The sequence below is a fragment of the Leptospira harrisiae genome (assembly GCF_002811945.1).
Lineage (GTDB): Bacteria > Spirochaetota > Leptospiria > Leptospirales > Leptospiraceae > Leptospira_A > Leptospira_A harrisiae.
In genome coordinates this window covers 57672-115342 of record NZ_NPDX01000005.1, presented here as the reverse complement: position 1 = coordinate 115342, position 57671 = coordinate 57672, and the positions used below count along the sequence as shown (strand labels likewise).

Here is a 57671-nt window from a genome sequence, read left to right as displayed (position 1 = left end):
ATTGCGTTGTAAAATATGTGAACAAACTATCTCCAAAAAATAAAAATCCAGATCTATCGAAGTCAGGTGGGATTTCGATTACTTTTGAAAGACTGATTCCTACTAACCAAACAATCATAGAGAGTACCAAACTTGCAGTAGGCCCTCCAATTCCAATGTCGAATAAAACTTTTTTATCTGGAATCTGTTGTTTGATTTGGATGACAGCTCCCATAGTACCAATTGGTCCAACTGGTAATGGAATAAAATATGGCCATGTGGCTTTGACTCCATAATATCTTGCCGGAAGGTAATGTCCCATTTCATGTGCAAATAAGATGAACAAAAGTGCAGAGGAATAAGGCCAGTTCTCAAAAAACATAAGTTTATAATTCTCTAATGTTTGAGGGATCTGCGGATTAAGAAATATATCGGAAAACGTTAATGTAAAAAAAGTTAATATAAATAGGAGAATGTGTATTGTTTTTTTTGATTCCAAAGTCGGAACAACCTAGAAATTTATTTCTATTCGAAAGGATATAGAACCTAACTAGAGAATCAATTAGAATCACAAACAGTATCAGAAAATCGAAAGGTTCATGTGAATCTGAACTACATTCAGAGAAACTTGGTCGCAGTGCATTTGGAAAAACTGTGTCATTTCCTATCAAATTGGCAAAGTTGTCTGGGTTTTCTGGATTCTATAAAAAAGAAAAATTTCTTCCTCAATTCAGGACTTGAGAATCCATTGAACAAGTGAATTTTTTGTTCTTACCCACAACTCCAATCTCTATTAAATCTTTCCTAACTCCCGGATAAGTTGACTAGTCTAATCAGTAATTCTAAAACCAACTAATCAATGTTTGAAAATATAAAAATAATCAAAAAATTTGACCCTGCGGCGAAATCCTATTTGGAAATTGTTCTTTGTTACCCGGGTCTCCATGCGCTTTGGTTGCATAAATTTGCACATTTACTTTATAAACTCCGATTGCCTATCATTCCTAGACTTGTAAATTATATTAGTCGTTTCTTAACTGGGATCGATATCCATCCAGGTGCCCAAATTGCTGCTGGTGTTTTTATCGACCATGGCTCTGGAGTTGTGATCGGAGAAACAGCCATTGTCGGAAGTGGATCTTTAATTTTCCAAGGTGTGACACTCGGAGGGACGGGAAAGGAATCTGGTAAACGTCACCCAACCATTGGAAAAAATGTCGTCATTGGAGCAGGAGCAAAAGTCCTAGGTAACATTACTGTGGAAGATCATGTACGTGTTGGTGCAGGCTCTGTTGTTATGAGAAATGTACCAGCAGGTTGTACTGTTGTTGGTATTCCAGGAAAGGTTGTCAAAGCTGGTGACATAGCTTCGGACAGTGTAGAACAAATGTTGGAACACAATCAAATGCCAGATCCAATTGCAAAAGTATTTTCTGTTTTACTTGAAAAGGTGGAAACACAACAACAACTCATAAACAAATTATATGAGAAACAACAACTTCTAGAAAAATCTTCGACAGATGCACCGGAAGACGATCGATTCATCCAAGAGTTTATACACGGAGATGGAATTTAAAACTCTTTTAAAAGCTCTGTTTTTTTCCGTTTATATTCTTCATCGGTAATGAGATGATTTTTTCTCATTTCTTCTAAGGTTTTTAATTTTTCTGGAACAGATTTCCACTGCTCGGTGGGAACAGTGGTTTCCTCTTCTTTTGGATATCTAAAAAGTGGCGGATTAGGCATTAATTCTGGAACGTGATACAACACTACATTTCCATAAATACCATTTTTTGATAACGAACTGTTTTTATATATACTTGTATTTTGTTTGTCTCTTAACCAAAGTTCAGGTCTATAAATCGGTTTAATTATTGTCGGATGAAAAATCACCCAATCTTCAAATGAATACTGTGTTTGAAAACTTATGTTTGTATTGATTTCATGAAACAATAATACTAATCCTTCTTCTGTTCCTAAAATATAGAAACTAGTTTTCAAAATTTTTACATTAGGAGAGAGAATATCATCTAACTTATAAATACATAGATAAACTTTGGATTCTTGATTTGTTCCTATCTTTTCTGCAAACTTTTGAATTTCAGGAAGATAAGATTCAGGCACTAAAACATCCCAATCTTCATAAGCAAGTACACCTCTTTTGTATTGGATGGATTTTAATAGGTTTGGTAAAACCCCAAAATTTTTTGTATTTACCTTTAGATTAGATATTTCTTCTGGAAAAATATTTCTCCATTCTGCTTCATCCACCTCAAAAAAAGCTAAGGATGCTGAGGAATCTATCAACTTGATTTTACTTGCGAAACTAGAACACCCAAGGATAAAAAAAAATGGAATCACAACGAACAAATATTTTGAACTTGCCGTTAATGAATTTATGAATACATTGAAAACGGTGTATCGGTTGGTTCTTTTTGTTTTGGCGTTGCTGTTTGTATCGAATGAAAAATGGAGTGCAGAGCCCATGCCACAGTTTCAGATGAAGGACCAATATGGGCAATCGTATTCTGACACCTCAGTGAAAGGAAAACCTATAGTATTAATGGGCTGCTTCCTTCGTGACCTTGAACTTTGTAGAAAACTTGGCCGAAAGCTATATTGGAAAATGCAAAATTTGCTTTGGAAAGATAGTTCAAAAGTTCAATTTCTTCTCTATTTAGATTTTCGCGAAACTAACAAACTAGTTGAAGATTATTTAGAAGAATCAAAAACAAAACAATACGAAAACATACTTTTAGACCGGAAGGGACATTTAACAGATGGTCTAAAGAAAGGTGAATCGTATTTACGAATATTTAATAAATCAGGCAAATTGATTTCATCATCCTATCAGGAACAAATGAATGATGATCTTATTGAAGAAATATATGGCATTCTCAAAAAAGAACTTTAACATAGAAAAATATTTAATTGGCATTTTGGTAATAATTTCTTTCACTAATTGTTTTCAAAAAAATGAAAACTTTTACCAGTTCTGGAAAGGTTACAACCACTTACAGCGTTCCATTAAATCTACTTCCAAAAACGAAATATTTTTTGCTGCTCTTGCGGGTAGCCTAAGCGAAGAAAACGAATCTCAATTACTAAAAACACCAGAAGGATATCCTTTCCTCTCCCTCTATGGAACTTTGGATAACCAACAAAACTGGGACCTTCATTGGAATGAACCAGAGCCAGCTAAATATGATTATCTGGCTAAAGTTACGTTTACACCAAAACTATGGGACGAAAGGGAAATTTATGCTGTCGATAGAAAAATCATCCATAAACTTAAAGGATACCAACCTAGAGATTTTTTCAATTGGTTCCATGATTTTGTTTTAGCAATCAATGATCACAACGCCTATCAATCTCTAAAATCTACTTCCGAAAACTTACAATTTTTATGTTCTGCGATGCAGTGCCATGTGACAGAAAATGCAGAATGGCATACACTAGAGTTCACCATCAATGAAGATACAAAAGCAAAATTCCCTGGTTTCTATAAACGAACTGGTTCAAGATTAGAAAAAACTAAACTGAATATTGAGATTTGGGATAAGGCTAATCCAACTCACAAATTAAAAGTGACTAACCAGGGGAAGACCATTCAGTTTCATTTTCCTGTGAACCCACCAAAAGATTATTTTTTATCTCCAAAAGAAATTCGTTTTTTGGGAGACATTGAAATCAAATCTTTCGGAATCACTGCTAAAATTCAAAACTTGGAATACAAATTAAAAACTACTTTCGATAAACAAACGGATACACTTGACGGACAATTTGTACGAATTGGAAAAAAGGAAATTAATGGGAATTTTTTCTATGTCATCCCTCAAGGGTTTGTAAACTTTTTTATCCCAGGTAATATGGATGAATACTTTAACGAGTTTTTTACCTTACTCATACAGGGAACACAAGGCCGAGGTGGATCTCAAATTCATGTTACATTTAAAAAAATAGGGCAAAGTCAAATCAACACAATTACCACTTACAACGAAACCAAACGGAAACGTTTTTCTTTGTTTGGTGGAGATGATTCTCAAAAAGCAAGCAATGATTTTGATTTTTTTGCCGCCTGGGAGGATGCCATGTTAAAGGATTTAAAGTAAAAGCAAATTAAGGGCCAAGAGCAGTTCTAAAATTTATAGTTGAAATCAGAAGAAATCACCAATGGACTTTATTTCGAATGAATGAAGTTCCTAAGTAAATCCTTTCCCTCTTCTGACCCAAAAGATTCAGGGTGGAATTGAACCCCTTCAATTTTTAATGTTTTGTGCCGAAGACCCATAATTTCTCCCTTCCCTTCTCCCGCGGAAACTCGTGCAGTGACCTCTAAATCTTTAGGAAGAGACGTTTCTTTTGCGACTAATGAATGGTAACGCATAATCTCAATCCCTTGCGTTAAACCAGAAAAAACGCCTTTTCCATCATGTTCAATTGGAGAAAGTTTTCCATGCATGGCTACACTGGCGCGTACCACTTCTCCACCAAACACCGTAGCCATACCTTGCATTCCTAAACAAATACCAAGAACAGGTGTAGTTTTTCCCAACTCTTTTAGAATATCGGCACTTACTCCAAAATAGGCTGGATCTGCTGGATGGCCGGGACCTGGAGATATAATAATCTTATCGTAGTTAGCTGATTTAATCACTTCAAAAGGTTTTTCATCATTTCGAATCACATCCAATTGAAATGGTTTTTCACTTTCTTCTAAAATTTCTCCAACAATTTGGTAAAGATTGAATGTAAAAGAATCATAATTATCTAAGATGAGGACTTTCATTTTGGTTTCTCCATTTGTTGTTTTTCGGTTACTTTGTATTGTATTTTTGTTCGTTAGTAACTAAGGAGCTTTATGCAAATCTAAAGCTTTTCTAACTGATGCCATTTTATTAATAATTTCTTGGTATTCATCTTCCGGTTTAGAATCAAAAACGATCCCACCAGAGGCACGAACAAAACCTTTGTTTCCATTCACAAAAAAACTACGGATGGGAATGGCAAAGGTACAATCACCATTTAATCCAAAACTTCCCACGGCACCGCCATAAGGACCTCGCGGGGATTTTTCAATTCGTTCAATGATTTTCATCGATTCAATTTTTGGCGCACCAGAAAGAGTTCCTGCAGGAAACGAAGAGGCAAGTCCTGAAAACATATCTTCTTTAGAAGACAAAATTCCAACCACTTCGCTTGAGATATGTTGCACATGAGAAAACCGTTTTACATCAAAACGCCTACGAACCTTTACAGTTCCAAATTTTGCCACTCGTCCCACATCATTGCGGTGGAGATCAATCAGCATATTGTGTTCTGCAATTTCTTTTGGATCGGTTAAAAGTTTGCGAGCCAGGAGAGTGTCTTCTTTGGCATCTGCGCCTCGTTTGGTGGTTCCAGCCAATGGAAAAGATTCCATTTCCCCTTGCCGCAATCGAAAGAGTAATTCAGGACTGGCACCTAAAATAGCTCGGCTTCCAAATTTTACATAATACATATGAGGAGAAGGATTGATTTCCCTTAACGTTTCATAAATCGCTAATGGGTTCCCATCCACAGTGTAAATTTCTTCAAACCCAATTTGGCATTGAAATGTATTACCTGCTTTTACTTCCTCTAAAGCTTCTTCCACCATTTGTCGGTGGACCTCTTTAGATAAGCCAGCCTGTAATAAAGAAACCTCTGCTTTTGGCTTTTGTGATTTTTCCTTACTTACATCCTTTAAGATTTGGTTCACTTCTTGGGTACGGTTGGTTCCATTATCAAAATAAATAAGTTCGCCAGTGAATTTGTCATAAATGAGTCCATCCAGATACAAACCAAAAATCATCGCAGGAAAATCAGGATGTGGTTCGAGTTTCAATTTTGGTTCAAAAAATTGCATACTTTGATAACCAAGGTATCCTACAAATCCTCCCGCATAACTAATGCTTAGTGAATTGTAATCGGTGAGTTCCCGAAGTGCAAAATAGGGATTCTCAACAGAATATTTTTTTCCGTCAATTTCTAAAACCCCAGGCTCTCCTACGATCAAATGAGATGGCTCGAATCCTATCACAGAGTAACGTGAATCGTATTGGTTATCTCCTGCCGATTCGAGAAGGAAACAATTCTCATATTTCGCTTCAATGACCCGAAATAATTCCCAAAACTCGATTCCTTCCGGCAAGGTAAGAGAAGTATAATTTGGTTTTTTAGGGATCTTGATTTTCGGAAGTGTTTGGCTCATAAAAACTCTGTATTAGGTACCAAGATTCATTTTGAATCTTTTTATGAAATAAAAAAGGCAGGTGCCGGATTCCGGAACCTGCCTTTCTACGTGGGATTCTTAGATCCGTTCTTATTTTAAGTTTTGGTTTGCAAAGTCCCAGTTTACTAAATTCCAGAATGCTTCTACGTATTTCGGACGAGCATTGCGGAAATCAATATAATATGCGTGTTCCCAAACATCAATGGTTAACAATGATTGGAGTCCATCTTTCAAAGGGCTTCCTGCATTGCTAGTGTTTACGATTTCGACACCGTCACCTTTTTTCACAAGCCAAGTCCAACCAGATCCAAAGTTTGTGATCGCAGATTGAGAGAACTTTTCTTTAAAAGCATCGAAAGAACCAAAAGATTTTGTGATTAAATCGGCAACTGCACCGGTAGGAGCTCCGCCACCTTTTGGAGAAAGAGAATGCCAGTAGAAAGTGTGATTCCAAATTTGAGCTGCGTTATTAAAAATTCCGCCGGAAGACTTTTTTACAATTTCTTCAAGTGTAGCATTTTCAAACTCAGTTCCTTTGATAAGGTTGTTGAGGTTTGTAACGTAAGTTTGGTGGTGTTTTCCATAATGAAACTCTAAAGTTTCAGGTGAAATGTGCGGAAGAAGTGCATCCTTTGCATAAGGAAGTTCTGGGAGTTTATGTTCCATGATCGGTCTCCTGATGGATTCAAGTGTAATTGTATTTTGTATCTAGTATGGATCGCAAAAGCAAATCGTAAACTAAAAAAGTAGAACGATTCTAATCGTTCCTCTCTATTAATTTCGACTGACTGTCGAACGAACTGTCTTCAATAAATTTAAAATTTCCGAATGTAAAACTCCGTTAGAAGCCACTAACTCCGGAAGTCCGGTATAGTAATGGACACCATTTAAGTCAGTCAATTTCCCACCTGCTTCTGTTAAAATGACAGAAATGGCAGAAACATCCCAATGTTTTACAGTTTTTTCCCAAATGGCATCCATCACACCTTCCGCAATGAAACATGCATCTAAAACAAAGGAACCAGTGCGACGAAATGACCTAGCATAAGTTAAAAACCCTGATAAATCAGCCATGATTTCTTGGATCATATGAGCGCGTTTTGTGGGAAGATTGGGAGAAAAAATGGCTCGGTTTAGTTCCGAAATTCTGGAGGTAACAATGGGTTCTCCATTTTTATAAGCACCTTCACCAAGCACTGCAGAATAAACTGACTCCTGTGGAGGGACAATCACAACACCACCAACGGGAGTTTCTCTATGTTCGAGTCCAAAGGAAATCGCATACAAAGGAAGGCCTCGAACAAAATTCATGGAACCATCCACAGGATCTAGAACCCATTTAAAATCACCACCGTCTATGGTAGGTTTATCTTCGCAGATAATTCCATCTTTAGGAAATGACTTTTGTAAAAAACGAATCAAAATATCACCTAACTTTCCATCGGCGGCGTCAATTCGTTCCTTTTCATCAGCATCTGTTTCCGATCGAATTGCGGAAACCTCACGTTGGATTTTTTTAGCTTCATGGATGATTCCCATCGCATTTGCTTTTACATATTCGATCCGCTTGATGGTTTCATCTACGGGGAAATTAATGGTTGGTGAAGAGATTCCCATACTACCTGCTTTTTAATTATCGGATGATTTTTGAATGACTTTCCATAAAATATTTCCGGACTTCGACTGCGTCCGTTCCACTTCAAAAGAAGATAGATATTCATGATATTTTTTTAACGTTTCGTCTGGAATTCCTAACTCTGTTTCAGTAAGAATGGGATAAAAATTTCGAAATTGTTGGATGGTTTTTGGCAAACTAGGAATTAAAAACCGAAGTGATAACGACAAATAATCAATTCCAATCGGACTATAAATTCTTCCTAATTTCCAAACTTCAGAGCTAATTCCTAATTCTTCTCGGATTTTCGATTCCGTTTCCGAAAAATCAATTTCATCAAAAATTTCTGAAAACCTTCGGATTGGTTTGTTATCATCCTTTTCCGATTCAACACGAAATATTCCACCCTGAAATCGTTTTGCTTCAAAGTCAGTAATGTCTTCCCCGTCTTCTTTCGTAGAATGAAGGTGAATGATTTTGGTTTGAAAGTACAACCGATCCGTGATAATGGATGGAGTCATATTTTGTGAGCCAGGTTTTTTGATTTCTTCCGACTTTGCCCCACCCAAGTACAACATATCCACAGAAAACACATATAAAAAACGGGAAGATCCAAATAACATAGGCCGAACAAAAAACAATTTTCCTGTTTCTCGTTTGGGTCTTGGTTCGGGTAATAAACAAGTTCCTTCTATGGCTTCTGGAATATACTTTAAAACAGTTTGAACAAAATCTTTGATATCACCAAACTCGGGTTGTGTGACAGAAGTACCTGGGATAACAAATCGGTCAGGAAACTGAATGTAAGGTGTATGTAGATTATCCACATAAATTTCACCTGGTTTATTTTTTCCGGATGTTTCGTTTAAAATCCGATTGATTGATTTAAAATCTTGTATTCTCATCTTCTATTTTAAAATACCAAAGTTTTATTTGGGAATTCTTTTGAGTTTGTAACCAAACGGCTTTAAAATCGAAAGTCCCGCCAACTTATATCGGTTAGAGTGGTTCATTGTAATTTCATAATTGAATTGTTTTCCTTCTCGGTAATGACGTTCAATTGTCGCACCAAGAAAACCAAAGGGAACCCCTGCTCCCTTCAATATCTTTCTATATAATAAAATAAAACTTTCTGGTGTGAGAGAGGTTCCCACATAATAAACCTTACCTTTACCAAAAGAATTCACAGTGATCGCAGCTTTACCGGAATAAAACTTTTTTGAATCATTGTATCTCGCTACGACTTTGGCAGTTGTTGGCTCCAAAATTTCACAGAACTTGGATCCTTTGAGAGGTAAAATTCCCATTCGAATTCCCACTTTGTCAGTTGCTGGTGCTTCAAACTGAAACACCTCTACTCCAGTCATTTCTCCAAAAACTCCCGGAACTGGCTCTTCTACCATCCAATGGTCTTTGTCTTTAATTCCCGCCCGATAACCAAGAACCAAAGTTCCTCCATTTGCTACGTAAGTTTTTAATTTTTCTACAATCGATGGATCGAACATTGTATACAGTGGCAATGTTAATACTTTATACTTTGACCAATCGTTTTCTGCACTAATGGGAAGAGAATGAGCGTTTACATTTAAAACATTGGTCCCTGCAAACCAAGTAGCAAGTTCAATATCGTATCCGACTTGGGCAAAGGGAACCGGTGAAAATTTTAAAGCATCACTCAAAGGTTGGTGTTTGTAATTACGTGAATTTTCAATATCGTGTAAAATTGCCACTTCAGCTTTGTAAGGTGAATCAGCAATATCTGATGCAAACTCATTGATATCTTCAATAGTCTTTTTTAACTCAAAGTATTTGTGTGTTTTTCGTTTTCCGTGATCCAAAATTCCATAACAAAGTTGTTCCTGACCAAAACGGGCAGTACGATAACGAAAGAAATAGATTTGATTCGCACCATTCACAATGGCTTGTGTAAGCCATAAACCAATTTGCCCCGGTGGTGGAAGATAACCTAAAGTATCATGGCCCTGCACACCTGAGAATTGTTCCATGACAGTGTACGGTTTGTTTTTTAATCCTCGTGAATACTGCTGAGTGGCCGTGACCAAAGGATGAGGGTATGGTTCTTGTTGGTTCCCCCAGACAGGATAGTTGTCCCAAGACACATAGTCCAATTTGGAAAATAATTCTGCCATGTCTGTCACAGGTAAAAAAGGAGATGGATATAGATTGGTTGTAAGAGGTTTTCCTTTACTATATTTACGTAATATCTCTGCTTGGAAATGAATGTAAGAAACCAGTTCATCTGATTGGAACCTGTAATAGTCTTGGATCATGGCAGGATTGAAATTACTAGCGACGTGAGCCGCCGGTAACGGAATTTCATTCCAGTCTGAGTAGATCACTCCCCAAAAAATATTCCCCCAACGTTTGTTAAGCGAGTCTAGATTCTTGTATTTTGTTTTTAACCAAGTACGAAAATTTTTAAGCGCTAATGGAGAATAATCGACGTCTGAACCTTCGTGCCCTGGTTCATTGTCAATTTGCCATCCAACAACCGCTGGGTGATTTCCAAAATGTTTGGCCATTGCAGTAACGATTCGTTCCGTTGCTTTTTGATAAGCTGGGGAAGAAAAACAAGCCTGGCGTCTAGTTCCAATCCCTCTAATGATCCCTTCTTTAGATACCTGAACAATTTCTGGAAATTTTTTGTACAACCAAGGGGGAAAGGTAGCTGTTGGTGTGCCAAGAATGGCTGTCATTCCGTGGTCTTGGACTTTTTTTAAAACCGCATCAAACAAAGAAAAGTCGAACTTTCCTTCCTTTGGTTCCATAAGTCCCCAAGCGAATTCTGCGAGCCTTACTGACGAAAGACCCATCTCTTTCATAATTTTTAGGTCTTCATCCCAATCCTTAGGGTTCCATTGTTCGGGGTAATAACAGGCGCCAAAGATCATATTTTTCCTTTTTGCGATTGCAGAATCTATCTTGTGACACAGACTGAATCAGAAAACACCCCTTTCAATCAAATAATGTCTGACCAAGTTATTTTAGGTATATCCAACACCCACCACTATCGATTTACTTTAGTCGATTTGACAGAAACTGCCAAAGAAGCTATGTTTCTTCATTCTCTAAACAAAGAAATGTCCGTATTTCTTTCTAAAACCATGATGGGTGCGTTGTTTCTCGCAGAGATGACAAAAAACCAGCAAAAGGTGAGCATTCAATGGAAAGATGATTCCAACAAACAAGCCTTAGCCTATAGTGATCGCTACGGTAAAATGAAGTCCGTCGCTTATTCAGCAAGCCATGAAGAAGGTGATATCCGAAATGAATTCATTTTAGGCCAAGGGATTATGAAAGTAATTCGTTGGGACTTTGATTCAGACACTTACCAATCTTATACAAACCTTGTAGAAGATACCTTTGAAGTAAATTTTATCAAGTATCTTACTGAATCTGAACAAATCAAGGCCATCGTAGGAATGGAAGTTTTTCCATTTGATTTTCCAGGAAATGATTTTTCCGCAAAAGGTTTGTTCTTTGAAGCACTGCCTGATGCTCCCGAAGAAAGTTTTAAGTATCTGATTTCCAAAATCCAACCTCTTGTGAAAAGAGAAGCTTTTTGGGCACTCAGTATCAATGAAATGTTGGCTTCTCTACAAACTGAAATAGGTTCGGAATTGGAAGTACTCAGCAACGAATCTCCAGAATTTTTATGTGATTGTTCCAGACATAAGGTAGCAGATATCATTGCTTCCCTTGGTAAACAGGAAGCTGACTCCATCATCGATGAATTTGGAAAAATAGAAATTACATGTGAGTTTTGTAGAACAGCCTATCAATTTGATTCTTTTGATGTGGAGAAATTCTTTAATCAATGAAGGCCAGTTTTCTCTCTCTTAGAGAATCGGAACTGAATCCAGTTTTTTTAAGTTTGGACCAATTGGTAGAACGATACCTTGCGAAAAAGATATTTCCTATCTTACTGATTTCGGGTGAAATGGGCGCCGGCAAAACTACTTTTATCCGAGAATGGTTTAGTCGATTTGGGACAGAAAGTTCTATCAATTCACCTACTTTTTCTTTATATAATATTTATGATTCCCCTAACTTTCGTTTGTATCATTTTGATTTATACAGGATTAAAGTTTTGGAAGAATTAGATGAGCTTGGATTTGAAGAAATTTGGGGAAAAGAAGGTGTCTCTGCCATTGAGTGGTGGCAACTTGCAGAACCTTATTTACCAAAAAATAATCGCATCTATTTGTCGATTGATTCGGATTCCATAGAAGTTCGTTCCTATACTTTGAAATGGTCGGAAGAGGAAGTTCGATGAATATTTTATATTTCGACACAACCCAAGATTGGATTCAAGTCCTTGTTTCTAAATATTCCGAAAACACAGACTTGGAAATACTTTCCGAACAAACAGAAACTACACCTAAAGAATCTTCTTATATGCTAGTTGAATACATCCGATTGGGTATAGAGAAAGCCAAAATCAATAAACCGGATCTCATCATTGTTGCAAATGGTCCAGGTTCTTTTACGGGTATTCGCATAACAGTGACTACCGCTAGAGATCTTTCCCAATTGTGGGAAATTCCCGTATTCGGAGTAGATAGTTTAGAAGTATATTTAGTAGGAATCAAAGGAAAGGAAGTAGACGCAAAAACTTCCCTACTCTGTTTAGATGGGAAACAAGGAAAATACTATACAAAGTATAAATCCGAAAAAGGTTTATCAGAATCTTTTGATCTGACTCCTGAATCCATCGAAGTCAAAATCAAAACCTCAGAATGGACACCTAACAATTGGTACTATACTGGAAATTTGCCTAAGTTTTACCCTAATGCCGCGATAAAAATTGAGGCGACAAACTTAAATCTTTCGTCTATACTACAGTATAGTTTGAAACAATACTTCAAAACAGAACCAAATAAAAACGACTATTTATCTCTCCTGCCCAACTACATCCGCGGGACCTATGTAGATCACAAATGAATTTATGGATACCTATAAAATACAAAGAAAAATCATAGAATTTCTGGATCAAAAATCCGGAAAGGACATCACAAGACAAGAGATCAAAAAAAAATTTACCGAATCAAGTGAATTCAAACGACCCGACCCAAAAACGAAGAAAGTAAAAGCCTTCAAACGAAAAGAAAAAGTTCCTAGAAAAGAAATCGAATTTCTAATTGATCAACTTCTCAACTTGTTAGAAGCCGAAGGATTACTAATTCCTAACAAAAAATACTTAACTGTAGCAAATCCCTTTCGCCTAACAGGCAGAATCTCCATATCCCGTAGAGGTGATGGTTTTATCTCACTCCCTTCCAAAAACGAAATTTTTGTTCCAGGGCCAATGACCAATTCAGCCATCACCGGTGATAAAGTAGAAGTCATCCCTTTGGGTGTTGGCAAAAGAGACAGGCTCGAAGCAGAAGTCACGAATATTGTCAAACGTGGTCGTGTTCTTTACCGAATGCGAGTCAGAGAGAAAACCAATAAATTTGTTTTTGGAAATTTCCTCGATATGCTTGGTGAAGGCAAAGAAGGTGTACTTCATGTAAAATCCATTCTCAAAGACACCTTTGATTCGATAAATGTGAATGATATTTTAATCGTTAAATTTAAAGAAGGCGCACTCCCACAAGACAATCTTTATGATGTCAGTTTTATTCGATTTGAATCGGACACAAAAGAAGATAGCGACCTACAACGGATTTTAATGAAGTACAATTATGATCCGGTGCATCCTGATTTTATTCCTTTGGACTTTCCAGAAGAAGTATCAGAAAAAACTGTTACGGATTGGAATACAAGAACTGATCTGCGAGATTTATATGCAGTCACAATCGATGGAATTACAGCGAAAGATTTTGATGACGCCATTAGTTTTGTCGACGAAGGGAATAAGCTTCGTGTATGGATTCATATTGCCGATGTTTCTTATTACGTAGAAAAAGATTCACCTCTGGACAAAGAGGCTTATGAAAGAGCCACATCAGTTTATTTAGCAAACCGTGTGGTTCCAATGTTACCACCGATTTTATCTGAAGACCTTTGTAGTTTGGTTGCGAATACAAATCGCCTTGCTTTTACCGTTGAGATGGAAGCAAGTAAAACAGGTGAAATTTACAATGCCAAGTTTTATAAGTCAGTCATCAAAGTGAATACAAGATACACTTATGAAATGGCCGAAGAAGAAATCAAAGCTAAAGATCCAAAAAATTGGATGTTCCAAGTTTCACAATTCACAGAAGCCTTACGCAAACGTAGAATGGAAGCTGGTCGAATTGATTTAAACTTACGAGAAACCACAATCACCTGGAACGAAAGAAAAGAACCAATTGGAATAGAAAATCGAGAACGCCTAACAAGTCATATGCTCATTGAAGAATTGATGTTGTCTGCTAACTTGAAAGTAGATGAATTTTTGAGAAAAAGAAAAGCTCCGTCATTACATCGTATCCACGAAGCGATGGATGAAGAAAAGTTAGAAACTCTAAATCATTTCCTCCAATTGAACGGGTATAACATCCAAATCAAAGATACAAGTTACGCAGAGATCATGAAAGCGGTGAAAGAAATTGAAGATGGTTCCGTTGGAAAAATTTTCAATTATTTGTTGTTACGAAGTTTTATGCAGGCCTACTACGGATCGGATCCACTTGGGCACTGGGGACTTGGGTTTAAGGACTATTGCCATTTCACCTCTCCTATCAGGCGTTATCCAGATTTGATTGTTCATCGTGTGTTACAGGCCACACTTCTTGAAACGGAAAGAACCTATTCAGAAAATGAAATAGCTGTGATGGGTTTACATTGTTCAGAAGAAGAAAGAAGGGCTGCAGATGCCGAACGAGACATTGTCAAAATTAAATCTTTTCGTTATTTGGAATCTACAGGGATAAAGGAATTCAAAGGTTTTATTGTTGGAATCCGACCTTCACAAATCTTTGTGGAACTAGATATTTCTAATTTGGAAGGTGTTCTCGATAAATCAGAGTTTACCGATGAATTTGAAGTTACGATTAAAAACGACTTCTCCTTCTATTCAAAGAAGTATTCCAAAATATTTTTTATAGGAGATCCAGTTTCCGTAAGCCTTGATCGAATCGATTTTGAAGAGATCAAAGTTTTTTTGAAATTAAAAGATTTCAAAAAAGATGAGTCCACAACTAAAAAGAAATAACGGTAGTTCCGAATCTATTTTATAAAGATAGATTCGGGATTTCTTCTCGTTTCCACACCTTTCTAAAAAACTGTCTATCTTTCACTTGAATCGACATGATCTTTTGAATGATGGCTTCTTCACTGATTTGATAAGTTTTCATCAAATCTCGATCCAAAGACAATTGTGAATGCGCTACCCATTTCACTAGAGAACGTTTGGTTCTTTCTGATTCTGGCAATAGTTCATTCACAGAATCAAAAAAAGTTTCATGACTTAGAAAAAGTCCATTGGAAATTTCTGGCATTGGGGCTGCACCATGATCAGCCGTTACCACCATAATAAAGTTATCACCATAATTAGTTTTTAGAAATTCAAAGATAGTTCGGATTTCTTTATCCGTAGCTTTTAAAACCTGTTCTGCTTCTTTCGATTCCCAACCATACAAATGACCCACAGCATCTGTAGCCTTTAAAGTTACATACGCAAGATCTGTGATACCATCTTTATCTTTCTTCGTATTGAGAATGGTTTCTGTAAGAGTATCACGAAAGAGAGCTCCATCCATCATTGCTTGAAATTCTGATCCTTGAAAATGATGGATTTTTGCAATTAAGTCGATTGGATCTTTGGCTTCGAAATGCGTAGAAATATCTTTTTTATGGTCAAAATAGAATTTGTACAGATTGTACTTTTGTACTGACTTAGGTACAAGGTAAGCATCATTATATGTTGACCAAGATAGATTTTTTACATCTTGCCAATAAACGTAATCGCTATCTGGAGGACTTTCCGCAGAATTTTTTATCATGGGGGAGTATTGTTTTCCATGTCCTCCCATACCAACTGCCGCTCTTGCCGCATAACACTGACTCACGATGACTGGTTCATTGTTCTTTGAAAGATCCCATTCGTCCGCAAAACTTGGGACTTGCATCTCGTTTAAATCCCATTCTTTATTTTTACCTTGGTAAACAGGTCTATGGAGAACTTTTCCATCTGCGTAAGTATAAATTTCATTTGAAAAGATTTTTGAGTCTTTTGGAAAAGCACCGGTCCCAATGGCCATATGTCCGACAGCTGTATGCGATTCTAAATGTGCGACTTTTGCTTTTTTAAAATATGCAGATTTGTTTTTTAAATCTTCTAGGAAGGGAAAAGCACCTTTATGTGCTTTGTATAGTTGTCTTCCACCTTGGTCTACAACTACAGTAACAATGATTTCTGGTTTTGCCTTTTGGTTTACGAAGATTTTATCCAAATAAGAAACATCAATCGTATTCTTAAATGGAAAGTCTAAAATTTTCCCGTAAATGGAAGGAATATGTTGTTGGTTGATTTCATCAGAATATTGTCCAGTGCGAATCCATTTTGGCCCATAGATCCAAATGGGAATTTCTGTATCGTAGAAATATTGAGTATAGTGTGAAGTGTAATTTACCTCTTTCGAAAAATGTTCGTCTTCCGCATCCAATTCCCATTGGTTTTTTAAATCATCCCAGGACAAATTATGATCTTCTAAAATATTTTTGATTTCCTCCTTTGAATAATGGGAAAGAGTGATTGCATCCCTTGCTTCTCTATCAAAAATATAAAATGGATATGGTGCTAATATTAAATCGGTATCAGGCTGCATGGAAAGATAGGCAGCAAGTTTATAATCTTTTTCCCAACCACAATTGAAAAGTACCAAAAACAGACCAACTATGACTGCAATATTTCGTTTTATATATTTTTGGTGTATCACTGTTTCCTTCCTATCTTGTTACACTCTACCTGATGTTTACTTTACTAGGCAAGTGCGAATTAAAGTTGTTGGTGATCTCATGTGTCATAACTCACAGATCTCAACCTATTATTTTCCGAAATCAAAACAATACGATTCCAGTAGTAGTTTCGAATACGTTTCAAATTCATTACAAGATGCTGATTTAACATTAGGAAATTTAGAAACTACGATTGCGACAGATCCGAATGAATTTACAGGTTACCCTAGATTTGGTTCTCCTATCGGCTATTTAACGGGTATCAAAAATGTTGGATTCGATATTTTATCCACAGCTAACAATCATTCTGCTGACAAAGGTGCCTTTGGAATAGACAATACAATTGATTCTGTAAAACAAATGGGAATGGCTCCTATTGGAACATTTAAATCCAATTCTGATTACTTAGATAGAAAAGATTTTTTTATCGAGGTCAATGGAATCAAAATTGCGATTTATAATTATACATATTCCACTAATGGGATTCCTGTTAAAAATGACCGAATTGTTCGATTACTAAATGAAAAACAGATTCAGGAAGATGTGGCTTTTGCCAAAGAAAGGGGAAACCATTTTGTGATCCTTTGGTATCATTATGGAACTGAGTATGAAGAAAAACCAGATAAGTCAGAAACCAAATGGGTGAATGTTGGACTCGATGCTGGTGCTGATATCATCATTGGAGGTCATCCACATGTTGTGCAAAAAATTGATCAGTTCCAAGAAGAAAAAAGTTGGGAAGATCGGCTGGTTGCTTATTCCCTTGGTAATTTTTTGTCCGCTCAAAATAGAGAAAACACTGATGGTGGAATTATTTTATCTTTCGAATTAGAAATCAATTCACAGAAACAAAAACGAATTAAAAATGTAATTACGGAACCGGTTTGGGTTTATTCCCATGGGTATAAAATCATACCTATTTTAAAATACACGAGGAATGAAATTCCATTAAAACTTCCAAAACATTCAGAAAAAAGAATGTTTGGTTACGAAGCCCATCTAAAAAAAATTCCCGGTATCATATTTTAAATTAATTTAACTAAGAGGATTCATTTTAACCTGAGATTTCTCCGGCAATCAGATCGTATCCTTTTCCTTCACGAATCAAATCAATCGAGTCATCATTGATTTGTAAAATTGTGGAAAGTTCTGTTTTCACAATCCCACCATCTATAATCCCATCCACTTGGTTACCATAAATAGATTCTAAATCATCAATGTCGATTATGAACTCATCATCACAAAAGGCAGAAGTGGACGTGAGAGGAGAGTCATGAATTTTTAAAAGTTCACTTAAGTAGATGTGATCGGGTATTCTAATACCAATTTGTTTATCCTTATGGTGAACCACTGAAGGTTTTGGAAGGTTTTTATTGGCCTTTAAAACGAAGGTAAAGGGTCCGGGTGTGACACGTTTCATCAGTCTGTAAGCTGAATTTGGTAAATATTCAATGAAATTGGAGGCCATTGAAATGTCTTTGCACATCAGAGAAAGTGGTTTGTCTTTGGGAAGTTTACGAATGGCGTATATTTTCTCAACTCCCAGCTTAGAATGAGCATCGGCAATGATCGCATAAACCGTGTCAGTTGGAAAAATATACACGGCTCCATCCTTCAGTCTGTCCGAAATTTGTTTGAGTTTTCGGATTTCGGGATTTTCTGGATGGAGATAAAGAATCATAAAATTTAACAGCAACTATTGTGCTGTGAGCCCCCCATCCAAAACGATGCACTGGCCTGTCATATAAGAAGAAGAATCAGATGCCAAATAGATCGCTGCTCCCAGTAACTCTTCCGGTTTGCCAAGTCTACCCATAGGAATACCAGCAAGCACTTGTTTCATGATAAATTCTTTATCTTTGATCATATCAGTCATTTCTGTATCAATAAGCCCCGGACAAATGACATTCACTCTGTAACCATTGTTACACCATTCGATGGCAAGGGCTTTGGATAAAGTAATGACAGCGCCTTTCGTACCTGAATACACTGATGCAAGTTTACTTCCTACCATTCCAAGAACGGAAGCCACGTTGATGATGTTTCCGCCTTCTTTTTTGTGATGTTTGTAATATGCCTGACAATTGCGAAACACACCTACGTAGTTTGTTTGGACTATGTTTTGCAATTCTTCTTCTTTAAATCCAGAAGCAGGAGTGTTCGTTGCGATCCCTGCATTGTTAATGAGTGTATTGAGTTTTCCATGTTTTGCTCTGATTTGGCCAATGATTTCAAATGCGGCACCTTCGTTACGTACATCAAGAACAACACCATTGATTCCTTCTTTGGCCATCCATTCAATAGATTCCGGTCTGGAACCTGCACCATAGACAATGGCTCCTGCATCTCTAAAACCTAATGCCAAAGTTTTTCCAATACCTCGGCTGGCACCAGTGATCAAAATCGATTTTCCTTTTACATCAAATAAATTCATTTTACCTCGTGATTGGAAGGATAACAATCGCTAGCTTGAGGTTTTGTGTCTTCCAAAAGTTTTTTATAATCTAAAGTATTATCATCCCGAACCAAATCTCTTCTTATGTAGTGTGTTCCTTTTTCATAGTAATCTGCTACAGGATTACAATCTTGGATGTCTTCCGAAAAACCTCGTTTGCATCCAAAAACAAAAACGATCGCCCATAAAAAAATAGCCAAAAGTCGAGGACTCATCATAATGAAATGAAACAATATCCCGTAAGGAATAGCAAGAATTTGTTTATACTCAAATCGACATCACCAAGACGGATCCAAATACTCACTGATCTTGGATTTTCATTCCAAGTGGAACCAGCAAACATTGATGAAACGCAAATTCCAGGAGAATTCCCTTTAGTTTACTTAGAACGAATGGTTCACTCTAAATTGGGAGATCAAGCTGAGAAAAACAACTTATACCTCGCAGCCGATACCATTGTTGTATTTGAAAATGAAATTTTACACAAACCGATCGACTTAGAAGATGCGGTTCGCATACTCCGAACCCTTTCTGGGAAAAAACATTCAGTCTTTTCTGGAGCAGGTTTACGTATTGGAACAAAGTTTGATTTCTTTTATGAAGAAACAAAAATCTTATTTAAGAACTGGAAGGAAGCTGAGATTCGGGATTATATTTTGAGGTGCCAACCATTTGACAAAGCTGGATCCTATGGAATCCAGGATGAAAATGGCCCGGTATTAGAACGAGTTGGTTCCTATACCAATGTGCTGGGATTTCCCCTCCGAAGTTTTTTTGCACTTTCTTCGGTTTGGTTGCCATTCTGGGAAAGGTCTATTACGCGTATAAGTTGACTAAATTTCCCGGTTTGTAGGCCGCTTTGGCATCCGGACTTGTTTGGACTTCCGCTGCTTTTTTTTCTGTTTCACCAGAAACATATTTAGGCTGGTACGAGCGCGATTGAATTTCTTCCACTTGCTCCACTGCTTGGGTATTGTATGCGGGAGACACATACATATACGGTTCGCCTAGTCCTGAAACTCTTGCCACATTACTTGAGATTTCCATACTATGAATATCGCCTCGATCCTATCGAAAGATTAGACCGGATTTACGAAAATGGAAACAAAAAAATCACAAGCGAGAGAATTTACCTCTCTTTTCCAACTCTTCAAAACCCAGACTAGTAACCTTCCGCAATTTTTTGCCTATTCGGGGGAAGATTCCTATGAATTCGAACTTATCATCGATCATTACAAAGAAGCTCTTTCGAAATCATCAGGAGCCTATGAGATCATTCTGATCGTTTCTGAATCAGGGGAACAGGCAAAACTTTTTGCAGAACTGTTTACTCCTGACATGTTTTATCCTAGAAAACTCATTATAGTCAAACAAGCTGCTGCACTTTTTAAACCCATACTTGATGCAAAAGCCGCACAAGAATGGAAAGACTTTGCCTCTGGTTTTCGCAAAAACATAACCTCTGTTTCCGATGAAATTTTTCTTATTGTTCATTACGATGGAAAAGATGTCCCACAAGGTTTGGTCCAACTTTTCCAAGGAACCTTAAACTATTACAAAACTAAGTTTCTGTATCCAAGCGATTATCCCAAAGTTTTCAAAGAAGTTTGTGATCAGGAACAAGTACACTTTGAACCGAATGCTGCCGAAGAATTCATCCATCGCATTCCTGCCAATGTAGGTGCTTATTTAAAAAGTGTAAAAAAACTCAAACAATACCTACACCGTTCTAAATTTACAATCGATGATGTGAATTCTGTTTTGTTTAGCCAAAATGAACTAAATACAAATGTTCTTGTGGAGACCTTAGTCCAAAAACGTAAGGTAGATTTTTTTAAAGAATTCACAAAGTTTGGAGACCAAAATTCAGAGATCCTTAGTTTCTTAACTAGACTCAGTTACAAACTGGATGAGATTCGCAAAATCAAAGTCATACGGGCAAGGCATAATGGTGAAGTTCCCATTCCGATCATGGATGAACTTTTAAAAACAGGAAGTTATTCTGATGCGAGGAAAAATTTTGTAAGAAAGCAATTGGTTTCTGATTCTGCTTTATTTACGGATAAAACTTTAGATTTGTTTTATGACCAAGTAATTGAAATGAATATCAAATTCAAATCGGGTCTACGCGATGAAGAAGGAAGGAACTACTTTTTACAAAAAATTATGCACCTCTTTTCCTTACTTCAAGAAAGATCTTCCAAATGATATTCATGCAATTTGCGATATAAATTTCTTTCAGAAATTCCCAGTAATTTGGCAGCTTTTTCTCTATTCCCTTTCGTATAAATCAAATTGGCTTTGATGATTTCTTTTTCATAAGTTTCCAAACTAATCCCTGGTTTTACCTCCAAATCAGACAATTGGTTTTCAAAAAAATGGGAAGGAATCTGCTTCCAATGCAATTGTTTGCTGGAAGAAAATCCAACAAGGGCAAAGATCATATCTCGTAATTCAGAAAGATTCCTAGTAAACGTTTTGTTTTTAAAGAATACAAAAAACTCTTCTTCTATCCCTGTTATTTTTTTTCCGAGATCAGTATTTGCTTCTTCTAAAAATTGAGAAACAAATAAGGGTAATTCAGAAATTCTTTTTTTCAGATTGGGAAGTTCAAACCGAAAGGACTTTAACTGATCATAGAAGTCAGCATACACATTCTTTTGGTTTAAAATTTCTACTTCTTCAGAATGAATTTCCCAATATAAATTTACTTTAGACTTTTCTTCATATTTTTCTGATTTCCACCATTGGTGTAATAACAAAACTTCTTCCGGTTTTGCTTTTGTGATATGATCAATGAAAAGGGTAACTATTTGTTTCGATGATTTGATTTTTTCCAAGGATTCGGCGAATGGCATTGGATACGAAAAATCCAAACGAATGATTGTGTTTGGTAATATATTTTTTTGTTCTAAACTCTTTTGGATCCAAAAACTTTTTCCTACACCTCTTTCTCCAATGACTAACATCGGTAAGCTGGAATTAGAAGTTTCGATCCATTGGTTGCGAATCTTTTGAATATCAGACCCGCTGGAAATCCATTCGGAAGTTGGTTTACTTCTTTTTGATGACACTCACTGTCCCTTGCAGATATCCATTAAATTCTCTAATTTTATTTGTATCTAAAAACTTTTTTGCCTGGGAAGGTTTTACCAAAAGCGTTTTTGGATAGGTTGTATTGATTTTATATAAATTCGTTTCTGCTGGAGCATTTTTTACGCCCCAAGTGGAAAGCGGATCCAAAACAAAAGTGGTTTGGATCAAATATTCTTTTCCTTTGGTAACAACCACATCATAAGGTAACTGTATCCAAATGGCCTCTCCTTTTGATTCCACAAGAACTGTTTGGAATCTATCTTTTTCTGTTTGGTCAGAATTGGATTCCGTTCGAAGTATATATTCCAAATCGGTTTTAATCTCTTCTTTTTCCAATACACGTTTGTCGGAAATTTTTTCGTAAGCAAGGTAAAGATTATAAGGAGTGATCACATCCACTGCGGCACGAACGAGGGAAGCATCATATTTTTTGATTTGGTTTTGATTCCAGTTGAAAGGCATCGGCAATTCTTCCACCGAAGAATACACATTGAATTGGTTTAAGTAGAGGTATTCATAACCTTCGGATGTCCCTATCTTTTGGTATTCCGTAATTCCAACAACTCGGCTATTACTTGCTTTCCCAATCCTTTGTAATTCTCTAATGGTGCTTAGTTCCGAATGATTTGGAATTAATAGAACGGGTTCGATTTCCATATGTCGCAGATCATTCAAAGCCATGATGATGGAACCTGATTTGTCTTTTACAGCAGAGGAGAGTAATAAAAACAGTTTTCTAGATTCTTTTTTTCCAGAGGAAACCTTTGACTTTAATCCTTGTAATGCGGATAGAATTGATTCGGCTTGGTTGTTACCTTGCCATCCCGTTTCTTCCATCAGTTTCTTAATTTCAATATGTTCTTTTGTTGGTGGGATTGTGACTATTTTATCTTTTTTTACCAGTGTCACACCCAAATACAATCCATCTTGGTCATACATCGAAGATAAACTTTTCAAAACGTCTTTTTTGTAATATGCGTAGGATGAGTGGATATCTATAAATAGGCCTATCTCATAATTAGGAGTAATTTTGTTTTTCTTTTCATAAAACCGTGGAGGTAAAAAACGGAAACTTTTATCGTTATGTTTTTCATATGCTAATACAAAATTTGATATCAGCTTGGATTGGATGGTTTGCCTAGTTTGGTTTTTACAATTGAAGATAACAGTTTTAACTAAAATAGGATTTCCAAAATCTATCTGGTCTTGCACTACAAAATGTGATTCCCATTCGTTACAAAAAGAAAAAAGATCTTGGTCTTTTAATTCGCTTTCTTCGTTCCATTCTGATTCGTTTAGATAATTTTCTACAAGTTTCGGATCTGTTATTTCAGTAAAAAAATTTCTTTTTAAATAGTGTCGGGATAGGCGGGACAATTCAAAACCCGCCTCGCGTCGTGTCCCAAGAACTGGCGGTACTTCACCAGAGATATAGGCAGGAAGAATGGAAATTTCTTTCCCAGAAATAATTTGTGGTAAGAACGCAATAAAAACGAGGGTTAGTGTGTAGAAACTGTGAAAAGAACGGCGAGACATAAAATTAGAATCAGTCCACTAAGGGAAAATGTAAATCTTTATCCTACAGGTCTCCTTCGTTTTCTTTGAGAAAAGATTGACAAAGGGTTTTGTTAGGATCAAATTCTTCGGAAAAGGAGTAGATTCTTTATGAAGAAATCGCTTATCGTATGTGCCTCTCTAATCGCATTTGTTGTATCTTGCGGATCCAATGATGGAGGCAGAAGAGACGCTACGACCGTAGGTAAAAATGGTTGGATTTTTGAAGGTTGGGCTTGTGCGCCTGACGCCGCTGCTGCAAAACGTGGTGAAAGCCCTGCTGAGTATTGCAAAGGAAAAGAGAAAGAATACGATTATCTTTACATGAAATTTTCTGCACGTGCTTCTGACAAAGCTATTAAAGCAAACTCCGTTGCAATGAAACAATCCACTTGCCGTGAAGCAGCTCGTCTTCAAGTTGCTGGTGATGGTTTGAAAAAAATCTTAGGTGAATACTTAGAACAAGCATCTGGTGTATCTGATGGACAATCTACTGGTTCAGTAATTGTTTCCGAATCAAAAGGTATCATCAAAGGTGTTGGGGTTTATGACTGCTGCTCACTTAACAATGAAACAGGAATTTGCGCAAATGTTGGCGAACCTGAAACTTGGGAAGAATGTCAGTGTGTTGGATACTTGCGTTATGCAGGTGGACAAAAAGCTCTTGAAGCAAAGGCAACTGCAGCTCAGTAATCTGACTGTTTATTACTTAAACTTCAAAAAGCCTCCTTTTTAAGGGGGCTTTTTTTTACCCCGATGTTATTTTATTTTTTAAGTTTTGGATCGAAGTAATGTTTGTGGATGAATTCCTGAACCACTTTGTGTTCGGCTGCGGATAAAGGTTGGAAAATCACTGAAGTAGTTTTTCCAGCAGTACGATGAACCGTTCCAATGATCTCTAATGGATTTTGATGAAGAGAAAATTGGATCTTAACCTGGTCCCCTTCATAAAAGATAGCAGTTGTTTGAAAAGCAAGTCCCCCCGTCCCTAAATCAGAAAGATGTCCAGTCACACTTGAATTTTTCGATTTTATAAGTTCTACAGTACATGGAACGTCTAACTTTACCCTTGCATCTTTACGTTTTTGTTTTGCTCCACCATATTTACTATAACTATCTGAAAATATTGACTGCTTTGAATCTGCCATTTTAACTTCCTTTATGCGAGACTAACAAACGTTTCACAGTTGATATTCTCGTTTATTATTTCGCTTGTTTCCAAAAACTTAGGATCCATTTTTACGGATTCCAATTTATCTATAAATTGATTCACATTTGTGCTTGCTAAAAGTTCTCTTTTTGTTTCCTCAGGGAAACCAGTATTTTCTATGTAACGTATAAAATGTTTTCTAAAAAGGATCAAAGCATAATCATCTTCAGACGGATAAAAATTTAACATTAAGTTCAAATGTTCCAAAATAACTTCTTTAATCTCGAACCAGCCTACTTCTTCCTTCGACCTTTCGGAAAAAATCCATGGATTTCCAATGGCCTTGCGACCAATGAGAACAAGATCCACTCCATATTTTTTTTTCTTCAACATGGCTTCTGAAAAACTGACCACATCTCCATTTCCAAAAATGGGAACATTTGCTTTGGATTTGATTTCACCTATCGCATTCCAATCGGCAAAACCTGTATAAGCCATGGCTTTCGTTCTTCCATGAACAGAAATGGCAGATACTCCCGAACCCTCTAATACTTTGACTGTTTCTAAATAATTTAAAGAATGAGAATCCCAACCGAGACGAATCTTTGCTGTCACAGGAAGCCCAGTTTTTTTACGAATCCCTTCTATCATTGCTCCTGCCAGCCGAACATTTCTTAAAAGCCCGGCACCTGAGCCGTGATGAGAAACTTTAGCAACAGAACATCCCATATTCAAATCTATGACGTCCGGTTTTTTCGAAGCAGCAATTTCTGAGGCATTCACAACCGTTTCTAAATCCGAACCAAAAATTTGAAAAAATATTGGTCGTTCCGTTTCTAAATAACGAAACATATCCAATGACTTTGTATTTCCCATTAATAATTGTTCTGTGGATACAAACTCAGTATAAGTAAAAGCCGAACCATATCGTCTTGTTATTTGTCTGTAGGGACTGTCAGAAATACCAGCCATCGGAGAAAGAACAACATCGCCTTTGATTGTCACTCCCCCGATGGTAATCATAATCCCTCTTTATTCCGACTCGGATTCTGAATCTCTAACGACTGCAAAGTCTTTTACGAAGTCTTCATCTTTGGTATTTACTACTTTGACTCCCATGGCAGAGCGACCCACCATCGAAATGGTTTTGACTTCAACACGTATTGCCATACCTGATTGAGTGATGACGAGAAGTTCATCTTCTTCTTTTACAGAAGCAATTCCCACAGCCCGACCATTTTTTTCACCAATCTTTAAGTAGGTCATTCCTTTCCCACCCCGACCTTTGGTTGAAAACTCTTCAAAATCAGTTCGTTTTCCAAATCCGTTTTCGGATACACAGAATAAGTTAGTTCCTGGTTCTACTTTTGTAATCCCTGCAATGGCATCGTCATCTTCCAACTTCATTGCAGTGACACCGGAAGCCGTTCTGCCTTGCGAGCGAAGTTCGTTCAAATTCATTCGAATCGCAAGTCCATTTTTACTACCAATAAACACATCGTAGTTACTTGGATTGGCAATTACATCAATGAGTTCGTCTCCATCACGAAGACCAATGGCAATGATTCCCGATTTTTTAGTATTTGTGAATTCATCCAATTGGATTTTTTTCACAAAACCTTCTCTTGTCACCATTAGAAGATACGACTCATCGAAGTTTCGGAAAGTAAACAAGGAAGTAATGATTTCATCATCATTTAAGTTAATGACTGCTTTGAGTGACTTACCACGTGCTTCTTTGGTAGCAATCGGTAACTCATATACTTTCATAAGGAAGGCTCTTCCTTTATTGGAGAAAAGCATTAAGTTATCATGAGTCATTGCACTACTTAATTTTTTAACAAAATCTTCTCTTTTTGTCGAGATCCCTTGAACACCTTTTCCCCCACGTTTTTGGCGTCGGAAGGTATCCATAGGAAGACGTTTGATAAACATATCTTCTGATAACTGAACTACTACTTCTTCATCAGCAATCAAATCTTCTGCGTTGAATGTTGAGGATTCTAAAGATTCAAGACTGATTTCTGTAGCTCGAGTGTTTCCAAAAGATTGGGCAACCTTTCCAAGTTCATCACAGATGATTGATTTAACCCTTTCTGGTTTGGCTAGAATGTCTTCTAGGTCAGCAATGAGAAGTCTAATTTGTTCTAATTCTTCAATGATCTTTTGTACTTCCAGTGAAGTTAAACGTTGCAAACGCATTTCCAAAATGGCATCCGCTTGTATCTCGGAGAGGACAAACGTTGACATCAACGAACCTTGGGCTTCTCTTGCATCTTTCGAAGCACGGATGATACGAATCACCTCATCGATATTATCAAGTGCAATGCGTAATCCTTCTAAGATATGAGCTCTTTTCTGTGCTTTATCTAAATCAAATTCAGTTCGTTTGATTACAACTTCGTTTCTGTGATTGGCATAAGCTTTTAGAATTTCTTTAAGAGAGAAAATTTTAGGACGGTTGTCTAAAATCGCAAGCATGGTAATTCCATAACTCACTTGTAGTTGTGTCAGTTTGAATAACTGGTTTAGAATTACCTGAGCGTTCGCATCTTTTTTAACGTGAATCTCTACTCGAATCCCTTTTCTATCCGAAAGATCTAAAATTTCAGAGATCCCTTCAATGATCTTTTCATTTACCAAATCCCCGATTTTTTCGAGTAAGTTCTTTTTGTTAACTTGGTAAGGAATTTCATTCACAACAATGATCTCACGACCTTTGTTGTTTTCGATGATATCCACTTTGGAACGAATGCGAATGGATCCTTTTCCTGTCGCATAGGCTTGGTAAAGACCTTCTCCCCCAATGATGGTTCCCCCTGTAGGGAAATCCGGTCCTGGAATGATTTTCATTAGTTCCGGAAGTGTGATATCAGGATTTTGAATGAGAGCAATGACAGCGTTCACCGCTTCTTTTAAGTTATGCGGTGGGATATTCGTCGCCATACCCACAGCAATCCCTGTGGAACCATTGACTAAAATATTTGGAAAATTAGCAGGTAAAACATCTGGTTGTTGTCTCGTATCATCAAAGTTTGGTGAAAAACTGACAGTATTTTTTTCAATGTCTTTGAGAAGTTCTTCGGCAAGTTTTGTAAGGCGAGCTTCTGTATAACGATATGCCGCCGCATTGTCACCGTCGACAGATCCAAAGTTTCCTTGTCCATCAATCAGTGTTTCTCGCATGGAGAAAGTTTGGGCCATACGAACCATGGTTTCATAAACAGGTGAGTCACCATGAGGGTGGTAGTTACCAATCACTTCCCCAACAATTTTTGCTGATTTTACATAAGGACGATCCGATCTCCAAGCTCTTTCATTCATCGCATGGAGAACACGTCTATGAACTGGTTTTAATCCATCTCTGACATCAGGTAATGCTCGACCTACGATGACACTCATCGCATAATCAAGGTAAGCTTCCTTCATTTGGTCTTCGATTTCTACCGGAATGACTCTTACACCTGCTTTGAGAGCACCGGCTACGTCTGGTCTACCGGAAAGATTCAGTGCTAAGGTTTTGTTTGATTCGTTTTCTTGGCCGTTTTGTTCGGTCATTTTTTTATCCTAATTCCGATTAAAGATCTAAATTTGCAACTTTGTATGAATTCGCTTCAATGAAACGACGACGAGGAGATACTTCATCACCCATAAGGATATTGAATGTATCCTCTGCTTCTACAAAATCTTGTAATTTCACTTGTAACATAACTCGTTCTTTTGGATCCATTGTGGTGTCCCAAAGTTGTTCCGGGTTCATCTCCCCGAGTCCCTTGTATCGTTGGATCGTTACTTTGTCATTGGGTCTTGCTTTTAGGATTTCATCCTTTTCCCGATCGGAATAAACATAAACCGCTTCACGACCAAATTTCAAAAGATATAACGGAGGTTGCGCAACAAATAAAGAACCTGTTTCGATAATGGGTTTCATATACCTAAAGAAGAAGGTAAGTAATAGAGTTCGAATATGAGATCCATCCACATCCGCATCTGTCATAATGATGATTTTTTTATAACGGAGTTTATCGATATTAAACTCATCATCACCGATTCCTGTTCCCATAACAGTGATTAGGGTTCGAATTTCCTCGTTCGAAAGAATTTTGTCCAAACGGGCTTTTTCTACGTTTAGAATTTTACCTTTCAAAGGAAGAATCGCTTGGGTATTACGATCCCTACCTTGTTTTGCAGATCCACCAGCCGAGTCCCCCTCGACAAGATACAATTCGCAATGTTCTGGATCTTTTTCGGAACAGTCCGCTAACTTTCCAGGAAGGCCACCACCTTCTAAAACCGTCTTACGTCTTGTTAGGTCACGTGCTCGTCTTGCCGCTTCCCTTGCTTTGGATGCTAAGATACATTTCTCTAGAATCTTTTTAATTACAGCAGGATTTTCTTCAAAGAAACGATTGAGCCCTTCACCCGTGATCGTTTGCATAAGACCCTTCACTTCTGCGTTCACTAACTTTTCTTTTGTTTGTGAGTTGAATTGTGGTTGTGGGATTTTGATGGATATCACAGCACAGAGTCCTTCTTTGATATCATCCCCTTGCAAACCATTGGGTTGTTTTTTAAAAAGAACCTGATCTTTTTTTAAGTGATCATTCAAAGTCCGAGTTAAAGCAGTTCGAAAACCTTCTAAGTGCGTTCCACCTAAGTTGTTATTAATCGCATTGGTAAAACAAAAAATATTCTCGCTGTAGGTATCGCAGTATTGGAGAGCAATTTCTGCCCAAACATTTTCTTTCTCACCCACAAAATGTAAAACTTTATGTAAGGGATGTTTTGCATCCGTGATGTATTCAACGAAAGAAACAATCCCTCCATCAAACTTAAATTCGTGTTTGGCAACTTCTTCTTTTCTTTGGTCTTCAATACGAATGAGAAGACCTTTGTTTAAAAAAGCAATTTCTCTAAATCTTGCAGAAAGGGTATCAAAAGAAAAATCAACAGTGGTAAAAATTGTGTCGTCCGCTTTAAAACGAACAACTGTTCCACGATGTGTTGTATCTCCGATGATTTTTACATCTTCAACAGGAACACCTGCTTGGTATTTTTGATAGTGTAGTTTTCCCTCTTGGTGGACTTCCACTTCTAAATAAGTAGAAAGAGCATTAACGACAGAAACCCCTACCCCGTGCAAACCACCGGAAACTTTATAAGCATCGTTTTCAAACTTACCACCGGCGTGTAGTATAGTTAATACCACCTCAATGGTAGACTTACCTTTATCCGGGTGAATTCCTGTGGGAATTCCGCGACCATTATCCCGAACTTCAATGATATGGTCTGGTAAAATGCGGACATCAATTTCTGTACAATGGCCAGCCATTGCCTCATCCACAGAGTTATCCACAACCTCATAAACCATCTTATGTAGGCCGGACTCATCTTGGGTTCCGATATACATTCCGGGGCGTTTCCGCACCGCTTCTAGACCCTCTAGGATCTTAATTTTCGAGGCTGAATAGGCGTTTGGATCGGTTTGGTTGGACATAGATTTATAAGATACCCTATAGGAAGTATCCTAGAAAGACCCTCGAAGGGCAAGTGAAATCGGGGAGATTTAAGTGACTTAAGACTTAGGATTTTGGAATTCGTTTCCAGTTTTAAAGTGAATTTTTTCCAATAAAACCGGGTTCGTAATTGAGTTCACTTTCGTTAAAAGTTCCGTCTTTTGGAACTCCAGTTCCTGGGAGATCATCGAGTGACGACAAACAACTGTGAGTTTTTTTCCATCAATGGATTTGGGAAAACTCTGTTTACCAAAGTAATCACCTACAATGTCATTCCACTTAAGTCGTAAGGTTTTCAGAATTTGGTCTCGAAAGACAGATTCCCTGTCCATACCCAATTTTTCTAAACTTTGGAAGAGTTCTGAGAGTTCGACCTTTTTCATTTCTCTGAAAACACCTTCACCTTTCCCGCTTCCACTTGGTAAATTTCTTTATCAACTGTTAGGTTTCCCACATATTCATGAATCCCTTCTAAATCTGTGGTGGTAAAAAATGCCTGACCACATTCTGAAATCAGATTCACAAAGTATTCTCTTCGTTTCACATCCAACTCCCGAATGATATCATCAATGAGTAGAACCGGAGCTTCTCCCGTCGTATCACGAATCATTTGAAAACAGGCAGTTTTTAGAGCAATTACAGCACTTCGTTTTTGGCCTTGAGATCCAAACCCACTCAAATCTTTATCATCAAATCCAATTGGTAGTGTGTCCCGATGATTTCCGCAACTCGTGTAACCGATAGCTCTGTCTTTTCGGAGATTATCGCTGAGTTTTTGTCTATGTTCTTCTTTGGATGTAATATTGGGTTTGTAAGTTAAAAAGAAGGGATCTTTTCCAGAACTTAACTGTTGTAAGTTTTTATGAAAGTATCCAGCCAGGCTTTCAATGGTTTTGGTTCTGATTTCACGAATTTCTGCATCATGTTCAATAATGGGTTCATCCCAAATTCCAATTTCACGATCTGTGGAATTTTCTTTTTTTAAAGTAGCGTTTCTTTGTTTGAGCAAACGATCATATTCAATGAGTTGTTTTAAATAGTAACGATTGGTGGAAGAAATAAAAGCATCTAAAAAACGACGGCGCTCCACGTTTCCATCTTCAATGATGAGGATGTCAGGTGGACTCATTACAATCGAACGAAAGTATCCTACATAGTCAGAGATTTTTTTAAATTCTTCGCCATTGACTTTTAGTTTCTTTCGTTTGGAATAGGAATGTTCAATTCCATATTCAAATAAATAATCATTTTCTTCGGATTCAAATTCAGCACGAATGAAAGTATCTTTTGTATCCCAACGAAGGAGTTGGTTTTGGTCTGATTCGCGAAAACTTTTTAAATAGGAAAGAAGTGAAATGGATTCGAGAAGGTTTGTCTTACCTTCTCCATTGTTTCCAATAAAAAAGATAAGACGTGATTTGAAAGTTAGTTCTGTTTCTTCGTGATTACGAAAATTCTTTATGTAAATTCTCTTTAGAAACATTAAAGTTTCATTGGCATAATGACAGAAACAAAGTCGCTATCAGATGGATCTTTAAAAAGAACTGGTGCACTGGAAGTGGTGAATTCTAAAATCACTTCAGGATCATCTACAGCTTTTACCACATCACTCAAATAATCTCCTTTGAATGCAATGGTGATTGGTTCGCCGTTATATTCAATTGGCATGTTGTGATCAAACATCATAGTTCCTGGATTGGAAGAACTGATATTCACATTGCCTTTAGTAAAAGCCAAACGAATTTGTTTCGATGGTTCTTCTGCAGAAATCAAAGCTTGTTTTAAGAATGTTAAAAAGTCAGCTTTTACAACTCGAACTGATTCCGAAGTTTGTTTTGGAATCACTTGTTCATAATCTGGAAAGTTTCCATCAATGAGTTTGAATAGAAGTTCTACGTTTCCAGAAGAAACATAAATTTGTTCTTCTACAAATCCAATCTTTGCAGTTTCTTTTCCTTCCATCATCTTAAGCATTTCACGAACTGCTTTGTGAGGAATGATCACTCCATTTTTGAAAGGAAATTGTTTTGGAAACTTACGAACTATTTTAGAAAGACGACGTCCATCGGTTCCAACAACAATTAGATCAGTATTGTCTGGTTTTAAAAAGAGACCATTAAAAACAAAACGTGTTTCTTCAATTGCCATCGCGTAAGAAGTTTTACGAAACATCTCACGAATGGTTTGGCAAGGAAATTCAACCACACTTGCCTCATCCACTTTTGGAATGGTTTTGATATCTTCCGAATCGATTCCGTTGACTTTGAACTTTGTGTCCATCTTACCACTGGCATCAGTGATGGTTGTTTCCGAATTTTCTGATTGGTCAGTAGTCGTGAGTAAACTTGTATCAAAGTTTAAATTTTTAAAAATACTCGATAGTTGTTTTGCAGGTAAGGATGCGATTCCCTTTTCACCAATGGTGGAAGGAACAGAAGTTTTGATCGCGATCTCGAGATCTGTCGCTGAAAGATAAACTTCATTGTCACCTGTTTGGATTTTGAGATTGGAGAGAGCCGATTTAATCTCTCGAACTGAGATGACTCCATCCACTGAGTTGATTGCTTTTAGGAATTCTGTAGTATTGACAGTGAATTTCATTTTTCCTCTTCTTCTTATTTATATTATATATCTTTATATATATTATGTCGTTTCCGTTGGTTCTGTCAGTATGTTGATAAAGCCTGGAAACATCAATTTTTATTGAATTATGTCAGGTTTTTTCCTTTTTGCAACTGTCAATATTTATGTCACTTTGAACAGGTTGTGGAAAACTTAAGGGACAATAAGGACTGACTATGTCCTATCGACAGTTTATCGACAGGTAATGGTCGGATTAATCACAGGTTATTGGAAACTTATCTTGTGTTTGATGGAGTGAAATACGTCTTCCCACTGAGATTCCGTTTTCATTCTCTCTTTGAATTTATCGATGCCATGGATGACAGTCGAATGTGTGGTTGAAAAAATTCTGCCAATTTGTGCCTTCGGAACATGGAGGACGTCGTGTAGGAGGAGCATACAGAGATGCCTAGGAGGAATGAAATCGGCTTTCCGACTCTTACCAATTAAATCTTTACGAGCGATGTTTGTCCTTTCACAGACAAGATCGATGACCATATCTGGGTTGAATCCAATTCGTTTTTTATTGGTTAAAAAACGTGCTTCCGCAATTTCCTGTATTTTTTCTTCCGTAAGTAAAAAGTATTCATAAGCCTTTTTGTATAAAACCAAATCGTTTACGATACCAATGAGAGCCCTTGAATCCCCTTCCAATCGTTCGGCAAGCCAAAGAAGAAGTTTGTCACTGGCGGGAATATTGAATTCAGAAAAATTAGCTCGCAAAAGTTCAATGCGAAGTGCCAAATCATGGGATTTCACATCGGCTTGGAGACCGTGCACAAATCGAGATTTGAGCCTTTCGTGTAACGGCAGTTCGTAACTCGGTCTATCGGACGCGATTACAATCTGGCGTTTTCTATCGTAAAGGAAATTGAATAGGGCAAAAAACTCCTCTTGGGTTTTTTCTGCCCCTCCATTTAAAAATTGAATGTCGTCAAAGAGTAAAACATTATAAGACTGGTATCTGATTTTAAATGATTCGAGCGACTCCCGATTGTTTTGACGAACCGTAAAAATAAACTCATTCAAAAACGAGGTACTGTTTACATACCGAATCGTTTTCCACGGATCTTTCTTTTTGATCTCGTTTCCTATGGCATGTAATAGATGGGTTTTACCCACACCCACAGGTCCAAAAATATACAATGGATTGTATTTTCCTGGTTGTTCCGCCACACTTTTTGCCGCCGTATAAGCAATGCGATTGGAATCAGAAGTAATATAATTACTAAAAATGAACTCTGGATTTAGATCCGAGTCGGATTCATCAAATTTGGATTGGATGACATCCTTAAAAATCTGTGTGGATGTTTCTGATTCTGCAAGAATCGACACACGAAAACGATCACCTACTACTTGATAAACGGCGTCTTCAATGAAAGTTGTGTATTTTGTTTCCACATGTCGTTTGATCCCTGTCGAAGGAGCCGTCAAGTGTACCACTTGGTTCTCTGATTTATCAAATCGGAGTGGTGCAATGAAATTGGAAAAGTACTTGGGAGGTATCTGTTTCGATATTTCTTCTAAAATTTCTTCCCAACGTATGTCCAAGTTTCCCGCCCTAAATGTGAAATCGGGTACTATACTTTTAGCAAGTAGGTAGAATTCAAATGAAAAATCCGAAAACGATCCAAACTAGAAAAAATAGTCGAACCGAATAAAAAAATTATGTCCCTTAAGTGAATTGACTGGAATTTACCTTATAATTTGTGTTAGCTGTTCGTTATTTCAATGGGTGAATTTTTAATAACTATCAGCTTTTTATATCTATGTGGCTAAACGTAAAAATAATTGTGATAAAAGAACATACTCGAGTGCAGGAATTTCATAATGAAGTTTCATTTTAAAATCTAAAATAGCTTCAATTCTTCCTACATTGGCTTCAAAGTTTTTTTGTCTGTATTCATAGAGAAGTAACAAACAAATCATTTCTAAAAAATCAATTCCTGTAAGTCCTTCTTTATTAGAACGGAATTCTCCGAGTTGGTCTCGCACCCAGTTTTCTAACTTAAAAAGTAAAATCGAATCATGACAATGTTCTCTCACATTTTCATGCCACTCTTCTAAAAATTCATCTGAGATTTCAAAGGGATTCAGTGATCCGCCATAATAAAGTTTGGATTCAGTCATTTCATCTCTACGAATTTTTTTGATTTCGTTTTGAGGGAGATAGTTGAAAGGAACACAAACAGATCGTGATACGATGGTTGGTTTTAAATTTTTTAAATCGTTAACGATTAGAATGAACTTTGTATGTGCAGGAGGTTCTTCTAAAGTTTTCAGAAGAGTGGTTTCTGCTTCATTATTAATGCGATTGGCTTCTGGAAATAAAACAACTCGGTAATCTGATGTATGTGGTTTGAAAGGAATTCTTGCTGATAACAACCATCGGATGGTAAAATCTTCCGGATCTTTTTCTTTTCCAATGGCTATGTTTTTTCTTCTGGGAAATTGAATGAAGTCGGGATGCACACCCTTCATAAATTGGCGACAAGAATCACAAACTCCACAAGAGGTTCCTTCTAAACAAAGGAGTTGTCTCGAGAATCTTTCTGCTGCCGTCCACTTCCCCACTCCATCGGGTCCATAAAAAATAATGGAACCAGGAATTCGTGACCTATCTTTTAAAAAAGATTTTAAGTAAGTCAGTGCAACATCTTGGCCTGACACTTGGTCGAATGAAAACAAAGCATCAGCCATTTGTCTTTAGTATACCGGTGTCAGCCAGTTCATATAACTTGGTTGTTCACCACGAACCGCTTCAAAAAAGATAGATTGGATTTTTTTGGTAATGGGACCTATGTTTCCATTTCCAATCACACGACGATCTACTTCTTTCACCCAAGCCACTTGCACACCAGTACCTGAAAAAAATAATTCATCAGCGATATAAAGTTCAGAACGTGCAATGTCTCTTTCGACAACTTGGATTCCTAAATCTTTTGCAATTTGAATGATACTACGTCGAGTGATCCCTTCTAAAATAGAAGAAGGAATGGTAGGTGTATGGATCACTCCATCACGAACGATAAAAAGATTTTCTGCAGATCCTTCGGATACAAATCCTCTCGCATCTAAAAAGATAGCTTCGTCCATTCCATTTTGAACCGCTTCTGATTTTGCAAGAGCAGAGTTCACATACCCTCCACTCACTTTAGAAAGAGTAGGAATTTGGTTATCAGAAAATCTTTGCCAAGAAGAAACGATAGTGGTAAGTCCATTTTGTGTATCAAGGTAATCATCCAACTTCAAAGCATAAACAGTGATGTCTGCTTTCACATCATGGAAACGTGGTGAAAGTTGTAAGGCAGAAGTATAAATGAAAGGTCGTAAGTATACATTTTGTTTGGCTTCATTTTTACGAAGCAGATCCAAGATGATGGATTGGATCTCTTCCGGTGTAATTTGAATTTGTAGCTGCATGATCTTTGTGGAGTTCACGAGTCGTTTACAATGTTCTGGCAATCGGAAGACATAAAGGTTTTTTTTTGCTTCGTTATAGTATCCACGGATTCCACCGAAGACTCCTGTCCCATATTGTAAGGCGTGGGTTTGGACACTGACTTTTGCGTCCTCGGAAGGAACGATCTTTCCTTCGAAATATGTATAAGGGAATGAATTCTGAGCCATTGAGATTCCTATCACTCCAATCTTCTGGAGTTTCAAAATTAGAAAATGAATTTTATCTTTTTTTCTCTCGAAGCTTAGGCCGATGATTTTGATATCGTTCTAAGGAGTAGATTCTCTAATCTCTCTCCCTCGCTTTTTTATAAGAACTGAATTACTAAGAAGACATAATATGAATCCATCCTTTTATCCCAACCAATTTGATTGTATCGTTGTCGGAGCCGGTCATGCCGGAACAGAAGCTGCTTATATCTCTGCCAAAGCGGGACTCAAAACTTTACTCATCACAATGAACTTAGATACCATCGGACAGATGAGTTGCAATCCTGCCATTGGTGGGATTGCAAAAGGACATATGGTTCGCGAAGTGGATGCACTTGGTGGACTCATGGGTCGGGTGATTGATCAAACCGGAATTCAATTTAAGATGTTAAACACATCCAAGGGTCCTTCGGTTTGGGCCCCGCGCGCACAAGCAGAGAAAAAACAATACCAGCTCATGATCAAACACCAGTTGGAAAAATTAAAAACTCTATCTATCAGACAAGACACCGTAGAAGATTTAATTGTGGAAGGAAACCAAGTGACTGGTGTCGTCACTGGTCGTGGATTTACTTTTTATACAAATCATGTGATCCTAACCACAGGAACTTTTTTATCGAGTGTGATTCATATTGGAACTTATCAAAAAGAATCTGGTCGGATCGGGGAACCAACAACCAAAGGTTTATCACACACGCTTGCTCGTTTTGAATTAAGACTCGGAAGACTGAAAACAGGAACCCCCGCTCGTGTTCACAAAAATTCCATTAACTTTGATGGACTCGATGTACAAGATGGTGATGAGAACCCTCGTCCCTTTTCTTTTTCAACTGCTAAGATCGATCGTAAACAAATTCCTTGTTACATCACTTACACCAACGACACCACTCATGAACTCATCAAACAAAACTTAGAATTCTCACCGATGTATTCGGGTCAGATCAAAAGTATTGGCCCAAGGTATTGTCCTTCGATTGAAGATAAGGTGGTTCGGTTTGCGGAAAGAGATCGCCACCAAATTTTTATCGAACCGGAAGGATATGAAACCAACGAGATGTATCTCAATGGAGTTTCTACAAGTTTGCCTGAGGAAGTGCAATGGAAGTTTCTTCGTAGCATCAAAGGTTTAGAAGAAGTAGAACTCATGCGTCCGGGTTACGCCATCGAATATGATTTTGTAGATCCGACAGAACTGAATCCCACACTCGAAACTAAAAAAGTAAAAGGTCTTTATCACGCAGGTCAAATCAACGGAACGACTGGTTACGAAGAAGCGGCGGCACAAGGACTTGTTGCTGCATACAATGTCATTCGTTCTGTAAGAAAAGAAGAACCGATTCTTTTCAAACGAAGTGAATCTTACATCGGAGTTCTCGTGGATGATTTGGTTTATAAAGGTGTGGAAGATCCTTACCGAATGTTCACAAGCCGGGCTGAGTATCGGTTGCTTCTCCGCCAAGACAACGCCGACCAAAGACTCATGCAATATGGATATGAGATGGGACTTGTAGACGAATCTCTCTATACAGATATGAAAGATCGTTATGCTCGGATCGATAAAATCAAAACGCAAATGTTTGTGACTTCTATGAAGCCAACAGAGGAACTCACAAAAGTTTTAGAAGAGAAGAAGATTGAAAATTATAAATTTGGTCACACGGTAGCTTCGTTTTTAAAACGATCTGATATCAAAATTGAAGACATCGAAACTTTCGTACCCGAACTGGAAAACTTAAACGAAGATGAAAAGGCAGTTTTGGAAATGGAAGTCAAATACGAAGGCTATCTAAAACGAGAATTGGAAACGATTGAATACCGTAAGAAGTTTTTAAACTTTCAGATTCCTAATGATTTTGATTACGCCGCAGTGAAAGGTTTGAAGACAGAAGCAGTTGTGAAGTTAGAAAAACACCGCCCTATGAATTTAGAAAATGCTCTCCATATCTCAGGCGTCGATCCTTCTGATGTGGATCTTCTGCTCTATCATTTGGTGGATCGACGGTAATTAGAAAACAAACGACTAGCTTTCTTCGAAATCAAAAAGCCAAGTGGGATTATCCTTCTTGGCTTTTTTTATACCATCTTCGTTGCGTCGTAATTCTGAGTACGACACATCAAGGCTGTATCGCAGAATTTAAAAAGCAGATCTTTGAAAGACCAACGGTAAACTTTTAACTATCTGAAATCAAATTTTGGATTTGAGCTAAGATAATTGTTCTTTCACTTTGAATCTCTTTTTAATTTCAGCAAGTATCCCTTCTAAGTTTTAAAATTTGTAACTATCAACCTTTGATGATTCAATCGATACCTACTTTCTTGTTCTAAATTTTTCTATTCGTAAACAAGGACGTGGGTCTTTTCCAAGATCCAATTGTCCCCTTGTTTCACGTGAAACGAATGTGACTCCAGACTTCCATCTGCTTTGTATTTCAGTTTATGCACACGGCGGTTTTCACCTTGGAAGAATTCTCTCTCCACTAGGTTTCCTTTTGCATCAAACTTAAAATGAATTTCACCAAGACCTTTCTTCTTATCATCAGTCAGATATTGGATTTGTACGTTGGGATGTTTTGGATCGATTTGAAATCGAAACGATTCATTGTCTTTGGTTTCTAGGTTTTTACCTTCTGCTGCAAAAACATTTCCTTCCCCATCACTCTCGATCGAATAAACAATTAGTAATCTCCCTTCCCCATCTTTTACATTCATCTTTTTCAAAGCGCGACCTTTGAATTGGAAATCTTTTCGTTCGACTAGGTGGCCACCGTTGTCATATACTTCTTCGCTAGAAAGCAGGCCATCTGTATAACGGAATGTTGTTTTGCCGTCACCCTTCCCTTCTTTATCTGAATAAGTTTCTGTAATTAATTTTCCGTCACTGTTGTATTCGTATTCAGCGACATAAACAACCTGACCTTCGGCGTTACGGACAATTTCTTTGTTCGGAACTTTTTTAACTTTTTTAAATAAGTATGCATCTTTGTGGGACCACTTGCCGGGTGTGTAACCTAAAATAGGAAAGGAAAGGATGATTAAAAAACTAATGATTCGAATCATGGAAAAGAGTTCTCCTACAGGAGACATCGGCGAATTCATTTAAAACGATAACGAGATTATGTCAGAAAAAACCATCCAAGAAGAAATCCAAACCATCATTCCTGATTTGTTCCCCAAGCTAGAGCCAGAGTTTGATTGGGAACTAGTGAAAAACTTTTATGAGTTTCTCAAACGAGACAACGAGAAAGGAGGATTCTTTTCTCGAAATGATTCAGAGAAGATTCTAGAGAGACATATTATTGAATCGATGATCTATGTCTGGAAACTGAAAGTTACCGGATATGTTTCACGTGAAACAAATGTTGCCGATGTAGGAACGGGGCCAGGTCTTCCCGGATTTCTCTTTGCTCTCTTAAAAAAAGCACCGCATGTTTTTCTCGTGGATTCTCAAAAACGAAAACTCGCACTTCTTGAAACAGAAATCGAAACAGGAAGTCTTTCCAAAGTCAAAAAGCGAGTGGAGTTTATCTACGCACGCACGGAAGAAATTAATTCTAATTTCGATGTAGTCACTTCTAGAGCAATGGTTCCCTATCCATACATTGCAGAAGTCACAACAAGGATGGTAAAACAAAAAGGAATCTTATGTCCCTTCCTTGCGCAACCCTACCAAGATTTGGATAAAGAAACTGAAGTCCTTAGCAACAATGGGTTCTTTATGAAAAAAGAAATTCCAATTCCTGAATTAGAGTTTGTGGGAAAGAGACATATAAAAATACTACAAAAGAATTCCCTTCCCAAAAAGGGATTCCCCCGCGACTGGAAAGAAATCGTAAAGGAGACGAAAAGCAAGAATGGGTAAAATTGTTTCTATCAGTAATCAAAAAGGTGGAGTCGGTAAAACGACAACAGCGATAAACTTGGCATCCAATCTTGTTGATTTGGGAAAAAAAGTTTTGCTCCTTGATATCGATCCGCAAGGGAACTCAGGTTCTGGACTTGGGTTGGAAGTGCAGTCTTTACAAAAAACTACCTATGAAGTTTTGATTGGTGAACTCTCTGCAAGAGAAGCGGTTCAAAAAACTTTCGTAAACAATTTGGATATCATTCCTTCCAACATCAACCTCTCCGGTTTGGAAGTGGATTTTCTTGGAATGGAAAGAAAGGAATTCAAATTGAAAGATGCTTTGGCATCTGTGAAAGAATCTTATGATTATATTCTAATCGATTGTCCTCCTTCACTCGGTGTTCTTACTATCAATGCCCTCTGTGCTTCTCAGTCAGTGATGATCACTTTGCAAACAGAGTACTTTGCTCTCGAAGGACTCTCGCAGCTCATGCGAATTATTTCTCTTGTGCAGTCTCAATGGAATCCATCACTCGCACTCGAAGGAGTACTTCTTACGATGTATGACAAACGAACCAATTTAGCAAACCAAGTTGCCGAAGATGTTCGAAACTATTTCAAAGAGAAAGTTTATGAAACTGTTATTCCAAGAAATGTAAAATTGTCAGAAGCTCCCTCTTTTGGAAAACCAATCAACTACTATGATCCAGATGGTGTGGGTGCAAAAAGTTATAAAAGTTTAGCGGAAGAAATTGTAGGGAAGGCATAACATTATGGCACTCGGCAAAGGAAAAGTTTTAGGAAGAGGACTTGGGAATTTAATTCCTGTAAATGAAAACAACGTTGAGATTTCTAAAGACGAACAAACTGGCCTAAGAGAAATTAAAGTCACAGAAATTTTACCAAACCCACACCAACCAAGAAAACAATTTTCGGATGCCTCCATTCAAGAATTATCTAATACCATTGTAGAACATGGAGTGATCCAACCGATCGTTGTACAAAAAAATCCTTCAGGATCAGGATTTCTATTGGTAGCCGGTGAAAGAAGATTACGCGCATGCAAACTTGCTGGCTTCGCGAAAATTCCAGCGATTGTTCGCGATCTTTCGGAAGCGGATATGATGGAACTAGCCCTTATCGAAAACATCCAAAGAGAAAACCTAAATCCAATGGATGAAGCCTTGGCTTACCAAGCGATTATCGACAAACGAGGGTTAAAGGTAACTGACCTTGCGACTCGAGTGGGAAAAAACCGTGCTACCATTTCTAACTTAATTCGCCTTCTTTCCCTTCCCAAATTATTACAAGACTTGGTGAAGGAAGGAAAACTTTCGGAAGGTCAGGCCCGCCCTCTTCTCTCCATTCCCGATCCTAAAAAACAATTGGAAGTGGGTCAGAAGGTAATTGCGGAAGGTTGGAATGTTCGAGAGGTAGAAAACTTTGTTTCTAACCTTTTGCACCCGGATAAAAAATCAAAATCTACATCTTTCGGTGCTGATAAACGAGATGCGAGTATTGTAAAATTAGAATCCAAACTCAGAAACAAATATAGTTCCAAAGTGGAAGTAGCCCACAATGAAACTAATGGAAAAGGGAAAATTGTTTTTTCTTACGCCAACCTAAATGACATGGAAAGGATTTTAGAGCAGCTCGGTGTGAAACTGTAGTTTCGCCAAACGTTCATACAATTCACTTTTTCGAATGAGTTCGTCATGTGTTCCGACGGACTCAATCTCCCCTTCTTTAACTACAACAATCTGATCGGATTTCACAACTGTAGAAAGTCTATGTGCAATCATAATGGTAGTTCTTTCTTTCACTAAAAAATCCAAAGCCCGCTGAATCATTTGTTCTGATTCCGAATCGAGAGCGGACGTGGCTTCATCTAGTAAAAGAATTCTTGGGTTGCGAAGGATGGCTCTTGCGATAGCGATTCTTTGTTTTTGTCCACCGGAAAGTCTAGTTCCTAAATGTCCCAAGTTAGTATCATACCCATCAGGAAGTTGGTTTAAAAATTCCGTAACATAAGCACTGGCCGCAGCCTTTTCAATTTCTTCAAAACTTGCATTTGGTTTTCCGTAAGCAATGTTCTCTCGCAAAGTTCCACTAAAGAGAATGGGTTGTTGGGGAACAAAGCCAATGAGAGATCTTAAATCTTTTAATGCCAATTCTCTAAGGTCGACACCTTCGATAAGAATTTTTCCTGCAGTGGGATCGTAGAACCTAAGGATGAGTTCAAAGAGTGTACTTTTTCCGCCACCGGAGGGACCAACAAGAGCCGTAGTTTTGTTGGCAGGAATTTCTAAATGAATTCCCCGGATGGCTTTGTGCTCCGGACGAGATGGATACGAAAATTCCAAATGGTCCAAATTGATTTTTAATCCCTTCTGTTTAGAAGAGCCGTTGAGAGATATAGATCCATTCCCTTCCGTTGGAAGTAGTACGTCTGCGATTGGTTTTGGAAACTTTGGATCTTTGATTTCAGATTCTGATAAAAGAAGTTCCATCAATCGCTCGGTGGCACCGGCTGCCCTTTGCAAATCTCCAAGAACTTCAGAAACGGCACCGACACTATTGGCTACCATGATCGCGTAAAAAGAAAATGCGATGAGTTCCCCACCGGTAATTTTTCCTTCAAGTACATCTGTTCCACCAATCCATAACATCGCACTGATTCCAGTAAGGATAAAAAGAATGACTGCCGCAATCAGAAGTGCTCTTTGTTTGATGCGAGCGACAGCCACATCGAATGCACCTTCGACAGTATGTGAAAATTTTTCAATGTCTTCTTCTTGGTGGTGGAAGGACTGTAAAATTTTTATATTGAGAAGGGATTCACTGACGTAAGTTCCAATGCTTGCAATTTTGTCCTGAGTGGTGCGGGACAAATTCCTTACTTTTTTTCCATAGAACAAAATCGGGAAAACGATGAAAGGAACACTCAGTAACACAATCATTGTTAGTTTTGCGTTGGTGATAAAAAGAAAAATGATTCCTCCCACAAACATCAAAACATTGCGAAGGGCAATGGAGGCAGAAGATCCGATTACGGTTTGGATGAGTGTAGTATCTGTTGTGATTCGCGATTGGATTTCACCAGGAGAATTCATTTCAAAAAAACTGGGATGGATGAAGATGATATGTTTGAACACATCTCGACGAATGTCTGAGGCCACACGTTCTCCAATCCAAGAAACTGCATAATGACGAATGTAAGTTCCAATCGCAAGGAAGATTCCCACTAAAATGATAAAGGCAAGCGAGTAACCTAATTCTTGTTTGGATCTAGCTGAAAATCCCGCATCGACTAAATGACGTAATCCTTGGCCGAGTCCCAAAGTCACTCCGGCTGTAAAAAGGAGAGCCAAGGAGGAAAGGGTCATTTGGAATCTGTATGGTTTTAAATAAGAAAAAGTTTTAGAGAGGACGCGGAGATTTTTTGACTTAGGTCGGTCAGGTGTTTGCAAAGAATTATCCTTTTAGATCAATAAGTAGACCCCTAATTTCATCTAATTGTTTCAAAATCACGAACGCGCTGTTGTTGGGCGAAAACATTGTTTTGGCCAAAAGATCCAGTTTTTCATCCACAACCTTTACATAACGTACGTCTTTTTGGTCATTTCGGCCGCGCTGTGGGGCTTGCATGACTTTGTAATTTTTTTTGAGAATGAGTTCGGCAATTTGTTTGATATGTTTTTTGTAGCATTCGAGGTTTTTATGATTGGGATCTTTGATGAGTTCCTTTTCCAAATCAGGCAAATCTTTCCAAAGTTCGTTTAGTTCTCTGGTTTCTTCTTTTCCTGCCGGAACTATGGATTCTAAAATTTCTAAAAAACTTTGTTTGGATTCATCCACTGGTGCAAACGAACCAGAAAGTTTATCTTTGGATCCTTTTTTTGTCGCTGTGAATATCGACTTAGGATTGTTGTTTTGGATGATCATAAACCCGCCTAATGACGAGTGGGATTAATCGTGCATTTTCCGTGAAAGACTACACCTTCTTCAACGATTAGTCGAGGAGTGACAATGTCTCCTTCCAATCGACAGCTAGAAAGTAATGTAACTCGTTCTGTTGCATAGATGTTCCCGCGAATTTCTCCACCGGCAACTACCACTCGTGCTTTGATATCTGTATCGACGATTCCGGATTTTCCTATAAGTACCTTTCCGGTAGTTTCGAGGACTCCACGAAATTTTCCATCGATACGAATGAGGCCAGGGAACTTGAATTCGCCTACGAACTCGGCCCCTTCCCCAATGATGCTATTAACTAAAAATTCTTCTTCTGTAGATGGATTGGACATTATTCTTGAATTTGGTTGAGAAACGAAAACGGATTCAACGCTTGGGTACCAACATGTACTTCATAATGAAGATGGTAAATCGGATTTTCTGGTGATTTTCCAACATAACCTAAGATGTCACCCTTGGAGAGTTTTTCATTTTTCTTAACACGAATTCTGTCGAGGTTGGAGTAGATTGTTTTCCAACCAAATCGGTGAGATAATTTTACATAATATCCAGTAGCTGGTGAATAACCAGTATCAAAAACAATTCCCGGAGCCGTTGCAATGACTTCCGCTCCAGGAAAAGATCCAATGTCTAGTCCTCTATTGATTTCTTCTTTTCCAGTGACTGGAGAAATGTATTTTCCAAAAGGAAATAATACATAACCTTTTGTTGGCCAAATGGACGGAGTGTTACGAATGATACTCTTTCTTTTTTTGATGAGTTTGATGATCTCTTCAGAAAGTTCAGAGGACAATTTTAAATTATGAATGTCTTCTTTGATGCGAAAGGATTCGTCCGTGATGTCGGACTGCGGTGTTCCTTGTAATGCGAGAAATTGTCCCGCCTGTCCACCCATCCCTTTGGAAACACGTGAAGGATCTCCGCCGAGTTTGATATAGAGGTTAGAAATTCTTTCGTAATAGTATTGGATGGTTTCATGAAGAGAGTTCACCTCTTCTTTCATCTTGGAAGATTGTCTGATAAAGTCTTTGTTTGTTAAATTGAGTTCCGTGAGTTGGTGGATGGATCCACTATGAGATAAAACATTCACAGCGCTGATCACAAGAAGCACTACCATGATCCCGATGAAGATAGAAATGGCTTTGTAAGAGATAACAAAGTTAATAGTTTTTCGATCGGTGTGAGGAATGACCATAATTGTCAGACGTTCACGCCCTTTTTTATCCAGATCCTCGTAACGTTGAGATAACTTAAGCTTCCATTCCTGGACTTTATACCTTAATCGGTAAAAAATTAGATGTAGTCTTTGTTTTGCTTCCACGTTCTTTTCAGGCCTTCGACTATTTAAACAAAAGTTAATGCACCCACTATATCTTTCGATTGAATTTTCATTTTCATCCAGTGGAAATTACAAATCTTGCTATTTATGGGATATTCAACCATTGACACTCATTGCCACTTAGACATAATTCGGGAGCAAGGCCAAGAGATTGAAGAAACTCTGGCGAAATCCCGAATGGCTGGAGTAGACCGAATGGTTCAAATCGGGATTGATTTGCCAAGTTCTGTCGAGGCTGTTCGTATTTCAGAAACTCATTCCAAAGATGATTTAGAAATTTTCTATTCAATCGGTTGCCATCCGACGGAAACTCATGAATTTCCTAATGCAGATCAAATTTTAGATTTAGCAAAATCCCGAATGGATGATCCAAAATTCTCGGCTATCGGCGAGATTGGTGTCGATCTCTATCATGATGCGAGCACAAGATCTGCGCAGAATGAAGTGTTGCGTAAATTTTTAGAATTTTCTTCTGAATATAAATTACCAGTTGTGATTCATTCTCGCGATGCCTTTGAAGATACCTACGAAGCATTGAAAGAATATAAATCCAAAGCCTTTGGTGTGATTCATTGTTTCACTTATGATTTTGAAGCAGCAAAACAGTTTGTAGATTTAGGTTACTATGTTTCCTTTTCTGGAATAGTCACTTTTAAATCGGCAACAGACATCCAAGAAGCAGCCCGTAAGATTCCATTGGAAACCATTCTGATTGAAACAGATGCTCCTTTTTTATCACCAATGCCACATCGAGGGAAACGAAATGATTCTTCCCATTTGCCATTTGTCCTTGAGAAAATGTTTTCTTTACGAACAGAAACAAATGCAGAAGTAGCAGATCGCATTTATCAAAATTCACTAAAATTCACACAAAGAAAGGCTTATCACCATGCTTGATATCAACCGTATTGTTCAAAACCCTGAAGAGTTACTTTCCACCTTACAAAAACGAGGTGTTACTTCGACTGACATTGAAGCAAAAATTAAATCTGTTTCTGAAAAACAAAGAAAGTTAAAATTAGAAGTGGAAGACCTTCGTGCCGAGAGAAATCGAGTTTCCAAAGAAATTGGAGTTCAAAAGTCACAAGGGAAAGATATCACAGAAATTTCAGCTTCGATGAAAGGAGTTGGTGATCGAATCAAAGCAATCGAAGAAGAACTCACGAAAGAAGAAGAATCTTTGCATGATCTAAATTTAGGCCTTCCTAATTTACTGGATCCATCTGTTCCGGAAGGAAAATCAGAAGCGGATAATGTGCTAGTGCGACAGTGGGGAGAAGTTCCTAAACTTTCCTTTGAAGCAAAAACCCATTTTGATATTGGTGAAGCTTTAGGAATCTTTGACTTCGAACGCGGCGTGAAACTTTCTGGTGCTAGATTTTATACATACCGTGGACTTGGTGCCAAATTAGAAAGAGCACTCATGAATCTAATGCTTGATACCCATACTTCTGAAAATGGATATGAAGAGATGTGGGTGCCGGTCCTTGTGAATGATGAGTCTATGACGGCCACAGGCCAACTTCCCAAGTTTGCAGAAGATTTTTACCGATTAGAAAAAGACGGACTCAATTTGATTCCAACCGCAGAAGTTCCGCTCACCAATTATTACCGGGATGAAATCATTTCAGAAAAGGAATTACCAATTTCTGTATGTGCACATACTTCCTGTTTTCGTAGAGAAGCCGGATCTTACGGACGTGATACACGTGGTCTTGTGCGGGTACATCAATTCCAAAAAGTGGAACTTGTGAAGTTTGTGGAACCCGAAACTTCGCAAAACGAACATGAAAAGATGCTCCAAGATGCCGAATCCATTTTGCAAAAGTTAAAACTTCCCTACCGTGTGATGTTACTTTGTAGCAAGGATATGTCTAGTGCCTCTTCCAAAACCTATGATATTGAAGTTTGGATGCCAGGACTTGGTCGTTTTATGGAAATTTCCTCTGTTTCTAACTTCAAAGACTATCAAGCAAGACGGGGAAAAATTCGATACAAGTCAAAGGAAGGAAAAAACCTGCTCGTCCATACTCTGAACGGTTCTGGTCTTGCGATCGGTCGAACACTCGCTGCAGTGATCGAAAACTACCAATTAGTTGATGGAACCTTCCAAATTCCGGATGTATTGAAACCATACATTCGCTAGAAATTTAGGGCAGATGACCGAGGTGTCAAATGCCCTTTTCCTTTCCTTCAAAATATAATTCAAATCTTAAACTAAACTTTCTATTATTTGCCGGATTTAATCCTAGGTTGTCTATAAAGGAAGCAGCGTTTTATACGCAATACAGATATCCCACCGGATTGGGGGAATATACGCTCTACGGAAATTCAGAAATAAATGGCGGTTATGCGAATAGTAAATATTCCCAGTCTAAAATAGTAACGGTAAATATCCGTAGTGCGTATATTTCCAAAAGTATCATTGAGTGGATAAAATCATTCATTCAATCATTTCATAATTTGAAATTTTCGTTAGGTACATTTTATATATTTGCGTCCATCTTTATGTTTATCTCAATTTCTTCTCCCCTTCCCATTTTTAGCCAAACACAAGGGAGCGAACCGACTTTACTTGTGGCGCCCATTCAAGGTCCAATCAATACAGAATTCCAAGAATTTGGTCCAACCATGACACCGAATGCAAAGAATTTATATTTTTATTCGAAACGCACTAGTAAGGGTTATACAGAAATTTTTAAATCAGAACGGAAAAAAGATGGGACTTGGGATTTTCCGGAAGAAGTTGATGTATTGAATTCTCCATTCGATGATCAAAGTCCCTTTATATCGCGAGATGGAAAAACTCTTTTGTTATCATCGAATCGAGATGGATCTGTTGAAGTGATGTTACCTGATGGAAAGGTAGGTATTTCTCGAGATTTGTATATTTCGAATTGGAATGGCAATCATTGGAGTCAACCAGTAGCTTTACCAAGCCCCATTAACTCTGAGGAAATAGAAGAAAATCCGCATCTCCTAGGTGATACTTTACTTTTTACAAGATATCCATTTGGTAAACCAAATCTTGCAAAAGTATATTTTAGCCAATTCAAAGGAGAGAAATGGTCAACTCCAAAACTCCTACCATCACCAATTAATGATAATAATGCGACAATTGCGGCTGCCTTCAATGACGATGGAAGCATTTTATTTTTTTCATCAAATCGGCCAGGTGGTTATGGTGGATTTGATTTATATATGACAAAGATGGATGGTGATTCCTTTAAAGATGTTGAGAATCTTGGCGCACCTATCAACTCAAATGAAGATGAAGCTTATATTGTATTTCAACAGGTTAAAAAAACTTTTTTATTCTGTAGAAGGGTAGAAGGAAGGTCTTTCGATGTTTTTACAGCTTCCGTTCCTAAACAGGAAAATGTAGTCCAAAAGAAACTAGAAGAAAGTAAAAAAATATCTTTGGATTCTGTATATTTTGAACGAGCTTCTTCAATTTTAAAACAAGAATCATCCGTTCCTTTGGATGCCATCGTTGACTACTTGCATGAAAATTCTGATAAAAAAATGAAAATTATCGGTCATACAGATTTAACCGGGACCTTTGAAGATAATATGGCTCTTTCAAAAGAAAGAGCGGATTCCGTTAAACAATATTTAGTCTCTAAAGGTGTGGATCCAAAACGACTTCTGACAGAGGGAAAAGGGCCAACCCAACCGATAGTCCAAGGTACAGATGAGGCCTCGTCTAAAAAAAATCGACGAACCGAATTTGTCCTAATGGATCCATAATTTTTCCTTGCCGTTTCTATTTCCGAAGAAAAGGTAATGGGGATGTCACTTCTGCAAAGGATCCAATACTTTGGGTTTGTTTACCTTTTGGTTTTCTTTTTCACAGTATCTGTTTCTGGAGATCCGAGTCAGGTATTGGAAAAAATTAAAAAAACTAAAACACTTACTGTTTCAGTAAATGAATTTTACGATCCATTTTATATCGAAAATCCCAACCCCAATTTTCCAGGGTTAGATGTCGAGCTTGCTCAAGAGTATGCAAAATTTTTAGATGTGGATTTAAAAATCATTCCTCTACGAACATTTGATCAACACGCAAGAATGTTAGAGAAAGGTGATACACAAATTGCAATGGCGGGGATTTCATCTTCGATCAATCGGTTTAAAGATGTTTATTTCACTGACCCATATTTAATTTCAACTCCAGCTGCATTGGTAAATAGAACGGCTCTTCCACCTGAACCAGAAGGCCAAATTGTAACTGTTCAATTATTTCGTAATTTGAATGATTTAACAAATATTACAGGTATCTCATATTCCGTTCTTGCGAACAGTTCGAATCATCAATTTTTGCGAGATGCATTTCCCAAAGCACAAATTTTTTCATATTTTACAAATGAAGCAGCATTAAATGAATTAAAAAAGAATAATGTAAACGCATTTGTGGCTGATTCATTTTACATCCAAGCGCTCTTACAAAAAGATTCTTCACTTCGGGCGAATTATTTACCTATTCTGGGAGTTGTTCAAGAGGATCATATTAGTATGGCAACTGCCAAGAGAGACGTTGAATTTCTTTATAACTTAAATTTTTTTATCAAAGAACTAAAACGAACCGGTAAAATTCAAGTTTTGATTAATAAATATTTCAAATCCAATCAATGGGTTAAAAAAGAATAGTATCCAATGTCATTACGAAATTTATTTTTCAGAATTTTTGTTTTTCTTTTGTTACCTTGGAGTGCATTGATCGCGCAAGAAGAAGAATCTCAAAGAACGTTTATGAATTTTAACGGTTCCTTTCGTGTTCGTGCTACAAATGTTGGACGCGATGTTTTATTAGAAAGAAAAACTCCAGTTACACCAATCACAAATTTAGAAAAGGAAAATGCAGAACGTCTTCAATCAGAACAACAAACGATACAATCAGATTTAGAAAGAAGACAACAAGGACTTCCAAGTCAAATCACTCGAAAGAAAGAAGACGTGAGTTATTATGATTCTCGCTTTTTATACAATATGAGTTTTTCTGCAAACAAATATGTGGAAGGAGTCTGGGGGATGCAAGTTGGAGATATTCCATTCGGTGGGAAGGGTTTACGTGCGACTGGACCAGATGGTTTTGATCCAGGATTGGTCGGACCTGGTTCGGGTGGGGAAAGAGGTAGAACGGCAGCAGTCAATGTACAAACAAACTTTTTATACTTAAATTTCCGTATTCCAGAGTCCGGACTATTTATTAAAGTTGGCCAACAACTTTTTAGTTCTGCACAAGGTAGGGTTTTATTTTCTACCGGGACAGGGGTTAGTATCCTTAAAAATTTTCAGTTTTTACGTCTTTCTTTGGAAGGCGGTATTTTACGAGCGCGCGATCAAAGTTTTATGGATGTTGATAAAAATGGATTCGCTGATAAAAATTATCAGAGTTCCAATATCTACTACAATCGATTGAAGTTTGAATATTTCCGAAACATTCGAAATGAAGTTTATGCATATTTTTTGGATGATAATGATAAATCTGACAATGAGACCGCAAGACTTGCATGGTATGGAATGCATAACGAATTTAATTTTCAAAAGTTTTCATTCATTGTGCACGGAATTTTAAATACAGGAACTGTTAAAAAATTAAGAGCAGTTACAGATTCAAATGATGTTACTATTTATAATACTACGCAAAGATATTTTATCAAAGGAGGTATGTATGACTTTCAGTTTACGTATCGCTGGAGTGAATCACTTAACTTTAATTTGATTGCGCTAGGAACTACTGGTAGACCAGGTTATGATGAAAAAGGGCATGAAGCCAATTTAAAGGGAAATGGATATAGAACATTAGCGCCTGGTTTCTCCATTTCAAACATTGCAACGGACTTTACAGGTGGTTATGCATTGTTTAATAGTTCTAGTTTTTCTGGTTTGAATGAGTATGGATTTTATTCTAACATTATTGCTTTTGGACCTTATCAATTCACTTTGGGTTATTACCAGTTGTGGGCGACAAAATCTCCGGAGATACGAATCAACAGAGAATTTAGTGAATTGAACGGATACAAAACATCCACCTATATGGGGATGGAATATAATTTTAACATTCGTTACAACGTAACTTCTGATTTCCAAATTATTTTTAGATCTGGATATTTTGTAGCAGGAGATGCTTTATTCGTTTTGCTAGATTCCAAATATGGTCGAGTACTTAGAGAAGCATTTATTGTATTTGAACATCGATTTTAGTGTATAACTATAATTAAAGAGTCAGTCTAGACTTGATTGCTTTTCCTAAAGTGTATTGGTCTGAATACTCTAAGGTTCCACCAATGGTAATTCCATGGGCAATCCTTGTGATTTTAATTTCCATAGGTTTGATTACCGTGGAAAGGTAGGATGCGGTTGCATCTCCTTCAAGTGTAGGGTTGGTTGCAATAAGAACTTCCTGTACTTCCCCATTTTCCAACCGCTGTAACAACTGACGAATTCTTAATTGGTCAGGACCAATGCCATCTAGAGGTGAAATGGCTCCGTTGAGTACATGATATTTTCCAATATATTCTTTTGTATTTTCGATAAAAAAAATGTCTTCTGGTTGTTCCACTACACAGAGGATTTTATCGTCCCGTCTATCAGACAAACATATAGAACATACAGCGTCTTCTGTGAGTCCGCCGCATTCATCACAAAACCTAAGTTTGGCTTTAGCTTCTTCTATGTTGGATAACCAAACACGAAAAGTCGAAGGATCCATTCTTAAAATATGAAACCCAATTCTTGTTGCGCTTTTTTTTCCAATTCCAGGGAGACTAGAGAAAGATTGGATTAGTTTTTGGAATTGTGGATCAGACAGGTGGAAACCCTCCATCCTTTTGAATTTGGTTGAATATGCCTTCAAAATCACTTGGATTGAAACCGAGAACATTTTTCATTTCATGAGCCATAGTTTCTTTGGCTTTTCTTTGCACTTCGTTTGTTGCAGAAAGAATTAGATCTTCTAACATTTTCTTGTCATCTGCATTGAACATAATCGGATTGATGTTGAGATTTGTGAGTGTACCATCCGCAGATGCTGTCACTTCGACCATCCCTGCACCTGCGGACGCCGTGACCCGAATCTGTGCGAGGCGTTTCGAAAGCTCTTCTTGTTTCTCTTTGATATTGCCGAGTTGCGAAAAAGCATCCCGCATTTGTTTCATTTGGTCAAAAATTCCCATATTACCTTTTGGACTTATAAATTCTTAAATTGTTTTGGATCCACTTCCATTCCCGAAAACTTTTCTTTTAAAAGTTTTTCCATATCTTCTGGGGAGGAAGGAGTTGTCGAGGTAGGTTTCGCTTTCGGTGCCGCCTCTTGACTAGGGGGAATGGATTTTGATTCTGAAGCTGGTTTTGTTTCTACTTCTAGATTCGGTGTTGGTTTTTCTTGTAATACCCTAACTGGATCTGTTTGGAAAGTCTGCTTTGATTCTTGTTTTTCTGGAGCAACAGAGATTGGTGCAATGGTTACTTTTTTCGGTGTTTCTAAATGATCTGGAATATGGGAAATATCACCTTGTACCAGTTTGGTGAGTTCTGAAATTTTAGCCAATAACCCGGAAACACTTGGCTTTTCTCGGTCTAAAATCAATTTACGAAATTGAATTTCTAAATAAACTTTCATTTCGTAAGAACTTCTTAGCTTCATTAGATTCAATTTTTCGTGAACGGAAAAAATTCGTTCGGCAAGCAAAACTAAAACCTCACGATCGAGTTCTCTATAGTTTTGTTTTAATTTTTGTAGGTCTTCTTGAGGGATATTTATCGATTCTCTATCTGCTAAATTGTCTTTGATGAGAAGAAGAGAATTTAAAAATTCAATAAAGTCCCAAACAAATTTTCCAAGATCAATTCCTGCTTGGAAAAGATTTTCGAGAGTTTCAAAAATTTGTGCACTTTGGGAGGAATCAAGCAATTGATTTAGAAAATCTGTAAAGGTATCAATTCCATGATAACCAATCATCTTTCGTAGTTTGACGCCAGTTAGGTTTCCATCTGTAAAGATAACAGCTTGTTCCATAAAAGAAAGTGTATCTCTTACAGATCCGTCACCTTTTTTTGCGATCCAAAACAAACCTTCTGTATCGTATTTGAGATTTTCTTTTTCACAAAGTGTTTCGATATAGTTTTGTAAAACAGTAACTGGTACTTTTCTAAAATGGAAGTCTTGGCAACGGGAAAGAATGGTTTCTGGAATTTTATGATATTCGGTGGTTGCTAAAATAAAAACAACATGTGCCGGTGGTTCTTCTAAGGTTTTGAGGAGAGCGTTAAACGCTGCTCCACTTAACATATGCACCTCATCCAAAATATAAACGCGATACTTTCCACCCATCGCATTGAATTTTACGTTTTCTCGTAACTCACGGATATTATCCACACCGCTGTTGGAAGCAGCATCGATTTCAAATACATCATTTGAATTTCCCTTGGTGATTTCCAAACAAGAAGTACATTCGTTACAAGGTTCAACCCCATCTGGCCTTTCACAATTGAGACGTTTGGCGAGAATTCTCGCGATGGTTGTTTTACCTACACCGCGAGGGCCAATGAAAATATAAGCATGGCCAATCTTTTTGGATTTGAATGCATTTTGTAAGGAACCAACCGCAAGATCCTGATAAATTACATCACGAAAGAATTGAGGTCTGTATTTTCGAAAGAGTACTTGGTGGTTTTCGCTCATGTAAGTCCGTGTCTCAAAAGATAAGAAAAGGAAAATTTGTGAATCACTTTGATCCTGGAAGTTCGTATGTTGGAGGCAATGAAATATTTACGAATGTAATGGATATTTTCTTCTTAAAGTTGCGGTGAGTGGTTTTCGGGAAGTTTCATGGATTTTGGGAGATTTTTGACCTTTCGCGAGCAATCGGTCATTTGAAACTTTAGGATTAGAATTGAAGGAAGAGTAGAACCTGGCGGAGAGACCGGGATTCGAACCCGGGGTGCTTTTGGCACACATGCTTTCCAAGCATGCACAATAGACCACTCTGACATCTCTCCAATGGTTTCTACTGGCTTCCATAAAAAGAAACCGTCCTTAGAATTCTACCTTTTCTCTTTGAAAAAACTCAGAAATTCGAATTTTATGTGGGATCTTGGGATGAGAGTGCACTTGGGAAAGTGATTCAATAAATAAATGGACTCAGTTGTGTAAGAGGAAATTCCTTCGCCGGGTTTTGCCGGAACAAAATAAACCACTTCCGGAATTTTCATTCGTAAAATGGCACCTGCACAAAGTAAACATGGCTCAAGAGCGGTAATTAAAATATGGTCTGTGAGATAACGACCTTCCGTTTTAGAAAGGGCATCTTCCATTGCTAAAATTTCACTATGTTTTGTGGGATTTAATGTTTGTTCGACGGAATTAAAAGCAGAGGAGACAACTTGTCCGTCTTTTGTAATGATTTCTGAATAAGAGGGAATCTCGTTAGGATGGTTGGAAACCGCTTCCGAGTATCGTTTTAGAAACGAGTCGAATGCTTCCACGTGCGCCCAAGAGGATTTGAACCTCTAACCTTCTGATCCGTAGTCAGATACTCTATCCAGTTGAGCTATGGGCGCAATGAATGCTTGAAGCATTTTTACCCAGTCCAAAAGAACGGGTATCTCTATGCTTTTTTTAAAGCGGATGGAGTAAATCAAAAATCCAGAAATTCCTAGATAAAGTAGTATAGAAAGTAAGTGGATGGTTGCAGCCAAATAAAGCCCAACAAAGGGCAAAGCTGAGACAACTTGCGCGAATAGAAGGATCAGTAAGAACAAACAAGTATTAACTGTAGAATACAAACAAACCGTCACAAATTCAGGAACACTTCGTTTCCAAGTAAAAACGGGTACCCAAGAAAAATACAAAGGTAAAACGGCAAAAATTTTGGCGGCTTCCTCAGTGAGTAAGTAAGCCTTGAGTTTCTGGATTTTTTCTTTGATTTGGGCGGTATTCATGGCAGTATCAACGGAGACGCAGGGATTCGAACCCTGGGTACGATTGCTCGTACGACGGTTTAGCAAACCGCTCCTTTCGGCCACTCAGGCACGTCTCCAGCGACTCGGAGAAGGTAGGATTCGAACCCACGGTGGGATTACCACGACGGTTTTCAAGACCGCTGCTTTAGACCACTCAGCCACTTCTCCAAGAGTACCTATCCGTTATGTTAAATGCGAGTGCAGTGTCAAATGAATATTCAATGAATGGTTCTAGAGAATGGAAAAGTTGCGTATAAAACTAGAAAAGTGGGTAAATGGTGGCTTCTGTTTAGCGCATCATGAGGGTCATGCCGTATTTGTAGAAGGCGGAATCCCGGGAGAATTAGTAGACATAAGTCTTTATAAAACCGGAAACAAAGAATGGTTTGGAACTGTTTCTGAGGTGGTTGAATCTGCAGAATCCAGAATCCCATCTGATTGTTCTGTGTTTACGGAATGTGGAGGATGCAGTTATCGCCATATTTCTTACCAAGATGAGATCAAAATCAAAACTTCACTCTTAAAGGCAATGTTTCCTGGATGGACCGGGAAAATTGAAGTAGTTACCGGACCGGAAAACGAATACCGAAACAATGTGCAGTGGCAATCGAATGGAAAAGATATAGGATATTTTGCAAAAAATAGCCATCGGATTGTGAACGAATCTCAATCGGTCTGTAAAACTGTCGATAAACGATTGTTATGGGCAGAAATTCCCCAAGGGATTAAAAAATCGGTAGCCAAACAAAAATCCATCCAACTAAGGCTTTCTTCAAAATCGGTTGTGAATTATGAAAGGGATCAAACAGAAATCAGTGTTTTTAATACTAAACTCAAAGTGCCCGAACGTGGGTTTTTTCAAATCAACAGATTTCTTTTGGAACCTTGGCTTTCAAAAATTAAATTTCTCATACCAGATTCGGCCAACATTCTAGAATTATTCTGTGGTTCTGGAAGCATTGGAATTTCCATTCGGGAAAAAATTGCCTCCTTATATGGAATCGAATCTCATGAAAAAAGCATTCGTTATGCAAAGGAAAATGCCAAAACTAACAATGCATTGCAGTTTGAATATGAAGTCAGCGATTTGTATCAAAAACATTTACCGAAACATACTTCAAAATTTCCCATTTGGATTGTAAATCCTCCAAGGGCTGGACTCACTGAAGGAATCATTGAATCAGCTTCTATGTTTTCACCAAAACAAATTGTTTATTCTAGCTGCAATCCAAGTACATTAAAAAGGGACATTACAAGGTTAGAAAAAATTGGGTATCGATTGCAGTATATTGGTTTATTTGATTTTTTTCCAAGAACACAACATTATGAAGTCCTTGTGAGTTTAAAAAAATAAATGAACATACAACTCACAGACATAAACCTGTGAGTTGGTTCTGGTACCTAAAGTTGTGTTATTTTTCTTTCGTCGTGAATTTAAAAGGAAGGTAAGCAGGGCAAAATCCGATGGCAGATGTTGCAATCATAACAAGACCAATGACAAAAAGTACAATTGCAGTTGTTCCTTCCACAACGCCACCTAAATAGAGACCACCTAATACCAAACCGACGACTACTCGAATGATTCTGTCATAAAGACCCATATTTTGAAACATATTCAATCTCCTTAAAGAACGTTTGACGAAAAAAAATGAATGGATTCTTAATTATTTTTTTGTAACCATTCTAAAATTAATTTTGTCACTTCTTCTCTTTTTTCCCAGTGTAAAAAAT

Annotated in this window: 57 protein-coding genes and 4 tRNA genes (2 of these 61 cut by a window edge); 21 read left to right on the top strand and 40 right to left on the bottom strand. The window is 37.6% G+C overall.

The annotated features are described in order from the left end of the window. On the bottom strand, positions 1-478 hold the 5' portion of the coding sequence (locus CH364_RS15315; RefSeq protein WP_207762255.1) for a site-2 protease family protein. Its footprint begins 452 nt before the window's first position; only the first 478 of its 930 coding nucleotides appear in the window; the start codon lies at positions 476-478; its stop codon lies off the left edge, out of view. A 360-nt stretch (positions 479-838) separates the two neighbouring features. Here CH364_RS15315 and cysE point away from each other — a divergent pair, with 360 nt between their 5' ends. Beyond that, entirely contained in the window at positions 839-1555 is a 717-nt protein-coding gene (gene cysE / locus CH364_RS15310) for a serine O-acetyltransferase (protein ID WP_100743636.1), read from the top strand. Here cysE and CH364_RS15305 read toward each other — a convergent pair. Then, entirely contained in the window at positions 1552-2466 is a 915-nt protein-coding gene (locus tag CH364_RS15305) for an SHOCT domain-containing protein (RefSeq protein ID WP_423790173.1), read from the bottom strand. The two genes, cysE and CH364_RS15305, sit on opposite strands and share 4 nt — an antisense overlap. Here CH364_RS15305 and CH364_RS15300 point away from each other — a divergent pair. Next, on the top strand, positions 2378-2893 hold the full coding sequence (locus tag CH364_RS15300; RefSeq protein WP_423790174.1) for a hypothetical protein: 516 nt from the start codon (positions 2378-2380) through the stop codon (positions 2891-2893). The genes CH364_RS15305 and CH364_RS15300 overlap by 89 nt on opposite strands. Beyond that, a complete protein-coding gene (locus CH364_RS15295) occupies positions 2868-4091 on the top strand; it encodes an LIC10025 family lipoprotein (protein WP_100743638.1) in 1224 nt (407 codons plus the stop codon). The genes CH364_RS15300 and CH364_RS15295 overlap by 26 nt, the downstream gene beginning before the upstream one ends. Before the next feature lie 68 nt (positions 4092-4159). On the opposite strand, the gene CH364_RS15290 is transcribed toward CH364_RS15295, so the two are convergent. The 6 genes from CH364_RS15290 to CH364_RS15265 all read right to left on the bottom strand — a co-directional run bounded on the left by CH364_RS15290 (position 4160) and on the right by CH364_RS15265 (position 10759). After that, on the bottom strand, positions 4160-4768 hold the full coding sequence (locus CH364_RS15290; protein ID WP_100743639.1) for an anthranilate synthase component II: 609 nt from the start codon (positions 4766-4768) through the stop codon (positions 4160-4162). A 60-nt stretch (positions 4769-4828) separates the two neighbouring features. Further along, a complete protein-coding gene (locus CH364_RS15285; RefSeq protein WP_100743640.1) occupies positions 4829-6211 on the bottom strand; it encodes an anthranilate synthase component I family protein in 1383 nt (460 codons plus the stop codon). 111 nt (positions 6212-6322) lie between these two features. After that, complete coding sequence (locus CH364_RS15280; RefSeq protein ID WP_100721201.1) at positions 6323-6898, bottom strand: superoxide dismutase; 576 nt, start codon at positions 6896-6898, stop codon at positions 6323-6325. A gap of 108 nt (positions 6899-7006) precedes the next feature. Continuing rightward, positions 7007-7849: an inositol monophosphatase family protein gene (locus CH364_RS15275; RefSeq protein ID WP_100743641.1), complete on the bottom strand. Its 843-nt coding sequence runs from the start codon at positions 7847-7849 to the stop codon at positions 7007-7009. Between the two features lie 12 nt (positions 7850-7861). Further along, positions 7862-8752 (bottom strand): LIC_10030 family protein, encoded by an 891-nt coding sequence (locus tag CH364_RS15270; protein ID WP_100743642.1) that lies wholly within the window; start codon positions 8750-8752, stop codon positions 7862-7864. A gap of 24 nt (positions 8753-8776) precedes the next feature. Then, positions 8777-10759: a beta-galactosidase gene (locus CH364_RS15265; protein WP_100743643.1), complete on the bottom strand. Its 1983-nt coding sequence runs from the start codon at positions 10757-10759 to the stop codon at positions 8777-8779. A gap of 75 nt (positions 10760-10834) precedes the next feature. On the opposite strand from CH364_RS15265, the gene CH364_RS15260 reads away from it, so the two are divergent. Genes CH364_RS15260 through CH364_RS15245 form a run of 4 tightly spaced genes read left to right on the top strand, consistent with a single transcriptional unit; the run spans position 10835 to position 15009 of the window. Continuing rightward, entirely contained in the window at positions 10835-11689 is an 855-nt protein-coding gene (locus CH364_RS15260; RefSeq protein WP_100743644.1) for an Hsp33 family molecular chaperone HslO, read from the top strand. Further along, positions 11686-12144, top strand: a complete 459-nt coding sequence (gene tsaE, locus CH364_RS15255) for a tRNA (adenosine(37)-N6)-threonylcarbamoyltransferase complex ATPase subunit type 1 TsaE (RefSeq protein ID WP_100743645.1) — start codon at positions 11686-11688, stop codon at positions 12142-12144. Before CH364_RS15260 ends, tsaE begins: the two co-directional genes overlap by 4 nt. Further along, entirely contained in the window at positions 12141-12812 is a 672-nt protein-coding gene (gene tsaB / locus CH364_RS15250) for a tRNA (adenosine(37)-N6)-threonylcarbamoyltransferase complex dimerization subunit type 1 TsaB (protein ID WP_100743646.1), read from the top strand. The genes tsaE and tsaB overlap by 4 nt, the downstream gene beginning before the upstream one ends. 4 nt (positions 12813-12816) lie before the next feature. After that, positions 12817-15009 carry a ribonuclease R family protein gene (locus CH364_RS15245; RefSeq protein WP_100743647.1) on the top strand — a complete coding sequence of 731 codons (2193 nt, stop codon included), beginning with the start codon at positions 12817-12819 and terminating at the stop codon, positions 15007-15009. A gap of 19 nt (positions 15010-15028) precedes the next feature. Here the strand turns inward: CH364_RS15245 and CH364_RS15240 are convergent, their stop codons facing one another. Further along, positions 15029-16735 carry an alkaline phosphatase family protein gene (locus CH364_RS15240; RefSeq protein WP_100743648.1) on the bottom strand — a complete coding sequence of 569 codons (1707 nt, stop codon included), beginning with the start codon at positions 16733-16735 and terminating at the stop codon, positions 15029-15031. Between CH364_RS15240 and CH364_RS15235 the strand changes: the two genes are divergently transcribed. Further along, the gene (locus CH364_RS15235; protein WP_100743649.1) at positions 16695-17783 is read left to right on the top strand and encodes a CapA family protein; all 1089 of its coding nucleotides are present in this window, start codon (positions 16695-16697) and stop codon (positions 17781-17783) included. The two genes, CH364_RS15240 and CH364_RS15235, sit on opposite strands and share 41 nt — an antisense overlap. Positions 17784-17808: 25 nt before the next feature. Here the strand turns inward: CH364_RS15235 and CH364_RS15230 are convergent, their stop codons facing one another. Genes CH364_RS15230 through CH364_RS15220 form a run of 3 tightly spaced genes read right to left on the bottom strand, consistent with a single transcriptional unit; the run spans position 17809 to position 19442 of the window. Next, positions 17809-18435, bottom strand: a complete 627-nt coding sequence (locus CH364_RS15230) for an L-threonylcarbamoyladenylate synthase (RefSeq protein ID WP_100743650.1) — start codon at positions 18433-18435, stop codon at positions 17809-17811. Between the two features lie 15 nt (positions 18436-18450). Further along, positions 18451-19188: an SDR family NAD(P)-dependent oxidoreductase gene (locus CH364_RS15225; protein WP_100743651.1), complete on the bottom strand. Its 738-nt coding sequence runs from the start codon at positions 19186-19188 to the stop codon at positions 18451-18453. Beyond that, entirely contained in the window at positions 19185-19442 is a 258-nt protein-coding gene (locus CH364_RS15220) for a hypothetical protein (RefSeq protein ID WP_238776979.1), read from the bottom strand. The genes CH364_RS15225 and CH364_RS15220 overlap by 4 nt, the downstream gene beginning before the upstream one ends. A 24-nt stretch (positions 19443-19466) precedes the next feature. Here CH364_RS15220 and CH364_RS15215 point away from each other — a divergent pair, with 24 nt between their 5' ends. Then, a complete protein-coding gene (locus tag CH364_RS15215; RefSeq protein ID WP_100743652.1) occupies positions 19467-20042 on the top strand; it encodes a Maf family protein in 576 nt (191 codons plus the stop codon). Here CH364_RS15215 and CH364_RS15210 read toward each other — a convergent pair. Then, complete coding sequence (locus CH364_RS15210) at positions 20026-20256, bottom strand: hypothetical protein (RefSeq protein WP_100743653.1); 231 nt, start codon at positions 20254-20256, stop codon at positions 20026-20028. The two genes, CH364_RS15215 and CH364_RS15210, sit on opposite strands and share 17 nt — an antisense overlap. 51 nt (positions 20257-20307) lie before the next feature. Here CH364_RS15210 and holA point away from each other — a divergent pair, with 51 nt between their 5' ends. Further along, the gene (holA, locus tag CH364_RS15205) at positions 20308-21417 is read left to right on the top strand and encodes a DNA polymerase III subunit delta (RefSeq protein WP_100743654.1); all 1110 of its coding nucleotides are present in this window, start codon (positions 20308-20310) and stop codon (positions 21415-21417) included. Here holA and CH364_RS15200 read toward each other — a convergent pair. Both CH364_RS15200 and CH364_RS15195 read right to left on the bottom strand, forming a co-directional pair. After that, positions 21396-22283 carry a helix-turn-helix domain-containing protein gene (locus CH364_RS15200; protein ID WP_100743655.1) on the bottom strand — a complete coding sequence of 296 codons (888 nt, stop codon included), beginning with the start codon at positions 22281-22283 and terminating at the stop codon, positions 21396-21398. The genes holA and CH364_RS15200 overlap by 22 nt on opposite strands. Beyond that, on the bottom strand, positions 22264-23841 hold the full coding sequence (locus CH364_RS15195) for an LIC10012 family protein (protein WP_100743656.1): 1578 nt from the start codon (positions 23839-23841) through the stop codon (positions 22264-22266). The genes CH364_RS15200 and CH364_RS15195 overlap by 20 nt, the downstream gene beginning before the upstream one ends. Before the next feature lie 129 nt (positions 23842-23970). On the opposite strand from CH364_RS15195, the gene CH364_RS15190 reads away from it, so the two are divergent. Next, a complete protein-coding gene (locus CH364_RS15190; protein ID WP_002972335.1) occupies positions 23971-24552 on the top strand; it encodes a lipoprotein LipL21 in 582 nt (193 codons plus the stop codon). Between the two features lie 71 nt (positions 24553-24623). Here the strand turns inward: CH364_RS15190 and CH364_RS15185 are convergent, their stop codons facing one another. From CH364_RS15185 to CH364_RS15140, 10 genes are all read right to left on the bottom strand, one after another. Continuing rightward, positions 24624-25007: a PilZ domain-containing protein gene (locus CH364_RS15185; RefSeq protein ID WP_100743657.1), complete on the bottom strand. Its 384-nt coding sequence runs from the start codon at positions 25005-25007 to the stop codon at positions 24624-24626. Positions 25008-25018: 11 nt separating this feature from the next. Continuing rightward, positions 25019-26032: a tRNA dihydrouridine synthase gene (locus CH364_RS15180; RefSeq protein ID WP_100743658.1), complete on the bottom strand. Its 1014-nt coding sequence runs from the start codon at positions 26030-26032 to the stop codon at positions 25019-25021. Positions 26033-26041: 9 nt separating this feature from the next. Next, positions 26042-28567 (bottom strand): DNA gyrase subunit A, encoded by a 2526-nt coding sequence (gyrA, locus tag CH364_RS15175; RefSeq protein WP_100743659.1) that lies wholly within the window; start codon positions 28565-28567, stop codon positions 26042-26044. A 19-nt stretch (positions 28568-28586) separates the two neighbouring features. After that, a complete protein-coding gene (gyrB, locus tag CH364_RS15170) occupies positions 28587-30506 on the bottom strand; it encodes a DNA topoisomerase (ATP-hydrolyzing) subunit B (RefSeq protein ID WP_100743660.1) in 1920 nt (639 codons plus the stop codon). A gap of 78 nt (positions 30507-30584) precedes the next feature. Continuing rightward, positions 30585-30908, bottom strand: a complete 324-nt coding sequence (locus CH364_RS15165) for a DciA family protein (protein ID WP_100743661.1) — start codon at positions 30906-30908, stop codon at positions 30585-30587. After that, the gene (gene recF, locus CH364_RS15160) at positions 30905-32008 is read right to left on the bottom strand and encodes a DNA replication/repair protein RecF (protein ID WP_100743662.1); all 1104 of its coding nucleotides are present in this window, start codon (positions 32006-32008) and stop codon (positions 30905-30907) included. Before recF ends, CH364_RS15165 begins: the two co-directional genes overlap by 4 nt. Next, positions 32008-33126: a DNA polymerase III subunit beta gene (dnaN, locus tag CH364_RS15155; RefSeq protein ID WP_100743663.1), complete on the bottom strand. Its 1119-nt coding sequence runs from the start codon at positions 33124-33126 to the stop codon at positions 32008-32010. Before dnaN ends, recF begins: the two co-directional genes overlap by 1 nt. Positions 33127-33372: 246 nt before the next feature. Next, on the bottom strand, positions 33373-34698 hold the full coding sequence (gene dnaA / locus CH364_RS15150; protein ID WP_100743664.1) for a chromosomal replication initiator protein DnaA: 1326 nt from the start codon (positions 34696-34698) through the stop codon (positions 33373-33375). Between the two features lie 216 nt (positions 34699-34914). Further along, a complete protein-coding gene (locus tag CH364_RS15145) occupies positions 34915-35847 on the bottom strand; it encodes a hypothetical protein (protein ID WP_100743665.1) in 933 nt (310 codons plus the stop codon). Positions 35848-35853: 6 nt separating this feature from the next. Next, positions 35854-36777 (bottom strand): branched-chain amino acid transaminase, encoded by a 924-nt coding sequence (locus tag CH364_RS15140; RefSeq protein WP_100743666.1) that lies wholly within the window; start codon positions 36775-36777, stop codon positions 35854-35856. Positions 36778-36946: 169 nt separating this feature from the next. Between CH364_RS15140 and mnmG the strand changes: the two genes are divergently transcribed. Next, positions 36947-38821: a tRNA uridine-5-carboxymethylaminomethyl(34) synthesis enzyme MnmG gene (gene mnmG, locus CH364_RS15135; RefSeq protein WP_100743667.1), complete on the top strand. Its 1875-nt coding sequence runs from the start codon at positions 36947-36949 to the stop codon at positions 38819-38821. A 326-nt stretch (positions 38822-39147) separates the two neighbouring features. Here the strand turns inward: mnmG and CH364_RS15130 are convergent, their stop codons facing one another. Further along, a complete protein-coding gene (locus CH364_RS15130; RefSeq protein ID WP_100744710.1) occupies positions 39148-39873 on the bottom strand; it encodes a hypothetical protein in 726 nt (241 codons plus the stop codon). 58 nt (positions 39874-39931) lie between these two features. On the opposite strand from CH364_RS15130, the gene CH364_RS15125 reads away from it, so the two are divergent. Genes CH364_RS15125 through CH364_RS15115 form a run of 3 tightly spaced genes read left to right on the top strand, consistent with a single transcriptional unit; the run spans position 39932 to position 42330 of the window. Next, positions 39932-40675, top strand: a complete 744-nt coding sequence (locus CH364_RS15125) for an RsmG family class I SAM-dependent methyltransferase (RefSeq protein WP_100743668.1) — start codon at positions 39932-39934, stop codon at positions 40673-40675. After that, a complete protein-coding gene (locus tag CH364_RS15120; RefSeq protein ID WP_100743669.1) occupies positions 40668-41429 on the top strand; it encodes a ParA family protein in 762 nt (253 codons plus the stop codon). The genes CH364_RS15125 and CH364_RS15120 overlap by 8 nt, the downstream gene beginning before the upstream one ends. Before the next feature lie 4 nt (positions 41430-41433). Beyond that, on the top strand, positions 41434-42330 hold the full coding sequence (locus CH364_RS15115; RefSeq protein ID WP_100743670.1) for a ParB/RepB/Spo0J family partition protein: 897 nt from the start codon (positions 41434-41436) through the stop codon (positions 42328-42330). On the opposite strand, the gene CH364_RS15110 is transcribed toward CH364_RS15115, so the two are convergent. The 4 genes from CH364_RS15110 to CH364_RS15095 form a co-directional block, all read right to left on the bottom strand. After that, a complete protein-coding gene (locus tag CH364_RS15110) occupies positions 42304-44046 on the bottom strand; it encodes an ABC transporter transmembrane domain-containing protein (RefSeq protein WP_243401333.1) in 1743 nt (580 codons plus the stop codon). The genes CH364_RS15115 and CH364_RS15110 overlap by 27 nt on opposite strands. A gap of 88 nt (positions 44047-44134) precedes the next feature. Continuing rightward, positions 44135-44605 (bottom strand): YaaR family protein, encoded by a 471-nt coding sequence (locus tag CH364_RS15105; protein WP_100743672.1) that lies wholly within the window; start codon positions 44603-44605, stop codon positions 44135-44137. An 8-nt stretch (positions 44606-44613) separates the two neighbouring features. Beyond that, entirely contained in the window at positions 44614-44967 is a 354-nt protein-coding gene (locus CH364_RS15100) for a bactofilin family protein (protein WP_002972551.1), read from the bottom strand. Beyond that, positions 44967-45956: a M23 family metallopeptidase gene (locus CH364_RS15095; protein ID WP_100743673.1), complete on the bottom strand. Its 990-nt coding sequence runs from the start codon at positions 45954-45956 to the stop codon at positions 44967-44969. Before CH364_RS15095 ends, CH364_RS15100 begins: the two co-directional genes overlap by 1 nt. Positions 45957-46061: 105 nt before the next feature. On the opposite strand from CH364_RS15095, the gene CH364_RS15090 reads away from it, so the two are divergent. From CH364_RS15090 to CH364_RS15070, 5 genes are read left to right on the top strand one after another with little or no spacing between them, the layout of a single operon-like run. Beyond that, on the top strand, positions 46062-46871 hold the full coding sequence (locus CH364_RS15090; protein ID WP_207762256.1) for a TatD family hydrolase: 810 nt from the start codon (positions 46062-46064) through the stop codon (positions 46869-46871). Further along, positions 46864-48120: a serine--tRNA ligase gene (gene serS / locus CH364_RS15085; protein WP_100743675.1), complete on the top strand. Its 1257-nt coding sequence runs from the start codon at positions 46864-46866 to the stop codon at positions 48118-48120. Before CH364_RS15090 ends, serS begins: the two co-directional genes overlap by 8 nt. Positions 48121-48149: 29 nt before the next feature. Beyond that, complete coding sequence (locus CH364_RS15080) at positions 48150-49724, top strand: OmpA family protein (protein ID WP_100743676.1); 1575 nt, start codon at positions 48150-48152, stop codon at positions 49722-49724. Positions 49725-49766: 42 nt separating this feature from the next. Continuing rightward, entirely contained in the window at positions 49767-50624 is an 858-nt protein-coding gene (locus tag CH364_RS15075; RefSeq protein WP_100744711.1) for a substrate-binding periplasmic protein, read from the top strand. 6 nt (positions 50625-50630) lie between these two features. After that, positions 50631-52181 (top strand): hypothetical protein, encoded by a 1551-nt coding sequence (locus CH364_RS15070; protein WP_100787873.1) that lies wholly within the window; start codon positions 50631-50633, stop codon positions 52179-52181. Between the two features lie 13 nt (positions 52182-52194). Here the strand turns inward: CH364_RS15070 and recR are convergent, their stop codons facing one another. From recR to CH364_RS15030, 8 genes are all read right to left on the bottom strand, one after another. Continuing rightward, positions 52195-52803, bottom strand: a complete 609-nt coding sequence (gene recR / locus CH364_RS15065) for a recombination mediator RecR (protein ID WP_100743678.1) — start codon at positions 52801-52803, stop codon at positions 52195-52197. Then, positions 52781-53146, bottom strand: coding sequence for a YbaB/EbfC family nucleoid-associated protein (locus CH364_RS15060; RefSeq protein WP_207762280.1), 366 nt, complete (start codon positions 53144-53146; stop codon positions 52781-52783). The genes recR and CH364_RS15060 overlap by 23 nt, the downstream gene beginning before the upstream one ends. Before the next feature lie 20 nt (positions 53147-53166). Then, positions 53167-54660, bottom strand: coding sequence for a DNA polymerase III subunit gamma/tau (gene dnaX, locus CH364_RS15055; protein WP_100743680.1), 1494 nt, complete (start codon positions 54658-54660; stop codon positions 53167-53169). A 230-nt stretch (positions 54661-54890) separates the two neighbouring features. Beyond that, positions 54891-54977: transfer RNA gene (locus CH364_RS15050), tRNA-Ser, on the bottom strand. A gap of 45 nt (positions 54978-55022) precedes the next feature. Further along, a complete protein-coding gene (locus CH364_RS15045; protein ID WP_100743681.1) occupies positions 55023-55463 on the bottom strand; it encodes a nucleoside deaminase in 441 nt (146 codons plus the stop codon). Position 55464: 1 nt separating this feature from the next. Beyond that, positions 55465-55538: transfer RNA gene (locus CH364_RS15040), tRNA-Arg, on the bottom strand. Between the two features lie 392 nt (positions 55539-55930). Further along, positions 55931-56017, bottom strand: a tRNA-Ser gene (locus CH364_RS15035). 7 nt (positions 56018-56024) lie between these two features. After that, a tRNA-Ser gene (locus CH364_RS15030) sits at positions 56025-56108 on the bottom strand. Between the two features lie 70 nt (positions 56109-56178). On the opposite strand from CH364_RS15030, the gene CH364_RS15025 reads away from it, so the two are divergent. Continuing rightward, positions 56179-57294, top strand: a complete 1116-nt coding sequence (locus tag CH364_RS15025) for a class I SAM-dependent RNA methyltransferase (RefSeq protein ID WP_100743682.1) — start codon at positions 56179-56181, stop codon at positions 57292-57294. 58 nt (positions 57295-57352) lie between these two features. On the opposite strand, the gene CH364_RS15020 is transcribed toward CH364_RS15025, so the two are convergent. Beyond that, positions 57353-57553 carry a YgaP family membrane protein gene (locus CH364_RS15020; RefSeq protein ID WP_100743683.1) on the bottom strand — a complete coding sequence of 67 codons (201 nt, stop codon included), beginning with the start codon at positions 57551-57553 and terminating at the stop codon, positions 57353-57355. Between the two features lie 47 nt (positions 57554-57600). Continuing rightward, positions 57601-57671, bottom strand: partial view of an alpha/beta fold hydrolase gene (locus CH364_RS15015; RefSeq protein WP_100743684.1) — the final stretch only. The gene runs 808 nt beyond the window's last position; the window shows 71 of its 879 coding nt (coding positions 809-879); the start codon falls outside the window, past its right edge — the gene reads right to left on this strand; the stop codon is at positions 57601-57603.

Excerpts from the sequence above, each read along its gene's own strand:
- CH364_RS15290 (WP_100743639.1), bottom strand. The coding sequence starts at position 4,768 with ATGAAAGTCCTCATCTTAGATAATTATGATTCTTTTACATTCAATCTT.
- CH364_RS15105 (WP_100743672.1), bottom strand. The coding sequence starts at position 44,605 with ATGATCATCCAAAACAACAATCCTAAGTCGATATTCACAGCGACAAAA.
- CH364_RS15275 (WP_100743641.1), bottom strand. The coding sequence starts at position 7,849 with ATGGGAATCTCTTCACCAACCATTAATTTCCCCGTAGATGAAACCATC.
- mnmG (WP_100743667.1), top strand. The coding sequence starts at position 36,947 with ATGAATCCATCCTTTTATCCCAACCAATTTGATTGTATCGTTGTCGGA.
- gyrA (WP_100743659.1), bottom strand. The coding sequence starts at position 28,567 with ATGACCGAACAAAACGGCCAAGAAAACGAATCAAACAAAACCTTAGCA.
- cysE (WP_100743636.1), top strand. The coding sequence starts at position 839 with ATGTTTGAAAATATAAAAATAATCAAAAAATTTGACCCTGCGGCGAAA.
- CH364_RS15110 (WP_243401333.1), bottom strand. The coding sequence starts at position 44,046 with ATGACCCTTTCCTCCTTGGCTCTCCTTTTTACAGCCGGAGTGACTTTG.
- CH364_RS15070 (WP_100787873.1), top strand. The coding sequence starts at position 50,631 with ATGTCATTACGAAATTTATTTTTCAGAATTTTTGTTTTTCTTTTGTTA.
- CH364_RS15180 (WP_100743658.1), bottom strand. The coding sequence starts at position 26,032 with ATGATTACCATCGGGGGAGTGACAATCAAAGGCGATGTTGTTCTTTCT.
- CH364_RS15195 (WP_100743656.1), bottom strand. The coding sequence starts at position 23,841 with ATGTCTCGCCGTTCTTTTCACAGTTTCTACACACTAACCCTCGTTTTT.
- CH364_RS15080 (WP_100743676.1), top strand. The coding sequence starts at position 48,150 with ATGCCCTTTTCCTTTCCTTCAAAATATAATTCAAATCTTAAACTAAAC.
- CH364_RS15090 (WP_207762256.1), top strand. The coding sequence starts at position 46,062 with ATGGGATATTCAACCATTGACACTCATTGCCACTTAGACATAATTCGG.
- holA (WP_100743654.1), top strand. The coding sequence starts at position 20,308 with ATGGAAACAAAAAAATCACAAGCGAGAGAATTTACCTCTCTTTTCCAA.
- CH364_RS15100 (WP_002972551.1), bottom strand. The coding sequence starts at position 44,967 with ATGTCCAATCCATCTACAGAAGAAGAATTTTTAGTTAATAGCATCATT.
- CH364_RS15115 (WP_100743670.1), top strand. The coding sequence starts at position 41,434 with ATGGCACTCGGCAAAGGAAAAGTTTTAGGAAGAGGACTTGGGAATTTA.
- CH364_RS15265 (WP_100743643.1), bottom strand. The coding sequence starts at position 10,759 with ATGATCTTTGGCGCCTGTTATTACCCCGAACAATGGAACCCTAAGGAT.
- gyrB (WP_100743660.1), bottom strand. The coding sequence starts at position 30,506 with ATGTCCAACCAAACCGATCCAAACGCCTATTCAGCCTCGAAAATTAAG.
- tsaB (WP_100743646.1), top strand. The coding sequence starts at position 12,141 with ATGAATATTTTATATTTCGACACAACCCAAGATTGGATTCAAGTCCTT.
- CH364_RS15165 (WP_100743661.1), bottom strand. The coding sequence starts at position 30,908 with ATGAAAAAGGTCGAACTCTCAGAACTCTTCCAAAGTTTAGAAAAATTG.
- tsaE (WP_100743645.1), top strand. The coding sequence starts at position 11,686 with ATGAAGGCCAGTTTTCTCTCTCTTAGAGAATCGGAACTGAATCCAGTT.
- CH364_RS15075 (WP_100744711.1), top strand. The coding sequence starts at position 49,767 with ATGTCACTTCTGCAAAGGATCCAATACTTTGGGTTTGTTTACCTTTTG.
- CH364_RS15260 (WP_100743644.1), top strand. The coding sequence starts at position 10,835 with ATGTCTGACCAAGTTATTTTAGGTATATCCAACACCCACCACTATCGA.
- CH364_RS15270 (WP_100743642.1), bottom strand. The coding sequence starts at position 8,752 with ATGAGAATACAAGATTTTAAATCAATCAATCGGATTTTAAACGAAACA.
- CH364_RS15020 (WP_100743683.1), bottom strand. The coding sequence starts at position 57,553 with ATGTTTCAAAATATGGGTCTTTATGACAGAATCATTCGAGTAGTCGTC.
- CH364_RS15145 (WP_100743665.1), bottom strand. The coding sequence starts at position 35,847 with ATGGCTGATGCTTTGTTTTCATTCGACCAAGTGTCAGGCCAAGATGTT.
- serS (WP_100743675.1), top strand. The coding sequence starts at position 46,864 with ATGCTTGATATCAACCGTATTGTTCAAAACCCTGAAGAGTTACTTTCC.
- CH364_RS15285 (WP_100743640.1), bottom strand. The coding sequence starts at position 6,211 with ATGAGCCAAACACTTCCGAAAATCAAGATCCCTAAAAAACCAAATTAT.
- recR (WP_100743678.1), bottom strand. The coding sequence starts at position 52,803 with ATGGAGGGTTTCCACCTGTCTGATCCACAATTCCAAAAACTAATCCAA.
- CH364_RS15235 (WP_100743649.1), top strand. The coding sequence starts at position 16,695 with ATGACTGCAATATTTCGTTTTATATATTTTTGGTGTATCACTGTTTCC.
- CH364_RS15140 (WP_100743666.1), bottom strand. The coding sequence starts at position 36,777 with ATGGCTCAGAATTCATTCCCTTATACATATTTCGAAGGAAAGATCGTT.
- CH364_RS15230 (WP_100743650.1), bottom strand. The coding sequence starts at position 18,435 with ATGATTCTTTATCTCCATCCAGAAAATCCCGAAATCCGAAAACTCAAA.
- CH364_RS15210 (WP_100743653.1), bottom strand. The coding sequence starts at position 20,256 with ATGGAAATCTCAAGTAATGTGGCAAGAGTTTCAGGACTAGGCGAACCG.
- CH364_RS15190 (WP_002972335.1), top strand. The coding sequence starts at position 23,971 with ATGAAGAAATCGCTTATCGTATGTGCCTCTCTAATCGCATTTGTTGTA.
- CH364_RS15305 (WP_423790173.1), bottom strand. The coding sequence starts at position 2,466 with ATGGGCTCTGCACTCCATTTTTCATTCGATACAAACAGCAACGCCAAA.
- dnaX (WP_100743680.1), bottom strand. The coding sequence starts at position 54,660 with ATGAGCGAAAACCACCAAGTACTCTTTCGAAAATACAGACCTCAATTC.
- CH364_RS15130 (WP_100744710.1), bottom strand. The coding sequence starts at position 39,873 with ATGATTCGAATCATTAGTTTTTTAATCATCCTTTCCTTTCCTATTTTA.
- dnaN (WP_100743663.1), bottom strand. The coding sequence starts at position 33,126 with ATGAAATTCACTGTCAATACTACAGAATTCCTAAAAGCAATCAACTCA.
- CH364_RS15295 (WP_100743638.1), top strand. The coding sequence starts at position 2,868 with ATGGCATTCTCAAAAAAGAACTTTAACATAGAAAAATATTTAATTGGC.
- CH364_RS15300 (WP_423790174.1), top strand. The coding sequence starts at position 2,378 with ATGAATACATTGAAAACGGTGTATCGGTTGGTTCTTTTTGTTTTGGCG.
- recF (WP_100743662.1), bottom strand. The coding sequence starts at position 32,008 with ATGTTTCTAAAGAGAATTTACATAAAGAATTTTCGTAATCACGAAGAA.
- CH364_RS15025 (WP_100743682.1), top strand. The coding sequence starts at position 56,179 with ATGGAAAAGTTGCGTATAAAACTAGAAAAGTGGGTAAATGGTGGCTTC.
- CH364_RS15225 (WP_100743651.1), bottom strand. The coding sequence starts at position 19,188 with ATGAATTTATTTGATGTAAAAGGAAAATCGATTTTGATCACTGGTGCC.
- CH364_RS15185 (WP_100743657.1), bottom strand. The coding sequence starts at position 25,007 with ATGGCAGATTCAAAGCAGTCAATATTTTCAGATAGTTATAGTAAATAT.
- CH364_RS15125 (WP_100743668.1), top strand. The coding sequence starts at position 39,932 with ATGTCAGAAAAAACCATCCAAGAAGAAATCCAAACCATCATTCCTGAT.
- CH364_RS15280 (WP_100721201.1), bottom strand. The coding sequence starts at position 6,898 with ATGGAACATAAACTCCCAGAACTTCCTTATGCAAAGGATGCACTTCTT.
- CH364_RS15245 (WP_100743647.1), top strand. The coding sequence starts at position 12,817 with ATGGATACCTATAAAATACAAAGAAAAATCATAGAATTTCTGGATCAA.
- CH364_RS15120 (WP_100743669.1), top strand. The coding sequence starts at position 40,668 with ATGGGTAAAATTGTTTCTATCAGTAATCAAAAAGGTGGAGTCGGTAAA.